49 protein-coding genes and 1 riboswitch (1 of these 50 cut by a window edge) are annotated in these 57,063 nt (G+C 65.7%); of the genes, 27 read left to right on the forward strand and 22 right to left on the reverse strand.

The genetic code is table 11. The features are described from left to right. Window positions 1-3,070 carry the 3' portion of a DEAD/DEAH box helicase gene (locus METLW3_RS0118625; protein WP_024881330.1) on the forward strand. Its footprint begins 1,265 nt before the window's first position, so 3,070 of the gene's 4,335 nt are visible here — the last part of the coding sequence; the start codon falls outside the window, past its left edge; its stop codon occupies window positions 3,068-3,070. On the opposite strand, the gene METLW3_RS0118630 is transcribed toward METLW3_RS0118625, so the two are convergent. The 3 genes from METLW3_RS0118630 to smbP form a co-directional block, all read right to left on the reverse strand. Continuing rightward, window positions 3,071-3,406, reverse strand: a complete 336-nt coding sequence (locus tag METLW3_RS0118630; RefSeq protein ID WP_024881331.1) for a DUF190 domain-containing protein — start codon at window positions 3,404-3,406, stop codon at window positions 3,071-3,073. 2 nt (window positions 3,407-3,408) lie between these two features. Then, window positions 3,409-3,807 carry a fluoride efflux transporter CrcB gene (crcB, locus tag METLW3_RS0118635; protein ID WP_024881332.1) on the reverse strand — a complete coding sequence of 133 codons (399 nt, stop codon included), beginning with the start codon at window positions 3,805-3,807 and terminating at the stop codon, window positions 3,409-3,411. Window positions 3,808-3,870: 63 nt separating this feature from the next. Then, on the reverse strand, window positions 3,871-4,224 hold the full coding sequence (gene smbP, locus METLW3_RS0118640) for a small metal-binding protein SmbP (RefSeq protein ID WP_024881333.1): 354 nt from the start codon (window positions 4,222-4,224) through the stop codon (window positions 3,871-3,873). Between the two features lie 298 nt (window positions 4,225-4,522). Next, window positions 4,523-4,584, reverse strand: a riboswitch (Fluoride riboswitch). Window positions 4,585-4,745: 161 nt separating this feature from the next. On the opposite strand from smbP, the gene METLW3_RS0118650 reads away from it, so the two are divergent. After that, window positions 4,746-5,096, forward strand: a complete 351-nt coding sequence (locus METLW3_RS0118650) for a DUF1491 family protein (RefSeq protein WP_024881335.1) — start codon at window positions 4,746-4,748, stop codon at window positions 5,094-5,096. A gap of 22 nt (window positions 5,097-5,118) precedes the next feature. Further along, window positions 5,119-5,619, forward strand: a complete 501-nt coding sequence (locus tag METLW3_RS0118655; RefSeq protein WP_024881336.1) for a GNAT family N-acetyltransferase — start codon at window positions 5,119-5,121, stop codon at window positions 5,617-5,619. Here the strand turns inward: METLW3_RS0118655 and queC are convergent. From queC to METLW3_RS0118670, 3 genes are read right to left on the reverse strand one after another with little or no spacing between them, the layout of a single operon-like run. Beyond that, window positions 5,595-6,314: a 7-cyano-7-deazaguanine synthase QueC gene (gene queC, locus METLW3_RS0118660; protein WP_024881337.1), complete on the reverse strand. Its 720-nt coding sequence runs from the start codon at window positions 6,312-6,314 to the stop codon at window positions 5,595-5,597. The two genes, METLW3_RS0118655 and queC, sit on opposite strands and share 25 nt — an antisense overlap. A gap of 37 nt (window positions 6,315-6,351) precedes the next feature. After that, window positions 6,352-6,726: a DUF4180 domain-containing protein gene (locus tag METLW3_RS0118665; RefSeq protein WP_024881338.1), complete on the reverse strand. Its 375-nt coding sequence runs from the start codon at window positions 6,724-6,726 to the stop codon at window positions 6,352-6,354. Between the two features lie 58 nt (window positions 6,727-6,784). Then, the gene (locus METLW3_RS0118670) at window positions 6,785-8,335 is read right to left on the reverse strand and encodes an ATP-binding protein (RefSeq protein ID WP_024881339.1); all 1,551 of its coding nucleotides are present in this window, start codon (window positions 8,333-8,335) and stop codon (window positions 6,785-6,787) included. Window positions 8,336-8,545: 210 nt separating this feature from the next. Between METLW3_RS0118670 and METLW3_RS0118675 the strand changes: the two genes are divergently transcribed. From METLW3_RS0118675 to METLW3_RS0118685, 3 genes are all read left to right on the forward strand, one after another. Then, a complete protein-coding gene (locus METLW3_RS0118675) occupies window positions 8,546-9,259 on the forward strand; it encodes a uracil-DNA glycosylase family protein (RefSeq protein WP_024881340.1) in 714 nt (237 codons plus the stop codon). A gap of 43 nt (window positions 9,260-9,302) precedes the next feature. Then, window positions 9,303-10,859 (forward strand): pyridoxal-dependent decarboxylase, encoded by a 1,557-nt coding sequence (locus tag METLW3_RS0118680; protein WP_024881341.1) that lies wholly within the window; start codon window positions 9,303-9,305, stop codon window positions 10,857-10,859. Window positions 10,860-10,941: 82 nt separating this feature from the next. Next, window positions 10,942-11,640, forward strand: coding sequence for a spore coat biosynthesis protein F (locus tag METLW3_RS0118685; RefSeq protein ID WP_024881342.1), 699 nt, complete (start codon window positions 10,942-10,944; stop codon window positions 11,638-11,640). 128 nt (window positions 11,641-11,768) lie between these two features. On the opposite strand, the gene METLW3_RS0118690 is transcribed toward METLW3_RS0118685, so the two are convergent. Beyond that, window positions 11,769-12,077 carry a carboxymuconolactone decarboxylase family protein gene (locus METLW3_RS0118690; RefSeq protein WP_024881343.1) on the reverse strand — a complete coding sequence of 103 codons (309 nt, stop codon included), beginning with the start codon at window positions 12,075-12,077 and terminating at the stop codon, window positions 11,769-11,771. Window positions 12,078-12,190: 113 nt separating this feature from the next. Here METLW3_RS0118690 and METLW3_RS0118695 point away from each other — a divergent pair, with 113 nt between their 5' ends. After that, a complete protein-coding gene (locus METLW3_RS0118695) occupies window positions 12,191-12,742 on the forward strand; it encodes a TetR/AcrR family transcriptional regulator (RefSeq protein WP_024881344.1) in 552 nt (183 codons plus the stop codon). On the opposite strand, the gene cobU is transcribed toward METLW3_RS0118695, so the two are convergent. The 3 genes from cobU to METLW3_RS0118710 form a co-directional block, all read right to left on the reverse strand. After that, on the reverse strand, window positions 12,721-13,236 hold the full coding sequence (cobU, locus tag METLW3_RS0118700) for a bifunctional adenosylcobinamide kinase/adenosylcobinamide-phosphate guanylyltransferase (protein WP_024881345.1): 516 nt from the start codon (window positions 13,234-13,236) through the stop codon (window positions 12,721-12,723). The genes METLW3_RS0118695 and cobU overlap by 22 nt on opposite strands. A gap of 400 nt (window positions 13,237-13,636) precedes the next feature. Next, window positions 13,637-14,059 carry a SufE family protein gene (locus tag METLW3_RS0118705; RefSeq protein ID WP_024881346.1) on the reverse strand — a complete coding sequence of 141 codons (423 nt, stop codon included), beginning with the start codon at window positions 14,057-14,059 and terminating at the stop codon, window positions 13,637-13,639. Between the two features lie 82 nt (window positions 14,060-14,141). Then, complete coding sequence (locus METLW3_RS0118710; protein ID WP_024881347.1) at window positions 14,142-14,519, reverse strand: hypothetical protein; 378 nt, start codon at window positions 14,517-14,519, stop codon at window positions 14,142-14,144. A 212-nt stretch (window positions 14,520-14,731) separates the two neighbouring features. Here METLW3_RS0118710 and METLW3_RS0118715 point away from each other — a divergent pair, with 212 nt between their 5' ends. Then, complete coding sequence (locus METLW3_RS0118715) at window positions 14,732-16,564, forward strand: ATP-binding protein (RefSeq protein ID WP_245267413.1); 1,833 nt, start codon at window positions 14,732-14,734, stop codon at window positions 16,562-16,564. Further along, window positions 16,557-17,252 carry a peptidoglycan-binding domain-containing protein gene (locus METLW3_RS25875; protein WP_024881349.1) on the forward strand — a complete coding sequence of 232 codons (696 nt, stop codon included), beginning with the start codon at window positions 16,557-16,559 and terminating at the stop codon, window positions 17,250-17,252. Before METLW3_RS0118715 ends, METLW3_RS25875 begins: the two co-directional genes overlap by 8 nt. Before the next feature lie 48 nt (window positions 17,253-17,300). Here METLW3_RS25875 and METLW3_RS0118725 read toward each other — a convergent pair whose 3' ends face one another. Both METLW3_RS0118725 and METLW3_RS0118730 read right to left on the reverse strand, forming a co-directional pair. Further along, window positions 17,301-18,326: a sulfate ABC transporter substrate-binding protein gene (locus METLW3_RS0118725; protein ID WP_084484897.1), complete on the reverse strand. Its 1,026-nt coding sequence runs from the start codon at window positions 18,324-18,326 to the stop codon at window positions 17,301-17,303. A 163-nt stretch (window positions 18,327-18,489) separates the two neighbouring features. Further along, window positions 18,490-19,425 (reverse strand): extensin family protein, encoded by a 936-nt coding sequence (locus METLW3_RS0118730; RefSeq protein ID WP_024881351.1) that lies wholly within the window; start codon window positions 19,423-19,425, stop codon window positions 18,490-18,492. A gap of 276 nt (window positions 19,426-19,701) precedes the next feature. Here METLW3_RS0118730 and METLW3_RS0118740 point away from each other — a divergent pair, with 276 nt between their 5' ends. Next, entirely contained in the window at window positions 19,702-20,790 is a 1,089-nt protein-coding gene (locus METLW3_RS0118740) for a metallophosphoesterase (RefSeq protein ID WP_024881353.1), read from the forward strand. Between the two features lie 49 nt (window positions 20,791-20,839). On the opposite strand, the gene METLW3_RS0118745 is transcribed toward METLW3_RS0118740, so the two are convergent. Then, window positions 20,840-21,322: a DUF2852 domain-containing protein gene (locus METLW3_RS0118745; protein WP_024881354.1), complete on the reverse strand. Its 483-nt coding sequence runs from the start codon at window positions 21,320-21,322 to the stop codon at window positions 20,840-20,842. Window positions 21,323-21,529: 207 nt separating this feature from the next. Between METLW3_RS0118745 and METLW3_RS0118750 the strand changes: the two genes are divergently transcribed. Continuing rightward, on the forward strand, window positions 21,530-23,095 hold the full coding sequence (locus METLW3_RS0118750; protein WP_084484898.1) for a ClC family H(+)/Cl(-) exchange transporter: 1,566 nt from the start codon (window positions 21,530-21,532) through the stop codon (window positions 23,093-23,095). On the opposite strand, the gene METLW3_RS0118755 is transcribed toward METLW3_RS0118750, so the two are convergent. The 5 genes from METLW3_RS0118755 to METLW3_RS0118775 all read right to left on the reverse strand — a co-directional run bounded on the left by METLW3_RS0118755 (window position 23,092) and on the right by METLW3_RS0118775 (window position 29,556). Continuing rightward, a complete protein-coding gene (locus METLW3_RS0118755; RefSeq protein ID WP_024881356.1) occupies window positions 23,092-23,712 on the reverse strand; it encodes a TetR/AcrR family transcriptional regulator in 621 nt (206 codons plus the stop codon). The genes METLW3_RS0118750 and METLW3_RS0118755 overlap by 4 nt on opposite strands. 163 nt (window positions 23,713-23,875) lie before the next feature. Further along, the gene (locus METLW3_RS0118760; protein ID WP_024881357.1) at window positions 23,876-25,399 is read right to left on the reverse strand and encodes a SpoVR family protein; all 1,524 of its coding nucleotides are present in this window, start codon (window positions 25,397-25,399) and stop codon (window positions 23,876-23,878) included. Next, entirely contained in the window at window positions 25,399-26,706 is a 1,308-nt protein-coding gene (locus METLW3_RS0118765) for a YeaH/YhbH family protein (RefSeq protein WP_024881358.1), read from the reverse strand. Before METLW3_RS0118765 ends, METLW3_RS0118760 begins: the two co-directional genes overlap by 1 nt. Window positions 26,707-26,743: 37 nt before the next feature. After that, entirely contained in the window at window positions 26,744-28,687 is a 1,944-nt protein-coding gene (locus METLW3_RS0118770; RefSeq protein ID WP_024881359.1) for a PrkA family serine protein kinase, read from the reverse strand. Window positions 28,688-29,067: 380 nt separating this feature from the next. Beyond that, entirely contained in the window at window positions 29,068-29,556 is a 489-nt protein-coding gene (locus METLW3_RS0118775) for a Fur family transcriptional regulator (RefSeq protein WP_245267415.1), read from the reverse strand. A 91-nt stretch (window positions 29,557-29,647) separates the two neighbouring features. Here METLW3_RS0118775 and METLW3_RS0118780 point away from each other — a divergent pair, with 91 nt between their 5' ends. The 5 genes from METLW3_RS0118780 (at window position 29,648) to METLW3_RS0118800 (ending at window position 35,924) form a co-directional block, all read left to right on the forward strand. Beyond that, window positions 29,648-30,895, forward strand: a complete 1,248-nt coding sequence (locus tag METLW3_RS0118780; RefSeq protein WP_024881361.1) for an argininosuccinate synthase — start codon at window positions 29,648-29,650, stop codon at window positions 30,893-30,895. A 156-nt stretch (window positions 30,896-31,051) separates the two neighbouring features. Beyond that, complete coding sequence (locus tag METLW3_RS0118785; protein ID WP_024881362.1) at window positions 31,052-32,389, forward strand: TAXI family TRAP transporter solute-binding subunit; 1,338 nt, start codon at window positions 31,052-31,054, stop codon at window positions 32,387-32,389. Window positions 32,390-32,501: 112 nt separating this feature from the next. Next, window positions 32,502-33,422: an OmpA family protein gene (locus METLW3_RS0118790; RefSeq protein WP_026599570.1), complete on the forward strand. Its 921-nt coding sequence runs from the start codon at window positions 32,502-32,504 to the stop codon at window positions 33,420-33,422. Between the two features lie 191 nt (window positions 33,423-33,613). Beyond that, a complete protein-coding gene (gene typA / locus METLW3_RS0118795; protein WP_024881364.1) occupies window positions 33,614-35,434 on the forward strand; it encodes a translational GTPase TypA in 1,821 nt (606 codons plus the stop codon). A 7-nt stretch (window positions 35,435-35,441) separates the two neighbouring features. Next, window positions 35,442-35,924, forward strand: a complete 483-nt coding sequence (locus tag METLW3_RS0118800; RefSeq protein ID WP_036309038.1) for a DUF2867 domain-containing protein — start codon at window positions 35,442-35,444, stop codon at window positions 35,922-35,924. 115 nt (window positions 35,925-36,039) lie between these two features. On the opposite strand, the gene otsA is transcribed toward METLW3_RS0118800, so the two are convergent. The 3 genes from otsA to otsB are packed head-to-tail and all read right to left on the reverse strand — an operon-like array spanning window position 36,040 to window position 39,985. Next, the gene (otsA, locus tag METLW3_RS0118805) at window positions 36,040-37,428 is read right to left on the reverse strand and encodes an alpha,alpha-trehalose-phosphate synthase (UDP-forming) (protein ID WP_024881366.1); all 1,389 of its coding nucleotides are present in this window, start codon (window positions 37,426-37,428) and stop codon (window positions 36,040-36,042) included. Continuing rightward, window positions 37,425-39,239, reverse strand: coding sequence for a glycoside hydrolase family 15 protein (locus METLW3_RS0118810; protein ID WP_024881367.1), 1,815 nt, complete (start codon window positions 39,237-39,239; stop codon window positions 37,425-37,427). The genes otsA and METLW3_RS0118810 overlap by 4 nt, the downstream gene beginning before the upstream one ends. Next, window positions 39,236-39,985, reverse strand: coding sequence for a trehalose-phosphatase (gene otsB / locus METLW3_RS0118815; RefSeq protein WP_024881368.1), 750 nt, complete (start codon window positions 39,983-39,985; stop codon window positions 39,236-39,238). Before otsB ends, METLW3_RS0118810 begins: the two co-directional genes overlap by 4 nt. A gap of 247 nt (window positions 39,986-40,232) precedes the next feature. Here otsB and putA point away from each other — a divergent pair, with 247 nt between their 5' ends. The 8 genes from putA (at window position 40,233) to METLW3_RS0118855 (ending at window position 52,158) form a co-directional block, all read left to right on the forward strand. After that, a complete protein-coding gene (gene putA, locus METLW3_RS0118820; RefSeq protein WP_024881369.1) occupies window positions 40,233-43,298 on the forward strand; it encodes a bifunctional proline dehydrogenase/L-glutamate gamma-semialdehyde dehydrogenase PutA in 3,066 nt (1,021 codons plus the stop codon). Window positions 43,299-43,389: 91 nt separating this feature from the next. Then, a complete protein-coding gene (locus METLW3_RS0118825; RefSeq protein WP_024881370.1) occupies window positions 43,390-44,559 on the forward strand; it encodes an isovaleryl-CoA dehydrogenase in 1,170 nt (389 codons plus the stop codon). A 52-nt stretch (window positions 44,560-44,611) separates the two neighbouring features. Next, window positions 44,612-46,219, forward strand: coding sequence for a carboxyl transferase domain-containing protein (locus METLW3_RS0118830; protein WP_024881371.1), 1,608 nt, complete (start codon window positions 44,612-44,614; stop codon window positions 46,217-46,219). Window positions 46,220-46,226: 7 nt separating this feature from the next. Continuing rightward, window positions 46,227-47,027, forward strand: coding sequence for an enoyl-CoA hydratase-related protein (locus tag METLW3_RS0118835; RefSeq protein WP_024881372.1), 801 nt, complete (start codon window positions 46,227-46,229; stop codon window positions 47,025-47,027). Next, window positions 47,017-49,005: a biotin carboxylase N-terminal domain-containing protein gene (locus METLW3_RS0118840; RefSeq protein WP_024881373.1), complete on the forward strand. Its 1,989-nt coding sequence runs from the start codon at window positions 47,017-47,019 to the stop codon at window positions 49,003-49,005. The genes METLW3_RS0118835 and METLW3_RS0118840 overlap by 11 nt, the downstream gene beginning before the upstream one ends. After that, window positions 49,005-49,925: a hydroxymethylglutaryl-CoA lyase gene (locus METLW3_RS0118845; RefSeq protein WP_024881374.1), complete on the forward strand. Its 921-nt coding sequence runs from the start codon at window positions 49,005-49,007 to the stop codon at window positions 49,923-49,925. Before METLW3_RS0118840 ends, METLW3_RS0118845 begins: the two co-directional genes overlap by 1 nt. Continuing rightward, a complete protein-coding gene (locus METLW3_RS0118850) occupies window positions 49,922-50,971 on the forward strand; it encodes an enoyl-CoA hydratase/isomerase family protein (RefSeq protein ID WP_024881375.1) in 1,050 nt (349 codons plus the stop codon). The genes METLW3_RS0118845 and METLW3_RS0118850 overlap by 4 nt, the downstream gene beginning before the upstream one ends. Continuing rightward, entirely contained in the window at window positions 50,968-52,158 is a 1,191-nt protein-coding gene (locus METLW3_RS0118855; RefSeq protein WP_024881376.1) for an acetyl-CoA C-acyltransferase, read from the forward strand. Before METLW3_RS0118850 ends, METLW3_RS0118855 begins: the two co-directional genes overlap by 4 nt. Before the next feature lie 56 nt (window positions 52,159-52,214). Here METLW3_RS0118855 and METLW3_RS0118860 read toward each other — a convergent pair whose 3' ends face one another. After that, the gene (locus tag METLW3_RS0118860; protein ID WP_051465459.1) at window positions 52,215-53,351 is read right to left on the reverse strand and encodes a Glu/Leu/Phe/Val dehydrogenase; all 1,137 of its coding nucleotides are present in this window, start codon (window positions 53,349-53,351) and stop codon (window positions 52,215-52,217) included. Window positions 53,352-53,482: 131 nt separating this feature from the next. On the opposite strand from METLW3_RS0118860, the gene pdhA reads away from it, so the two are divergent. Genes pdhA through METLW3_RS0118875 form a run of 3 tightly spaced genes read left to right on the forward strand, consistent with a single transcriptional unit; the run spans window position 53,483 to window position 56,665 of the window. Continuing rightward, on the forward strand, window positions 53,483-54,568 hold the full coding sequence (gene pdhA / locus METLW3_RS0118865) for a pyruvate dehydrogenase (acetyl-transferring) E1 component subunit alpha (RefSeq protein ID WP_024881378.1): 1,086 nt from the start codon (window positions 53,483-53,485) through the stop codon (window positions 54,566-54,568). Continuing rightward, window positions 54,561-55,541 (forward strand): alpha-ketoacid dehydrogenase subunit beta, encoded by a 981-nt coding sequence (locus METLW3_RS0118870; RefSeq protein ID WP_024881379.1) that lies wholly within the window; start codon window positions 54,561-54,563, stop codon window positions 55,539-55,541. The genes pdhA and METLW3_RS0118870 overlap by 8 nt, the downstream gene beginning before the upstream one ends. Next, window positions 55,538-56,665 carry a dihydrolipoamide acetyltransferase family protein gene (locus tag METLW3_RS0118875; RefSeq protein WP_024881380.1) on the forward strand — a complete coding sequence of 376 codons (1,128 nt, stop codon included), beginning with the start codon at window positions 55,538-55,540 and terminating at the stop codon, window positions 56,663-56,665. The genes METLW3_RS0118870 and METLW3_RS0118875 overlap by 4 nt, the downstream gene beginning before the upstream one ends. The last annotated feature ends 398 nt before the right edge of the window (window positions 56,666-57,063 follow it).

A 57,063-nucleotide genomic window follows, 5' to 3' on the forward strand; every position in this document is an offset into this window, starting at 1 on the left:
GGTGGCGGCGCAGGAATGGAGCGAGGCCGAGCTCTATGAGCGTTTCAAGCGCGCCTGGCCCTATCGCGCATTGGAGCGCGCCGAGTTCGACGATGTGGTGAAAATGCTCGCCGAGGGCTATGCGACGCGGCGCGGCAGGCGCGGCGCGCTGCTGCATCATGATGCGGTGAATCATATTCTGCGCGAGCGGCGCGGCGCGCGCATGACGGCGCTCACCTCCGGCGGCGCCATACCCGAGACCGCCGATTATCAAGTGCTGCTGGAGCCGGAGAATCACATCGTCGGCACGGTGCATGAGGATTTCGCCGTCGAGAGCATGGCCGGCGATATTTTCCAGCTCGGCAACGCTTCCTATCGCGTGCAGCGCGTCGAGCGCGGGACTTTGCGCGTCGAGGATGCGCAGGGCCAGCCGCCGACGATTCCCTTCTGGCTCGGCGAGGCGCCGGCGCGCGCCGATGAGCTGTCCTTCTCCGTCTCGCGCCTGCGCGGCGAGATCGCCGAGCGTCTGCGCAGGGATGCGAGCGGCGGCGAGGCGCAGCGCTGGCTGATGGAGGAGGCAGGCGTCGCGCCGCCCGCCGCGGAGCAGCTGGTCGAATATCTCGCCGGCGCGCTCGGCGCTTTCGGCGGCGTGTTGCCGACGCAGGACACTCTGGTGCTGGAGCGCTTCTTCGACGAGGCCGGCGGCATGCAGCTCGTCGTGCATTCGCCCTTCGGCGGGCGCATCAATCGCGCTTTCGGCCTCGCGCTGCGCAAGCGTTTTTGCCGCAAGTTCAACTTCGAGCTTCAGGCGGCCGCGACCGAGGACAATATCCTGCTCTCGCTCACCACGGCGCACAGCTTCGAGCTCGCCGAGGTGGCGAAATATCTCCACTCGAGCAGCGTGCGCGGCGTGCTGGTGCAGGCGATGCTCGCCGCGCCAATGTTCATGACGCGCTGGCGCTGGACGGCGGGAATCTCGCTCGCTCTGCCGCGCTTCCAGGGCGGCAAGAAAACGCCGCCGCAATTTCTGCGCATGCAGGCGGAGGATTTGGTCGCCGCCGTCTTTCCCGATCAGATCGCCTGCGCCGAAAATCTTGCCGGCGAGCGCGAGGTTCCCGACCATCCGCTGACGAACCAAACGATTTGGGACTGTCTGCACGAGGCGATGGACATCGAAGGGCTCGAGCGCTTGCTGCGGCGCATGGAGTCTGGCGAGGTGCGCGTCGTCGCCTGCGATCTCACCCAACCTTCGCCGCTGGCGCTGGAGGTGCTGTCGGCGCGGCCTTACGCTTTCCTCGACGACGCCCCGCTCGAGGAGCGCCGCGCGCAGGCGGTGATGGCGCGACGCTGGCAGGACCCGCAGAGCGCCTCCGATCTCGGCCGGCTGGACGAGGAGGCGATCGAGCGCGTGAAGAGCGAGGCCTGGCCCGAGCCCATCGACCCGGAGGAGCTGCATGACGCGCTGCTGTGGATCGGTTGCCTCACAGAGGCGGAGGTCGCCGCCGCGCCGGATTGGGCGGGCTGGCTCGAGGCGCTGGCCCGCCAAAAGCGCGCGACGCGTTTCGAGACCGGGCAGGCGGCGTTCTGGGTCGCGGCCGAGCGGCTGACGCAATTTCACGCCCTCTGGCCCAAGGCGCGGCTGGCGCCGAAGATTTCGCCGCCCGAGAGCGAGGCGCCGGCGCTATGGTCGGCCGAGCAGGCGCTGATCGAGATTTTGCGCGGTCGGCTCGAGGGGCTGGGTCCGGTCACGCAAACGGGGCTCGCCGCGGCGCTCGGCCTCGAGCCCACGAGCCTCGCGACGGCGCTCGTCGCGCTGGAGGTGGAAGGCACGATCATGCGCGGGCGTTTCCTGCCCGGCGCCAATGACGAGCAATGGTGCGACCGCCGCCTGCTGGCGCGCATCCACCATTACACGATCAAGCGTCTGCGCGCGGAGATCGAGCCGGTGGCGGCGCGCGACTTCCTGCGCTTCCTCTTCGATTGGCAGCATGTCGCCGAGGACGCTCGGCTGAAGGGGCCGGAGGCGCTGCCTGCCGCACTCTCCGGGCTCGAGGGATATGAAGCGCCGGCGGGCGCGTGGGAGACGGAAATTCTCCCGGCCCGCCTCTCCGATTACGAGACCGGATATCTCGATTCGCTCTGCCTCTCCGGCCGCATCGCCTGGGCGCGGCTGACGCCGCCTGCCGCCACCAAAGGCGCCCGCGCGGTCTCGCCGATCAAAAGCTCGCCGGTCGCCCTTTTGGAGCGGCGACGGCTCGGCGATTGGACCTCGATCGCCACCCCCACCGAGCCGCCGGCGCTGAGCGGCCGCGCTCAATTGGCGCTCGAAACGCTGCGCGCCGAGGGGGCGCTGTTCTTCGAGGAGCTGGTCGACGCCTCGCGCCTGTTGCGCTCCGAGCTGGAGACGGCGCTGGGCGAGCTGGCGGCGCTCGGCCTCGTCACCTCGGACAGTTTCGGCGGGCTGCGCGCGCTGCTCGTGCCTTCCGAGAAGCGCAAGCCTTTCGACGGCGCGCGGCGGCGCGGCAAAGTGCTTTCCTTCGGCATGGAGAGCGCCGGGCGCTGGTCGCTCATTCGCCGCGCCTATGCGCCGCCGGGCTCGCAAGCGCGTCATGCTTGCGTGGAGCACATCGCGCAGGCGCTGCTGCGCCGTTATGGCGTCGTCTTCTGGCGCCTTTTGGCGCGCGAAGGCGGCTGGCTGCCGCCCTGGCGCGATCTCTTGCGCGTCTATCGACGGCTCGAGGCGCGCGGCGAAATTCGCGGCGGGCGTTTCGTCGCCGGCTTTTCCGGCGAGCAATATGCGCTGCCGGACGCCGTCGGCCTGCTGCGCGAGATTCGCCGCCGGCCGGCCGACGGGCAATATGTGTCGCTGTCGGCGGCCGATCCGCTCAATCTCATCGGCGTGCTGACCCCGGGCGGCAAGCTCGCCGCGCTCACCGGCAATCGCCTGCTGTTTCGCGACGGATTGCCGATCGCCGCGCTCGCGGGCGGCAAGATCGAATTTCTGACGAGCGTCGATGAGGCGACGCGATGGGAGGCGGAGAAGCGCCTCATCCGCTCGGCGGCGCGGGGGCAGCTCGCCGATCTGGCGTGATCACGTCTTCTCGCCATAGCGCATCACGCGCACTTTCTCGAGCGTGACCAGCCCGCCGCTCATCATCGAGTCGAGCGTCGGCAGAAAGGCGTCGATCTTGTCCTCTTCGTCGACGATCTCTATGACAATGGGGAGATCTTCCGAGAGGCTCAATATCTTCGTCGTGCGCAGCCGGCTGTTATGGCCGAATCCTACAGGGCCGCGCAGCACGGTGGCGCCGGCGAGGTGCAGCGCGCGCGCCGTCCGCACGATCGCCTCATGCAGCGGTCGCCCTTCGAATTTCTCGTCCTCGCCAATGAAGATGCGCAGCAGAGTCGCGTCTCGAGGCAATTGCATCGTCAGGCTCCTTTCAGCGCGTTGAGATGAGCGGCGGCGAGATGTCCGAGCCAGACGGCGAAAAGACAGAGCCCGAACGACAGGCCGATATTGGCGAGCGCAGCGAAGGCCTCGCCGCCGCGCGCCAGATTGAGCGTCTGCAGGCCGAAGGAGGAGAAGGTCGTATAGCCCCCGCATAGGCCGATCATCACGAATTGGCGCGTCTGCGTATCGACGAAGAGACGGCCGTCCCCCGGCGACGTGAGCGTCGCGAAAAAGCCGATCGCGAAACAGCCGGAGACATTCACGATCAGCGTGCCCCAGGGAAAGGCCTCGCCGAAGCAGCGGGAGACGACTCCCGAGAGCCAATAGCGCGCGACGCCGCCGATCGCGCTGCCGATCATGATGAGAACATAGATCATCTCGAGCCTTTGCCGGTGGGAGCTTCGCGCGAGGCCGATCGCGGCCTCGCGCGTCGCAGAGCTTTATTGGGCGGTCTCTTTGCTCGCTTCCTCGAGATGCGAGAGCGCTTCCTTCGCCTGCTTGGTCGCGGCTTCGGTGTGATTCGCCTGCCCCTCCTCTATCGCCGCCTTTATATGGACGATCGCCTCGGCCATGTGCGGATTGGGCTTGAACTTCTGAAGGCCCTCGGCTTTCTCGAGCGCGAGATCGGCGTGATAGGAGAGCAGGCCGGCGTCATGCAGCTTGCCGCCCTGGGTGATCGCTTCATTGACGTGATAGATCGCCTGGTCCAGCCGGTCGTCGGCGCGAGCGAGCGTCGGCCCGATGAGCGCCGCGAGGCCGAGGCTGGCGGCGAGCCCGAATTTGCGAATTTTCATTTCACTCTCCTCATTTCGACCGTTGCGGTCGACGTTTCGGATTCGATTTTTCGTCGCCGGCCGCGCCGACGCGGCGCAGCCGGTGAACGCGGTCATTCGAATCTCATTGGATTGGCCGTGACCGCCCGGCCGAGGGCGCGCGCCTCTGCGCGACGAAGCTCGATCGAAAGCGCGGCGACGATGCGCGCGCATTCGACGGATCGGACTTTACGAAACGGAAAAACCGCGGCGATCGGACTCATGACGGACTCCTGCCGAGCGAATAGATCGCTCTCTCCGACGATCGGTCGATCATCGGACATCAGCAGGAGTCATCAGCCTTTGCGGCGGTTGAAGGGGGACCCCATCCCCCGGCCGCACGCGCGAGCGGCGGCCTTGGCGAAATTGGTATCTGAGCGATGAGACAGCGTCAAGAACGGGCTGAAGCCGAGCCGTTCTCGCGCTCGTCGATCGAAGCGCCGCCGCCGGCGGCAATGTCGAAAGCGCTTGCGCGGACGGGTTCTCATGGCTGAAAAGAATTCATGCGTCTCCGATCCGACTTTTTCGTCTCCGCCCTCATCCGCCGCGCCGAGACGGCCGGCTCCGTCGCCATGCTGCGCCGCCGCGGCTCCGAGGAAGCGGGCGCGATCTTCGTGAAGATCGACCGCCTGGATGGACGCGCGGCGCTGCTCGGGCCGGCGCCGCAGAGCGTGGATTTGCCGGAAGGCGTCGATCGCCTTTTCGCGCGTCTGCACGCGGATGAATGGGTGACGCCGCTGGAGGCCGAGGAGCGCGCCCGCAAGGAGATCGCCTTCGATCCGGATTTATGGCTAGTCGAGATCGAGGATCGCGAGGGCAAGAGCTTCGTCGATATCGCGGCTCGAACGGCCTGAGCCGCTCGATCGAGGACGACCCATGCGCATTCGCCCCGCTCGAAACAGCGACGCGCCGGCGATCTGGCGCGTCATCGGCCCGACCATCCGCGCCGGCGAGACCTATGCGCTCGATCGCGACATGAGCGAGGCCGACGCCCTCGCCTATTGGCTGGGCGCGGATCGCGAGACCTTCGTCGCGGAAGACGACGAGGGGAGGATCATCGGCTCCTATTACCTGCGCGCCAATCAGGCCGGCGGCGGAGCCCATATCTGCAATTGCGGCTATATGACCAGCGCCGAAGCGGCCGGTCGCGGCGTCGCCCGCGCAATGTGCGCGCATTCGCTGGATCATGCGCGCGAGCGCGGCTTTCGCGGCATGCAGTTCAACTTCGTCGTCGAGACGAACATCCGCGCCATCCGCCTATGGCGCTCTTTCGATTTCGAGATCGTCGGCCGGCAGCCGCGCGCCTTCCAGCATCCGACGCTGGGCTTGGTCGACGCCTTGGTGATGTTTCGTCAGCTCGGCGCGCCGGAAGGCTGAGCCGCGCGATATTTCTCCCAGCCGGCGGCGCGCAGGCGGCAGGCGGGACATTCGCCGCAGCCATGGCCCCAGTCGAAACGCTTGCCGCGCTCGCCCAGATAGCAGGTGTGGCTCTCCTCGACGATGAGCCGCACCAGCGGCTCGCCGCCCAGATCCTCGGCGAGCTTCCAGGTCGCGGCCTTGTCGATCCACATCAGCGGCGTGAGGATTGCGAGCTTCCGGTCCATGCCCAAAGTCAGCGCTGTCTCCACCGCGCGGATCGTCGCGTCGCGGCAATCGGGATAGCCGGAAAAATCCGTCTCGCACATGCCGCCGACGAGACTTCCGATTCCGCGCCGATAGGCGAGCGCCGCGGCGAAGGTGAGGAAGAGAATATTGCGCCCCGGCACGAAAGTATTGGGGAGACCAGAGGCGTCGAAGGCGATCTCCGCCTCGCGCGTCAGCGCCGTGTCGGAGATGGCGCCGAGCGCTTCTATGGAGATGGTGTGGTCCTCGCCGAGCCGCTCCGCCCACAGCGGCGAGATGCGCTTCATCCCCTCCCGCAGCACGCCGCGTTGCTCGAGCTCGACGCGATGACGTTGGCCATAGTCGAAGCCGACGGTCTCGACGCGCGCGAAGCGCGAGAGCGCGAAGGCGAGGCAGGTGGCGGAGTCCTGCCCGCCGGAGAAGAGGACGAGGGCGGAGTCTGACGTCAACACAATGCCTCTATATGGTTCGCCGCCGGCGGAAGCGTCAGGAACGCAGCGCCGAGAGCTTGCGAGTCAGCGCTTGGATATCGTCGACGAACCATATGGATCGCCCAAGATTCGCTTCATAGACGAAATCGCGCGTCGATCGGCTTCGATCCGTATGAGCGGATATATCCCCGACGATCGCCAACCGAAGACTGTAGTTGACGAATTTCTGAATCGTTTCGCCCGCGATGCGCGTTTCGAGGCGAAAGAAGTCTTCCGTTAGACGGGCCACCGGTATGGCCATCAAATTCGCCTGATGTTCCCAGGCCGCGCTCACGAAAGCATTGGCGTCGCGCTCCGTCTCGAGCTTTGCGCCCTCTGCGCAGCAGAGCAGCGTGCGAACGCCATGGATGTCACGCGCGATATCCGTCATATCGCCTGCCTTCTCTAGCTTTGGGAGGCAATTTTAGCTCAAATCGCGTCTGGCGTCCTCACGCCGCCGCATTCCTCCGCCGCTCGAGGCTGGCGAATTGCGGGGCGTCGTCGTCGAATTTCGGCAGCGCGTTCATCACGCGCTCCGGCGGGAAGACGACGATCGCTTCCGTGCCTTCGCGCACTCTCGACTTCAGCTTGAACAGACCGCCGTGCAGATCGACGAGGCCCTTGACGATGGGCAGGCCGAGGCCGGTGCCTTCCTCCGCATTCTTCTGGGCCAGCGTGCCGCGGCCGAAGGAGGACATGACGACGGCGATCTCCTCCTCTGGAATGCCCGGACCCGTGTCGCGAATCGCCACATATTGCCCGCCGGCGCTGGTCCAGCCGATCTTGAGCGTCACCTGGCCGCCCTGCGGCGTGAATTTGATGGCGTTAGTCAGGAGGTTCAGCACGATCTGCCGCACCGCGCGCTCATCCGCCCAAATGCGCGGGAGATCGGGCTCCTTGGCCTCGATCATCTCTATGCCGCGCTTTTGCGCGCGAATGGTCAGCAGATGGCGGCAATCCTCGACGACGCCGGCGAGCGACACGCTCTCTTCCTTCAGCTCGTAGCGGCCCGCCTCGACGCGCGAGAGATCGAGAATCTCATTGATGAGCATCAGGAGATGCTGGCCGCTCGAGTGAATGTCCTGCGAGTAATCCTTATAGGCCGCCACGGCGTGGACGCCGAAAAGCTCGTTCTTCAGCACTTCCGAGAAGCCGAGAATGGCGTTGAGCGGCGTGCGCAGCTCATGGCTCATTGTGGCGAGGAAGCGCGATTTGGCGAGATTGGCCTCCTCGGCGCGGCGGCGGGCCTCGTCGGAATTGGCCTTGGCGTGCTCGAGCTCGCCGATGAGATCGTCCTTCTCGATACGGAAGAACAGGCTCTCGCGCGTCACATGGTGAAAGCGCTTGGCCAGCACGACGAAGAAGACCTGCGCCGCGCCCACCAGCGCCAGCAGCGAGAGGCTCGTATCCTCTATCCCGTCTATGCGCAGGCAGACGACGATGGCGAGCGACATGGGCGTGATCGTCGCATAGACGGCGAAGGGTATGGTCGCCGTCACCATAGTATTGAAGGCCGCCGCCAACATCAGCATGGCGGTGACGAAAGCCTTGGCGTTGGGGTCGCTCGCCTGCAGCAGCAGCAGCGCCATCGCCGCCCAGACGAGGCCGTGCAGAAATTCCGCGGCGACGAATTTGCTGCGCCAGCCGACCACATTGATCTCGTCGTCGGAAAGACGCTCGAGCTTCTTGGCGAGGCCATAGCACAGCAGCAGGCTGGAGAAGGCGAGCACGGTCCAGATGACGTCGAGCTCGCCCTCCATCCAATAGCGGGTGAGCGCCGCGACCATGGCGATGAGCGCCGTGGCCGGCACGGCGGAATGGATGCGGGCGGAAGCGTAGGCGCGCAGCAGGCCGACGTCGCAGCCGCGATGGCCGGTGTCCGAGGTGGTGAGCTTCTCACGCGCCGCGCGCACCTCGGCGCTGCGGCGACGGCGCTCGGCGACGATGCGCGGATCCTTGCCCCGGCCTCGCTCGATCATCTCGGCGGTTATGTCATTCATGATACGCTGGACCCGCAAGCAACGAAATTCTCGCCTTCGAACGGCGACCCCGAAAAGGGAAACGCCGTCACGACCCTTTCCAGAAGCCGAAATAAATCCCCGCAATCTAGGCGTCAGGTCGAGCGTCGCCGATAATGGGACGGAAACGTTAACGGGGGACTCACGACATTTGTCGAATTTGATGGAATGGTCCCGCGAGGGAACGCAAAAGTGACCTTTTCCACCGAAAGCGAAACCGCTCTGGCCGCGCTCGTCGCCGATGTCGGCGCCTGCCGCATCTGCGTCGAGCGGCCGCAGGGCGCGCCTCTGCCGCATGAGCCGCGGCCGGTGCTGCGCGTCTCGCCGCGCGCGCGGCTGCTGATCGCCAGCCAGGCCCCCGGAATGCGCGTGCATCGCTCCGGCCTTCCCTTCGACGATCCGTCCGGCGATCGGCTGCGCGATTGGATGGGCGTCGACCGCGAGACTTTCTACGATGTCTCGCGCATCGGCGTGGCCGCGATGAGCTTCTGCTTTCCGGGCTATGACGCCCATGGCGGCGATCTGCCGCCGCGCCGGGAATGCGCGCCACATTGGCGCGACGCGCTGTTTTCGGCGCTGCCGCGGGTGGAGACAATTCTGGCGGTCGGCAAATATGCGCAGGCCTATCATCTGCGCCGTCTCGGCGTCGCGCTGCGCGCGAGCGCGAGCGTCACTGAAACGGTCGGCCGCTGGCGGGAGTTTTCGGCGCTCACCCCGAAGATCATCCCGCTGCCGCATCCCTCCTGGCGCAACACGGGCTGGCTGAAGCGCAATCCCTGGTTCGCGGCGGAGCTCCTGCCGGTGGTGCGGGCGGAGGTCGCCCGGCTGGCCGGGGCGGACGGCCCGGGCGAGAGCGGAAGCTGCGCCACTTTCGGCGGCGATATTGCTTCGCAGCGCGAAAGCTGATTAGTCCTGTCCCACTTACGAAGCTCCCGGGGATGAAGCGGGAATGAACCACTCACAACGGCCGCCGAAGCCGATCGGCGCGGCCGTCCCGGCGCCCGCCGACGCCTCGCCCGCGGATCTCGATCCCACGGATTGGGAGGCGTTCCGCGCCGAGAGCCATCGCGCGCTCGACGCCATGATCGACCATCTCGCCACTCTGCGCGAGCGGCCGGTCTGGCGCGAGCCTTCAGCGGAGGCGCGCGAGCGCTTCCGGCGCCCGCTGCCGGCCGAGGGCCATGGCCTCTCCGCCGCGCTGGAAGATTTCGAGCGCTTCATCCAGCCCTACGCCAATGGCAATATCCATCCGCTGTTCATGGGCTGGGCGCAGGGCGCCGGCACGCCCGTGGGCATGATCGCGGAAATGCTCGCGGCCGGGCTCAACTCCAATTGCGGCGGCCGCAACCATATCGCGCTCGACGTCGAGCGGCAGATCGCCGCCTGGATGGCGGAGGCCTTCGGCTTCCCCCTGGATGCGTCCGGCGTCTTCGTCACCGGCACTTCGATCGCCAATTTCCTGTCGCTGCTGGTCGCGCGCGAGCATGCGCTCGGCGAAAAGAATGTGCGCAAGAACGGGCTGAAGGCGCTCGAGGAGCAATTGGTCGCCTATGCCTCGCGCGAGGCGCATAATTGCGTGCGGCAGGCCATGGAGCTGGCCGGCCTCGGCGCGCGCCATTTGCGGCTCATCGAGTCGGACAGTTCTCATTCGCTGCGCATCGACGAGCTGAAGCGCGCCATTGCCGAGGATCGCGCCGCGGGGCTGCATCCGTTTCTCGTCGTCGGCACGGCGGGCTCCGTCGATACCGGCGCGATCGACGATCTCGACGCGCTCGCCGACATAGCGAAGGCGGAAGATCTCTGGTTCCATATCGACGGCGCCTTCGGCGCGCTGGCCGTTCTCTCGCCGGCGCTGAAGCCATTGGTGAAGGGCCTCGAGCGCGCCGATTCCATCGCCTTCGATTTCCACAAATGGCTGCATGTGCCCTATGACGCGGGCTTCTTCCTCGTCCGCGACCCGGAGGCGCATCGCCGCGCCTTCGCCGCCAACGCCGCCTATCTGACGCGCGCGCCGCGCGGGCTCGCGGCCGGCGAGATATGGCCTTGCGATCTCGGCGCCGATCTCTCGCGCGGCTTTCGCGCGCTGAAGACCTGGTTCACCATAGAAGTCTTCGGCGCGCAGCAGCTCGGCGCCTGCATCGAAAAAAGCTGCGCATTGGCGCAGCGGCTGCGCGGCCATATCGAAGCCTCGCAGACTTTCGAGATGCGCGCGCCGGTGGCGCTCAATGTCGTCTGCTTCGGCGTGAAGGACGACGATGAGAGCGGCCGGCTCAATCGCGAGATCGTGATGGAGCTGCATGAGAGCGGCGAGGCGGCGCCCTCGCTCACTCTGCTCGACGGGCATCCGACGATCCGCGCGGCGATCTTCAATCACCGCACGCGCGAGACGGACATAGACGACTTCATGCAGATGCTGGAGCGCGCCGCGCAACGCGCCCGCGGCGAGCCGCCGCTGGAGCCGCTGCCGGAGCCGCGCGAGGAAGGCGAGCCGCTCTCGCAGGATTGAGCGAGCGGCGAGCTGGCGTATCGCTTGCTTTTATCGTGCGAGGAAGGCCGCCGAGGGCGGCCGCTCACGAAAGGCGGCGTTCATGAACGTCCTCGCCATCATCTCCGCCGCGACGACGCAGGACGGCCGAGCGACCGGCGTGCTTGCGCCGCTCGCCGGCGCGCCGCTGCTGGGACGGCTGCTCGATCGTCTCGCCCATGCGGAAAAGCTCGCCGGCATCGTCGTCACCACCAGCGATGAGCCGGACGATGCGCCGATCCGCGAATTTTGCGCCGCGCGCGGAACGCCATGCCAGACCGGCGCGCGCGACGATCTCATCGGCCGCCAGCTCGCGGCGATGGCGGCGGCCGCTGCCAAGGGCGGCGTCTCGCTCGACGCCCGCAATCCGCTCATCGATCCGGCGCTCGTCACCCAGGTCGCCGATCTGCTGCAAATGACCGATGGAATGCTGGATTGGATCGGCAACACTCTGGCGCCGGCCTATCCGCGCGGCATGGAGATCGACGGCTTCACCGCCGCCGCGCTGACCGAGGCCGAGAAACGTTGCGGCGAGCCGGAGCAGCGTCGCCGCGGCCCGGCTTTTCTGCGCGAGCACGGCCGAATCTATCGCCCGTTGAGCCTGAAGGCCCCGCCGGAGGTCGCGCGGCCGGATGTGCGGCTCGGCGTCGAGAGCCTCGCCGATCTGCCGCGCATAGAGGCGATTTTTCAGAGCTTCGAGGGCCGCACGGATTTCACGCTGGCGGAAATATTGGCCGCCGCCGATCGGCTGGCGGCGCAATAGAGTGTTTTCGAGCGAAGTGGGAACCGGTTCGCGTGAAGAAAACACGACAGAACCAAGACTCTAGAGTCTTTTCGGTTCGATCCGAACCGGAAAGGCTCTAGCGCGTTTCCGAGCGGCGCGCCGCGCCGTCACTCCACGCCGGCGACATGGGTTCCATGGGTGACGGCGGCGCCGGCGCGCAGCGCCGCGGCGATGAAGACCGTCTCGGCCAGCTCCGTCTCGGTCGCGCCGGCGGCGATGGCCTGCTTGCGATGGATCTCGAGGCAATAGGCGCATTGCGTCGTCATGGCCACGGCGAGCGCGATCAGCTCCTTGTATTTCTTTGGAATAGCGCCATCTGCCATGGCCGCGGCGTCGAATTGCTTGAAGGCCTCCCAGGCGGCCGGCGCAGAGTCGCCGATCTTTTTGAGCCGCTTCACATTCTGCATATCGTACATGGCCTTCCCTCCTTGTGAATAGAGCCTACCTATCAGATGATAGGTTAACACCATGCGCCATTGACGAAGAGCCTGTCAATGGCGCTACTCCCCCGGCGGAAGGACGGAGCAGAATGACGACTGCGCGACGCGGCGAGGCGACGGCCGCGAGGATTCTGGACAGCGCGGAGGAGCGGCTCTGCCGCTACGGCTATAATGGCGTGAGCTTTCGCGACATCGCCGCGGATGTCGGGGTGAAGAGCGCCAGCGTCCATTATTTTTTCCCCACCAAGCCGGCGCTGGTCGCCGCCGTGGCGCGGCGCTACGCCGATCTTTGCCTCGCGGAGCTGGGCGATCCGCAGTCGCGAACGCCGGCGGAGGCCGTGGCTCTGGTGGCGGAAATGTTCCGCCGCACCGTGGCGGAAAAGAAACGCATGTGCCTTTTCGGCATGTTGGCGGCGGAAGTGGGCGGCCTGCCTTCCGATGTCGGCGCGGAAGCGCGGCGTTTCTTCGCCGAGACGCTGGCCTGGCTCCGCCTCGCCCTGCGCGGCGAGGCGGCCGAGGCGGAGGCTATGCTCGCGGCTTTCGAGGGCGGCGTGCTGCTCGCCCGCGCCATGGATGATCCGGCCATGCTGGAGAAGGTGACCGAGCGCCTGACTGCCCGTCACTTCACCGTGAGCGGATAACCGGCGACGACGAGATAGAGCCTCCCCGCCGCTGTGGCGACAGCCTGATGCAGCTCGCCGGCGGCGTCGCGAAAGCGCCGCGCCAGCGCATTCTCCGGCACAATGGAGAGGCCGACCTCGGAGGAGACGAGCACGGTCGGCGCCCGCCGCTCGGCGAGCGCTTCGAGCAGCGTCGCGCGATCGGCGCGCAAATCCGCTTCGGCGAGCAAGCGATTGGTCAGCCACAGCGTGAGGCAATCGACCAGCAGCGGAAGCTCCGCGGGGGCCTCGCCAATGGCCGCGGCGAGCGCCTGCGGCGCCTCGACCGTGCGCCAATCCCCGGGGCGCCGCTCTCTATGCGCGGCGATTCGGATCTGCATCTCCTCGTCGAAAGCCTGCGCCGTGGCGATATAGGTCCAGGGGCCGGGCTCGGCGGTCACGAGCCGCTCTGCGAAGGCGCTCTTGCCGGAGCGAGCGCCGCCGAGGACGAAGGTCACATGTGGATTTTCGGTCATGCCCGACGGCGCCGAGCGGAATGCGCGCGGCGCCGGCCCCTATTTGGACTTGCGCGTTCGATTGCGAAAATCGCTTCGCACTTTTCGGGACGATGCGCCAGAGGCGCCCCTCTCTCCGTCGAGCGGCGATCGAAGCACACACCTCCTCGCCCTCGTCCCCGCGACGTCATGGCCGGGCTTGGCCCGGCCATCCACGCCGGGACGCCGAGGCGTCTTAGAAGGTTCGCGTAACTCCGAAGCTCCGATGGCGTCCGCCAGGGAGAATGAATCCGTCGATAGCGGGCGTTTTCCTTCGGTTTCTCAGCTGCTTGGCGTGGATGGCCGGGACAAGCCCGGCCATGACGGCCACAGTGTCTAGCGATGCGTGAATCCGATAGCCGCCGAGCAGGACGGACGAGCCTCACGCCGCCAGAGCGGCGCGCGCCTCGTTCTTGATGCGCTCGACCATGGAGCGGACGCCATTGCTGCGCTGAGGCGTCAGATGCTGGGCGAGGCCGAGCTCGGTGAACAGCGGCATGGCGTCGAGACCGGCGATCTCATCGGCCGGACGGCCGGAATAGAGCGCCAGAATCAACGCGACCAGGCCGCGCACGATATGAGCGTCGCTGTCGCCGCGCAGCGACAGGATCGGCGCGCCGCGGCCCTCGCGAATCACCTTGCTGTCGAGCCAGACCTGGCTCGCGCAGCCGCGCACCTTGTTCTCCTCGGTGTGGGCTTCCTCCGGCAGCGGCTCGAGAGTGCGGCCGAGCTCGATGAGATATCGATACCGATCCTCCCACTCGTCGAGCATTTCGAAATTGCCGATGATCTCGTCTATCACCATTGTTCGCTCGCCCGCTCGAGACGCCTTTCCGACAGTTATATGGCTACTGTCCGTTTTGGCGCAATCGCCAGCGATGATGCAATCACGGCGCCGCGCCGAGACCGGCGGGCCGGCGCGGCGGCTCGACCGCCGCCGTCGCGCGGCTGATTCGCTCCGCCGCCTGCAGGCAATCCATCGGATGCGCCATGCAATGGTCACGCGCGACTGCGACGATTCGGCTGGACGCCTCCTCGGCGAGATCGGCGAGCGCATCGCGCGCCAAGCCGACGGGCGAGGGCTCGGATTTCGAGGGCTCGGATTTGGCGGAAGCCCGAGGTCTGGCGGGAGGAATGACCGAGGCCGCAGCGGGGACCCGCGCCGCCACGGCGGGGTCGCGCGGCGCAGGTCGCCGCTCGGCGTCACGCAGAATGACGAGACAGATAACCCCAAAGAAAAACAGACTCTTGAAGAGAAATCCCACGGCCGCCGCCTCGCTTCGCCGGCGGGGAGCCGCCGCGCGCGAGAGAAACGATGGCGCGCCGCCGTTACCGCTTCGTAAATGCGGCGCGGGGCTAAGAAGTCGCAAACCATATGCGCCGTTCAGTGCCCGTAAAAACCGAAATCTTCCATTTCTGTGGTCGGTTTAGCAGTCACTTAAGACCGATTTGTCACATTGCCCTCAATCGGGAGCGTGTGATTTTGCGTAAGCCAGCTGCACCTTGGGCGACCGTGTCGAATGAATGGATCGAGCGTCTGGCGCAATCCGGGCGGGCGATCGATTCGATGGAGCGCGCGCGTCGCGAAGCCTTCCTCCTGTCTCATCTCGTTCTGGCCGCCGGCGTGCTGATCGCGGCGCCGCTGTGGATCGTCGTCAATGGCGCGCCGACGCTCGGCGAGAGCGCGATCTTCGCTCTGGCGCAATTGCCGCTGCTGTCGGTGGTCGCCCTGCTGCGCCTCGACAATTTGAGGACCGCCCAATCCATCGCCGCCTTCGGCTGGCTGGCGCTGGCCGCGGCCTGCCTCTTCACCGGCGCGCATGTCGGCGCGGCGGCGCCCTTCGGCGCGCTCGCTCTCATAGAGGCGACATTCGCCTGCGATCTCATCCTCGTTTCGGCGACGGCCTCGGCCGCTCTCGCCATGCTCGCCGTCGCGGCCCTCACGGCGGCGACCGGCGGCGGATTTTTCGAGACGCTGCTGGCGGCGCCGCTGGTCCTCTATGTCGTGCTGCTCGCCCGCAGCGCGGGGAAGGTCGAGACGGTCCGCGCCGAGGCGGAGGCGCGCAATCGTCGCGATCTGCGGCTCGTCTCCGAGGCGGCGGGCGATCTCGTCATCGGCTTCGACGAGGGCGGCGCGGTCGCCTCTGTCGTCGGAGAGGCCGCCAAGGCCTATGGGCTCGACGCGCGCGAATTGATGGGGCGCGGCTTTTTCCAGCGCGTCCATGTCGGCGATCGTCCGGCCTTCCTCAAGCTCGTCTCCGACGCCATCGCCACCGGCGAGGCGATGCGCGCCACGCTGCGGCTGCGCATCGGCCATGCGCGCAACGAGCGCGGCGAGTTCGTCGAGCCGGTGTTTCATTTCTTCGAGGCGCGCAGCAGCCTGGTGGAGGCCGCCGACGGCGAGCGCGCGGCCGGCGTCGTCTGCATTCTGCGCGATGTGACGGCGCAGCGTCACGCCGCCGAGACGATAGAGGCGGCGCGCCGCGAGAGCGAGATGGCCGCCGCCGGCAAGACGCGCTTCCTCGCCAATGTCAGCCATGAGCTGCGCACGCCGCTCAACGCCATCATCGGCTTCTCGGAAATGCTGGCGAGCGAGCAGCTCGCGCCGGCCGATCCGGCCAAGCGCCGCGAATATGCGGAGATCATCCGCAATTCGGGCCAGCATCTGCTCGCCGTCGTCAACACCATCCTCGACATGTCGAAGATCGAATCGGGCTCGATGCAGCTCTCGCCCGAGCCCTTCTCTCTGCCCGAGCTCGTCGATCAATGCGTGAGCATGATGCAGCTGAAGGCCGAGCAAGGCCAGGTGACTCTCTCGCGCGATTATCCCGAGCGGCTCGAGGAAATCGTCGGCGATAAGCGCGCCTGCAAGCAGATCCTCATCAATCTCCTCTCCAACGCCGTGAAGTTCACGCCCGCCAATGGCCGCGTGCGCATCCGCCTCGCTCCGGACGGCAATTGCCTCGCGCTCTCCGTCACAGACAGCGGCATCGGCATTTCCGCCTCCGATCTCGGCCGGCTCGGCGATCCTTTCTTCCAGGCCAGCGCCAGCCATGATCGCGCCTATGAAGGCACCGGCCTCGGCCTCTCCGTGGTGCGCGGCCTCGTCGGACTGCATGGCGGAACCATTGCGGTGGAAAGCGCGCCGCGCAGCGGCACCAGCGTCACCGTGCGCCTGCCCCTCGATTGCCGTCCCTTTCAGAACAAGGCCCCCGCTCTCGCCAGGATCGAGACGATCGCCCGCCGCGGCGTCATTCGTCCCGCCGAGGAGCTCGAGGCCGCCGAAGACAGGGTGAAGAAAATTGCGTGAAGCTCTCGCAGCCACAAATCATGATTTTTTGCTCCGCGACGAGGATCGCGGCGAGACGCAGCGGCGCGGCCGCGGCGCCAAGGACAAGGCGAAGGCCAATAAGAAAGGCGCGCTGACCAGGCTGTTCGGCGGACGCCGACGCGGCGTCGTGTTTCTCTGCCTCGCCGGCGCGACGGCGATCGGCGTGCCGCTGAACGCGCTCTATTTCCAGGACGGCCGCCATCCGGCGCCGCTCTTCCGCGCCTTTGCGCCCGAGTCCCGCGCGCCGGAGTCCCGCGCTGCGGTCGAGGCGCCGGCGCCGCTGCCGCCCGCGCGCCCGCAGACCGCGACAGCGCCCGCCGCCCAGCCGCAATCCATCCAGCCCGCGCTCGTACCCCATGCGGCGGCGCCCAAGCCCGCGGCGAAGCCGGAGCAGGCGCGCGGCGAGAAGCGCGACGCGATCGGCGCGCTGCTCGGCAATGCGCATAAGGCCGCGCCCAAGGCCGACGAGGCCGATAAGAATGTGCAGGTCGCGCAGCGCGCGCTCGCCAAGCTCGGCTATGCGCTGCATGCGGATGGCAAGATGGGCGGCGCGACGAAGCAGGCGATCGAGAAATATGAGCGCGAAAATCACCTTCCCGTCACCGGCGAGGTGACGCAAAAGCTGCTGCGCAAGCTGCAAGGCCAGGCGAGCGTCGCCGCGCACTGACGAAAAAAGGGAAAGAGCGGCGGACCTCCAGCGTCCGCCGCTTTCGCGTCAGGGCTTCTGCATCTCGTCGAAGAGCGCGCCATCGACGAAGAATTTCTTCTGCGCCGCCGGCCAGCCGCCGAAAGTCTTGTCGATTGTCACCAGATCGAGCTTGTGAAAGCGCTTCAAATCTTCCGGCGCGGCGAACTCCGGCTTCGACGGGCGATAGCCTTGCTTGGCGATGAGCGCCTGACCGGCCGGCGTGTAGAGGAAGCCGAGATAGGCTTCCGCGGCCTTGCGCGTTCCCTTGGCGTCCACATTGCCGTCGACGATCGACACCGCCGGCTCGGCGAGAATGGACAGCGACGGAACCACGATTTCGAATTTGTTCTTGCCGAACTCGTCGATGGCGAGAAAGGCTTCGTTCTCCCAGGCGATGAGAACGTCGCCGAAGCCGCGCTGCGCGAAAGTGGTGGTGGAGCCGCGCGCGCCGGAGTCGAGCACGGGCGCGTTCTTGTAGATCGCCTTCACCAGCTCTTTCGTCTTGGCCTCGTCGCCGTCGAACTTCTTCAAACCATAGGCCCAGGCGGCGAGGAAGTTCCAGCGCGCGCCGCCGCCGGTCTTGGGATTGGGCGCGACGACGACGACGCCGGGCTTGGCGAGATCGTCCCAATCCTTGATCCCCTTAGGATTGCCCTTGCGCACGAGCAGCACGATCGTCGAAGTGTAGGGCGAGGAATTATTCGGCAGGCGCTTCTGCCAATCGGCCGGAATCTTGCCGGTCTTGCTGGCGATGGCGTCTATGTCATTGGCGAGAGCGAGCGTCACCACATCGGCGGCGAGCCCCTCTATGACCGAGCGCGCCTGCGCGCCGGAGCCGCCGTGCGAGGCCTGGATCTGCACATCCTGGCCGGTCTTCTTCTTCCAATCGGCGACGAAGGCCTTGTCGATGGCCTTGAACAGCTCCCGCGTCGGATCATAGGAGACGTTGAGCAGCGTCTCGCCGGAGGCCGCAGTCGCGAGGCTCAACGAAAGCGCGAGGCCGATCGCGCGCAAAAACCCGCGAGACAGGAAAAGACCGAAATTCGTCTGCATGTCGCTCCTCGAGAAGCTCCGCATCATTCAATTCGCATGGCGTCGAGAGCGAGCCTGAAGGCTCGCTCTTTAGCGCCGTCGATCCGGCTGACGCAGACTATTAGTCTATGAGATTGATGTTCATATCGGCAATCACGCGTCCCGCGCAACCCGCGCGGGCGGATCAGCGCGCGCGGGGGCGGATGCTGGAGGTGACGTCCCAATCCTTCGGCCCGCTTTCGGGCGAGAGCGCCGAGGGCTTCGGCCGCACGGGCGGCATGGGCGCGGCGAGGATGAGGCTGTCATTGACGCCGCCGCGCGAGGCCTGCGCCTGAAAAGCGGCGAGCGGCGGCTGGGCGCCGGGCGTGTCGACATCGTCGTCGTCCGGCCCATGGGCGACGAGCTGCGGGTCCTGGCCCGGCGGAGGCGCGACGTCGCGCGGGACCGGCTTGCAGATATGCCGATCGCCATTGCGGCCATGCATGGCGAGATCGACATGAATATGATTGTAATGAAAGGCGTTGGAGCCGGGCGACAGCACGGTGGTGAAATGCCGGCAGGAGCCGCCGTGCACCTCGGCGAGAAAATCCTTCACCTGCTGCTCGCCATGCGTCCAATCGCGCACGATGGAAATCTCGCGCCCGTCGGCGAGCACGAAGCCGCCGATATCGAGCGCATTGCCGAAGGAATGTTCCGAGAGCGGCGCGCCCGCCTGCGCATTCATGCCGCGGCAGGAATAGGAGCCCATGGAATTGATCTGCGCCACCGGCTGGCCGAAGCGCGCCATGGCCGAGGGCTGCACCACATCGGCGAGCCATTGGTCGAGCTCGGCCACCATGGAGCAGTCGAGCGTCGCCCGCGCGTTGAACGCGACGGCGCCGCCCTGCAGCGCCGTGACCCTCAGCGGCTTGGTGAGGCCGCAAATGCCCGGCCCGTCGATCTCGGGCGCGAATTGCACATAGGCGGTGGGCTGCACGCGCTTTTCGGCGAGGCAGGCGTTCTCGGCGGTGGCGCGCCAGGCCGGGCGCTGCGGCTTGGCCATGAATCCGCAACCCGACAGCCCCGCCGCGGCGAGCGGCGCGAGGGAGAGCAGCAGCAATGGCGTTATACGGCGAGCCATGCCGCGACAATGGCGGCGGAAGCGTTAACGCGGCGTCGAGAAGTTTGGTTAACGCCAGCGTTTCTCGAACGTTAGCTGGAATGGCGCGGCGAGCGCGAGATACGGTTCGACGAATCTCTCCGTATCATCGCCGATCGCCCGGAACGTCGGCCGCAACGAGCGACATCCCACCGTCACGCGCGCGTCGTAATCGGGCCAGCTGAAACCAGAGCGCATCTTCGCGCTCGGCCGAGCTGGGGGATTTTCATGCGCGCAAGACGATTTTCGATAGCGCTTTTGGCGGCTGTTCTCGCGAGCGGCGTCTCCGCGGGCGCTGATGAGCGCGGCCTGGAGCGGCGCCTGGAGCCGCGCCACGAGCACAAGACCACGATCGCCGTTTTCGGCGACTGGCCCTATAATCTCAATCTTCTGAACAATGCGAATCTGCTGCTCGACTCGGTCAATTCCGATCCCGAGGTGAGCCTGGTGATGCATGTCGGCGACATTCATTCCGGCAGCATGCCCTGCACCAGCGCCGGAACGCTGCCGCCGATCGCGGCGTCGAATCCCGGCTGGAACCAGCAGATTTTCGCGGCCTTCCAGAAGTTCAAATCGCCGGTCGTCTACACGCCGGGCGACAATGAATGGACCGACTGCCACAAGTCGAAAGAATCCGCTTCCGGCAAGCCGCTGCAGGAGCTGGCCGCCGTGCGCAGCCTGTTCTTCGCGCGGCCGGGCTGGACGCTCGGCCTCCGTGATATGGAGGTCTACAGCCAGGCGAAATATTTCTCGCCCTCCTATCCGGCCGATGCGCAATTCGTCGAGAATGTGATCTGGATGGATGCGCGGACCGTCTTCGTGACGGTGAACATGCCGGGCTCGGACAATGACGGCCTGCCCTGGAGCAGCCTGGAGGACAAGACCGCGCGCGAGGCGGAGATCGCCGCCCGCACCGACGCCGATATTCGCTGGCTGCAAGCCGCCTTCAATCTCGCCGAGCGCGAGCATGCGGCCGCTGTGGTGATCGGCCTGCAGGCGGATATGTGGGACCCGTCCGCGCTCGCGGCGGGCGGCGACGGGCTCGATCGCTACGCCGGTTTCGTTCGCGAGCTGGCGAACCAGGCCGTGCGCTTTCGTCGTCCGGTGCTGCTCATCAATGGCGATTCGCATCTCTATGGATCGGATCACCCGCTCGCCGATCCGTCGAGCACGACCGGCAAGATCCATAATGCGGCGGCGGCGCCCAATCTCACGCGCGTCACCGTCCAGGGCTCGACCAATGCGCCGGGCGAATGGCTGCGATTGACCATCGACGCGCGCACGCCCAGCGTCTTCAGCTGGAAGAATGTCGCTTATTGCGTCGATCCGCTGACGAGCTGCAAATAAGCTAAAAAAAAGGGCGCGTCCCGCGGGACCCGCCCATCTCGCAAATGGGTCAGCTCTGCGGCTCGCCGCGATCGCGGCGCGCACGCATGAAGGATTCGAATTCCTCGCGGTCCCGAGCGCGGCGCAGCTCGTCTATATGCTCGGAGAACTCGCGCTCGGCCTCGGCGAGCTTGCGGCGCTCCTCCTCGAGGCGGGCGAGCTCGCTCTCGCGCCAATCGTCGAAGGCGACATTGCCCGAGGAGCGCATGAAGCCCGGACCACGCCAGCCGCCGGTCGGGCTGGGCTGGCCGGTCGCCTCTTTCCAGCGGGCCTGGACATCGGCCGCGCGCTCCTGCGCGAAGGCGAAGAGATCGCCCTCATAGCCCATCTTCCGCTGCCACACCTTGAAGAGCACGATGGCGAGGCCGATCGGCCAGAAGACGATGAAGCCGAGAACCATCGCCAGCAGCTCGAGCGGCTTCCATGGCCGTCCGCCGTCTCCGAAGCGATAGTGAGATTCGTGGCCCATGCGGGAGTGACGATGACAGCCCATGTTCGGACTCTCCAGTTCCTTCGCTCATCGCAGGCGCGCGCGGACGATCCGTGCGCCGCCGTCGCAATGTGAATGTAACATACATTAACATTGTTGTTTCGCAAGGGGGCCGCCAAAGATTCCGCCTCCGACGCGCGTCACCGCCGATTTCGTCTCTCGCGCTGCGGCGCGCTATCCTGCGCGCGGCCTCTCTCGCGAATCGCTTCCATGACCGGTTTTTCCGACGAGGACGCAAGCGCCCTTCTCGCTCTGGCGACGCTCATCGGCGCCGCGGCGCTGCCTTTTCTGTTCCGCCTCGCCTTCGGCCGCCGCAGGCGCAAGGGCCGCGCGCGCGCCGCCTCGGTCGCGCTGGCGCTCGGCCGCTCGCGCCGCCTGGCGCTGGTCGCCGCCGCGGGGACGGAGCGCCTGCTTCTGCTCGGCGAGACGAGCGATGTGGTGGTCGAATCCCATATAGCCGACGCCGCCCCGGCCGTGGAGACGCCCTCACCGCCGTCCGAGCTGCGCGGCCTTTTTTCGCTCGGCGCCGTCTCGCTGCTGGCCGGGGTCGCCGTCGGCGCGCTCTGCGGAAGCTTCCGCCTCATCCTCGACGCCGCCGGGCGGATGCGCATGGCCATTCCCGATTGGTTCGCGGAGCGTCCGCTGCTCGGCCTCGCGATCATGGTCGCCGGCGCAGCGCTCGCCACTGGGCTCGCGGCCTATCTCGTGCGCCGGTTCGTCCCGGCGGCGGTGGGAAGCGGCATTCCGCATGTCGAATCGGTGATCGACGGCGACGAGCCGCCCTCCCCGCCGCTGCTGCTGCCGGTGAAATTCATCGGCGGCGTGCTGGCGATGGGCGCCGGCCTCGCGCTCGGCCGCGAAGGGCCGTCGGTGCAGATGGGCGCGACACTCGCGCATCAGTTCGGCCGCTATTTGCGCTATGATTGGCGCGATCAGCAATCGCTGCTGGCCGCCGGCGCCGGAGCCGGGCTCGCCGCCGCCTTCAATGCGCCGCTCGCCGGCGCGGCCTTCGTGCTCGAGGAATTGCTGCGCCGCTTCGACATGCGCCATGCGACCATAGCGCTCGGCGCTTCGGTCGGCGCCATATCGGTCGTGCGCCTTCTGCTCGGGCCGGAGCCGGAATTGCGCGTCGCGACGCATTATCCGACAGGGCCGCTCGATGTTCCGCTCGGCCTCGCGCTCGGCGCCGCGACGGGGCTCGCCAGCCTCGCCTATAATCGCGCCATTCTCCGCGCGCTGGACATAGCCGATCGCTCGCCCTGGCCGGCGGAGGCGAAGGCCGCTCTGGTCGGCGCCGGCGTCGGCGCGATCGGCTTTCTCGCGCCCGATCTCGTCGGCGGCGGCGATAATCTCACGCAAAAGACGCTGGACGGCGCCTATGCGCTCGACGCCCTGCCGCTGGTCTTCGCGCTGCGTTTCGCGCTCGGCGTCGTCTCCTATGCGGCGGGAACGCCGGGCGGATTGTTCGCGCCGCTGCTGGCGCTCGGGGCCGAAATCGGGCTCTTTTTCGGCCTCATGATCCCGGGCGAGGATGGGCCGACCATGGGAATGAAATTCGCGCTCATCGGCATGGCCTCGTTTTTCGCCGCCGTGGTGCGCGCGCCGCTCACAGGCATGATCCTCATTACCGAGATGACCGATAATTCCCAGCTGCTGCTGCCCATGCTGGCGGCCTGCTTCTCGGCCATGGCCATCGCCGCCGTCTGCCGCAACGAGCCCATCTACGACGCGTTGAAGGATCGCTCCGCCCGTCTCGCCCGGCGGGCGGAGACTTAAACGGAAGGGGTTTCCACGCGGCGGACGGCGGATTCCATGAGATTGCGCGCGGCGGAGTCGAGCACGGGGACGGGATCGAGCCCCTTGGCGGCGTCGAGATGGCCGGAGATGGTCAGCATGGCGACGCCATGGGCGAGCGCCCAGAGCTGCAACGCCAGCTTGCGCGCGCCCTGCGCAGGGACGCTGCGCTGTTGGAGAAAAGCCACCACAGAGCGCCACAGAATATCCAGCGCATGATCGGCGGCGTCGGCTGAGGGCTCGCTCGCCAGCGTCGCCGCCGAGCCGAACATTGCGGCATAGAGGCCGGGCTCCTCACGCGCGAAGGCGAGATAGGCCGCGCACATGCGCCACATGGCGGTCGCCGCCTCCGGCCGCCCTTCGTCCCAGGCTTTTTCCAGCGCCGCGCCGAAGGAGAGAAAGCCGCGCCGGGCGACCTCGTTCAGCAGATCCTCGCGGCTGGCGAAATGGCGATAGGGCGCGGCCGCCGTGACGCCGACGCGCTTGGCCGCCTCGCCGAGGCTGAGATTGGCCGGCCCGCCTTCCGCAAGGAGCTCGAGCGCAGCCTCGACCAGCGCCTCCTTGAGGGCGCCATGGTGATATTTGCGCTTGATGGTCATTCGTGCGGCATGCGTGAGGCGAAGCGTTCGCGCAGCCGTCGCACAGATGGGCGTCGAAGGGAAGTGGGCGCGCCACTGCGGAACCATAAGAGGCCGCGCGCTTCGAGACGCGGCCTATCGGCCGCTCCTCAGCATGAGGGAGATTGTAGAGCCCGAATCCCCCTCAGCCCGCCTCCGGCCGCACCATATGCTCTTTCAGCACCTGCTCCGTGCCGGCGTCGATCTCCTGCAGCAGCACCTCATAGCCCCAGAGATTGGCGAGATGGCCGAGCACCATTGCGGCGTTGGTCAGCTCCAGCATCTTGCCGTCGCGCACGCGATGATGCAGCACGAGCTTGCGATTGCCGGCGAGATCGACATCGACGATCTGAATGTCCGGCGCATAGCCCCCCACGTCATATTGCGCGGAGAGGCTGCGGCGCAGATCGCGATAGCCGCGCTCATTATGGATCGCCGACACCTCGAGATTGGGCTGCTCGCGATCGTCGACGACATGGAACAGGCGCCAATTGCGGATGAGCCGCGGGCTCATGAACTGCGCGATGAAGCTGTCGTCGCGATAATTCGCCCAGACATGGCGCAGCACCTCCATCTCGTCGCCGGTTCCGGCGATCTCGGGGAACCAATAGCGGTCCTCCTCGGTCGGCTCGCGCACGATGCGTTCTATGTCGCGCATCATGTCGAAGCCGAGCGCATAAGGGTTGATGCCATTATAGGACGGGCTGTCGTAGAAAGGCTGCCGCGTGGCGTTGGTGTGCGAGGTGAGGAACTCGAGGAAGCTGCCGTCGCCGATCTGCCCCGTCTCGTGCAGGCGGCCCAGCAGACGATAATGGCAATAGGTGGCGCAGCCCTCGTTCATCACCTTGGTCTGCTGCTGCGGATAGAAATATTGCGCGATCAGACGCACGATGCGCAGCACCTCGCGCTGCCAGGGTTTTAGACGCGGCGCGGCCTTCTCGAGAAAATAGAGGATGTTCTCTTGCGGCAGGCCGAGCAGGGCGCGGCGCTTGTCGCCGGCCAATTGCATTGCGCCGCGCGCGCGGCCGGGCACAGTGCGCCACAGATCGTCATAGACGCGCTCGCGCTCCTCCTTGCGATCCTGCTCGCGCTTCTCCTCCATATGGAGATTGAGCGGACGTTTGCGCGGATAGCGGTCTATGCCTTGCGGCATCAGCGCATGGGCGGCGTCGAGAAGGCGCTCCACCTCCGCATGGCCGTAGCGCTCCTCGCAATTGGCGATATAGGCCTTGGCGAAGGAGAGATAATCCAGAATGCCTTCTGGATCGGTCCATTGCCGGAACTGGTAATTATGCTTGAAGAAATGATTGTGGCCAAAGGCGGCGTGCGCGATCACCAGCGTCTGCATAGTGGCGGAATTCTCCTCCATTATGTAGCTGATGCAGGGATCGGCGTTGATGACGATCTCATAGGCGAGGCCCTGCAGCCCCATGCGATAAATGCCCTCGTGCTGGGCGAAGCGCTTGCCGAACGACCAATGCTTGTAGAAGAGCGGCATGCCGGTCGAGGCGTAGGCGTCGAGCATCTGCTCGGCGGTGATGATCTCGATCTGATTGGCGAATGTGTCGAGCCCGAGCTCCTTATGCGCAATGTCCGCGACCGCGTCGTGGATGCGCTGGATCGTGCCGAAATCCCAATCCTTGCCTTCATAGAGCAGCTCGCCGCGCATCAGCCGACCTCCGCCGTCTTGGCCGCGCGCCGTTGGAACAATTGCCGGAACACGGAATAGATATGCTCGCGCCGGGAGACGCGACGCATCTGGAACTTCTCGCTTTCCTTTTGCAGCGCGGCATAGGTGAGCCATAGCGAGCTCTGCCCGTGATGCGGCACATAGCCATGCGTCTCGGTATTCGGCCCGCTCACTTCCACATAGGCGAAATATTGGCACAGCGGCAGAATTTGGTTCTGCAGCAGGTCGCGCGTCTGCGGATTGTCGCTGGAGAGATTGTCGCCGTCCGAGGCCTGCGCGGCGTAAATATTCCACACGCCCGGATCATAGCGCTCGCGAATGACCTTCAGCATCTCCTGCAGAGCGGAGGAGACCATGGTGCCGCCGGTCTCGGCGGAGCGGAAGAATGTGTCCTCGTCCACCTCGCCGGCGCGATCCGTATGGCGGATGAAGACGATCTCCACGCGCTTGTAGCGCCGCGTCAAAAACACATGCAGCAGCATGAAGAAGCGCTTGGCGAGATCCTTCATATGCTCGGTCATGGAGCCGGAGACGTCCATGAGGCAGAACATCACCGCCTGCGTCACGGGCTTCGGAAAACGCTCGAAGCGGCGATAGCGCAGATCGATCGGATCGAGATAGGAGATGCGCGACCGCTTGTTGCGCAGCGTCTCGAGCTCGGCGGCGAGGCGCTCGGAGTCGGCGTCGTCGCGGCTCTGCGCCTCCACGAGGCGGCTCTCGAGATCGTCGATCGTCGATTGCTTGGGACGCTTCAGCGCGATGCGGCGCGAGAGCGAGGTTTGCAGCGTGCGGTGCAGCGCGAGATTGGCCGGCGTGCCCGTGGTGGTGTAGCCGGCGCGGCGCAGCCCTTCCTTCTCTGTTTGCGCGACGCGCCTTTTGGCGAGATCGGGCAGCTCGAGATCATCGAGGAAGATGCTCAAAAACTCGTCACGCGAGAGGATGAAGCGAAAGGCGTCCTCCTGCCCGTCGCCGCGGCCGACCTGACCGCCGCCGCCTTCGCCCTCGCCTTCGCCGCGCGGGCGCTCGATGAGATCGCCCTCGACATAATCCTTATTGCCGGGCAGCACGAGATCGCGCCGCGAGCCCTGCGTGTGGCGGAATGTGGGCTCGCGCGTGCCCTCGGAGGGAATGGAAATCTCTCCGGGGCTCTCGAGATCGCCGATCGCGCGGTCCTTGCTCGCCTCGCGAACCGCCTTCTCCACCATATCCTTGGCGCGGCGGAGAAAGCGCTGGCGGTTCGCGAAGCTCTTGCTTCCGGGGTTCAACCGACGATCGACGATGTGCATCGTTTCATCACCCGTTTCTTCGCCGGCCGCCTTTCGGTCAACCGGCTTGTTTTACGCGCATGTACCACTCGACCAGACGGCGCACCTGGCGCTCCGTGTAGCCGCGGGCCATCATGCGGCTTACGAATTCTGCATGTTTTTTTTCTGTCTGCGTGTCTTTTTTCGATCCGAATGAAATGATCGGCAGCAGCTCTTCCACCTGGGAGAACATGCGCCGCTCGATAACGTCGCGGATCTTCTCATAGCTCGCCCAGGAGGGATTGCGCCCCTCGTTCGCCGCGCGCCAGCGCAGCGCGAACTTCACCACCTCATTGCGGAAGTCCTTGGGATTGGCGATGCCCGCGGGCTTCTCGATCTTGGTCAGCTCCTGGTTCAAAAGGTCGCGGTCCAGCAGCTGTCCCGTGTCCGGGTCCTTGAAATCCTGATCCTCGATCCAGGCGTCGGCATAGTCGATATAACGGTCGAAGAGATTCTGTCCGTAATCCTGATAGGACTCTAGATAGGCCTTCTGAATCTCATGGCCGATGAATTCTGCGTAGCGCGGCGCGAGCTCGGCCTTGATGAACTCGAGATAGCGCTTCTCGATTTCCGGCGGCATCTGCTCGCGGCGCAGCGACTGCTCCAGCACATACATGAGATGCACGGGATCGGCCGCGACCTCGACCGTGTCATGGTTGAAGGTCGCCGCCAGCACCTTGAAGGCGAAGCGCGTCGAGCAGCCGTCCATGCCCTCATCGACGCCGGCGGCGTCCTTATACTCGAGCATGCTGCGCGCCCGCGGGTCCACCTCGCGCAGGCTCTCGCCGTCATAGACGCGCATCTTGGAGAAGAGATTGGAGTTCTCATGCGGCTTCAGGCGCGAGAGCACGATGAAGCGGGCGAGCATCTCCAGCGTGCTCGGGGCGCAGCTCGCCTCGGCGAGCTCAGAGCCGCGCAGCAGCTTCTCGTAGATATGCTGCTCTTCCGTCACCCGCAGGCAATAAGGCACTTTGATCACATAGATGCGATCGATGAAGGCCTCATTGTTGCGGTTGTTCTTGAAGCTCTGCCATTCCGCCTCGTTGGAATGGGCCATGACGATGCCGGAGAAGGGAATTGCGCCAATATTCTCGGTGCCGATGTAATTTCCCTCCTGCGTCGCCGTCAGCAGAGGATGCAGCATCTTGATCGGGGCCTTGAACATCTCGACGAATTCGAGCAGGCCCTGATTGGCGCGATTGAGGCCGCCGGAATAGCTGTAGGCGTCGGGGTCCGCCTGCGCGAGATTCTCGAGCTTGCGAATGTCCACCTTGCCGACGAGCGAGGAGATGTCCTGATTATTCTCGTCGCCCGGCTCGGTCTTGGCTATGCCGATCTGGCGCAGACGCGAGGGCGTGATCTTCACCACGCTGAATTGGGTGATGTCGCCGCCATATTCGTCGAGACGCTTGAGGCACCAGGGGCTCATCAGCCCATTGAGGCGCCGGCGCGGAATGCCGTAGCTCTGCTCGAGCATGTCGCCCGCCGTCGCCGGATCGAAGAGGCCGAGCGGGCTCTCGAAGACGGGCGAGAGCTCCTCGCCGGCCTTGAGCACATAGATGGGATCGATCTCCATCAGCGCCTTCAGGCGCTCGGCGAGCGAGGATTTGCCGCCGCCGACGGGGCCGAGCAGATAGAGGATCTGCTTGCGCTCCTCGAGCCCCTGCGCCGCATGGCGGAAGAAGCTGACGATCCGCTCGATCGTCTCCTCCATGCCGAAGAATTCGGCGAAGGCCGGATAGACGCGGATGGTGCGGTTCATGAAGATGCGGCCGAGCCTCGGGTCGCGCGATGTGTCGATCAGCTCCGGCTCGCCGATCGCGTCGAGAATGCGCTCCGCTGCGGTCGCATAAGTCTTCGGATTCTCGCGGCATAGATCGAGGTATTCGGAGAGCGTCATCTCGACCGCCCGTCTGCCTCTGTAGGACCTCGCAAAATCCGCAAAAACGTCGGAGTTCGTCATGGGGCACCTGTCGCTGGAGCGTTATGGCTCACGATTCCCGAGACGGCTCGAAATCGATCGGCCGCCCTCTCGTCTTCGCTGTCGACCGCCCCACCCCTGTCGACTGGCCATAGACCGAGTTCAGGGCATTCGAGGCAAGGTTTGTGCCGGTCGCAGCGGAAAGCTTGTCTCCTGTCATATGAGCATCGAAGTCTGCTCAGGGTAGACGTAACAGTTGCGATTCCCTCGTCGCCGAGAGCGTCCGCATCACTCGCGCGCCGATATCGCTCCACGCGGGCCGTCGATATCAACTGGGGCGCGATCGCAGATATTGGCGAAGATCGGCGGTCTCGTCGACACCAATCCTTTTCCCGATGGTAAAGTTCTCGAGCAGGAGGAGCTCAGCTCGCTTTTCCCTCCGCCGTGGCGCAGCGCCCGCACAGGCCCGCGATCTCGACGACGCGCGTGCGCGGCTGGAAGCCGGCCGCCGCAGTGAGGCCGGCGAGGCCGCGCGTCAGCTCCGGGCTCGTCGCCTCGCTCACCTCGCCGCATTCGTCGCAGATCAGAAAGATCACCGGCTCGCCGGCCTCATGCGCATGGCCGCAGACGACGAAAGCGTTGCGGGAGGCCAGCCGATGCGCGAGTCCCTGGTCCAGCAGATAGCCGAGCGCCCGATAGACCGAGATCGGAGCCGGGCGCTTGCCGCTCTCGCCGGCGAGAAGATCGATCATCTCATAGGCGCCGACCGGCCGGTTCGCCTTGGTGAGAATATCCAGCGCGGCGCGCCGCGCCGGCGTGAGGCCCCGCGCCGTCGTCCCCGGCGCCGCTCGCTTGGTGGTCATGCGCCATTGTAGCGCGCCGCGGCCGCGATGACGAGAGCGCCCGCTCACGGCGCGCTCCGGCTTGCGCGAGCGCGGCGCGCCTCTATAGTCGCGGCGCGATGCGCGCCCGCGCGAGGCGGCGCCGAAAGAAGAACCTCGAATGACCCGCTCCAAGAAAGACATCAAACGCGTCGTTCTCGCCTATTCCGGCGGCCTCGACACCTCGATCATCCTCAAATGGCTGCAGACGACCTATGGCTGCGAGGTGGTGACCTTCACCGCCGATCTCGGCCAGGGCGAGGAATTGGAGCCCGCCCGCGCCAAGGCCGAGCTGCTGGGCGTCAAGCCCGAGCACATATTCATCGAGGATCTGCGCGAGGAGTTCGTCCGCGACTTCGTCTTCCCCATGTTCCGCGCCAACGCCCAATATGAGGGGCTCTATCTGCTCGGAACCTCGATCGCCCGCCCGCTCATCGCCAAGAAGCAGATCGAGATCGCCCGCAAGCTCGGCGCCGACGCCGTCTGCCATGGCGCCACCGGCAAGGGCAACGACCAGGTCCGCTTCGAGCTCGGCTATTACGCGCTGGAGCCGGACATCACCGTCATCGCCCCCTGGCGCGAGTGGGATTTGACCTCCCGCACCGCGCTCATCGATTTCGCGGAAAAGAACCAGATTCCGATCGCCAAGGACAAGCGCGGCGACGCGCCCTTCTCGGTCGACGCCAATCTTCTGCACACCTCATCCGAGGGCAAGGTGCTCGAGGATCCGGCGGAGGAAGTGCCGGATTATGTCTATTCCCGCACCATCGATCCGGAGAAGGCCCCGGACCTCCCGCAATATGTCACCGTCGATTTCGAGAAGGGCGACGCCGTCGCCGTCGATGGCGTGACGCTCTCTCCGGCGGCGCTGCTGACCAAGCTCAACGAGCTCGGCCGCGCCCATGGCATAGGCCGGCTCGACCTCGTCGAGAACCGCTTCGTCGGCATCAAGTCGCGCGGCATGTACGAGACTCCCGGCGGCGCTATTCTGCTGATCGCCCATCGCGGCATAGAGAGCGTGACGCTGGACCGCGGCGCGGCGCATCTGAAAGACGAGATCATGCCGAAATACGCCGAGCTGATCTACAATGGCTTCTGGTTCGCGCCGGAGCGCGAGATGCTGCAGGCCTTGATCGACAAGAGCCAGGAGCTCGTCACCGGCCGCGTGCGGCTGAAGCTCTACAAGGGCTCTGTCCATGTCGTCGGCCGCGAGAGCCCCTATTCGCTCTACGACAAGGAGCTCGTCACCTTCGAGGAGGGCGCGGTGGCCTATGACCATCGCGACGCCGAGGGCTTCATCAAGCTCAATGCGCTGCGCCTGCGCACGCTCGCCAAGCGCAGCGCCCGCGGCGCGAAGGAAAAGCCCTAGCCCCTGGCTTCCGCCGGAAGGGAGCGTTTCCGATCAGACATGGACCGGAAACGCTCTGGACCGGAAACGCTCCCGCCTCCACGACTTCGCCTTCGATAAATCGAGAAACGGTCGCACTATATGAGGAAGTTCGGCTTCGCACCCGAGGCTGATCCCATGCTGCGAACCATTCTCGTGGCGCTGATCGTCTGCCTCGCCCTCGTCGGCGGGGCGGCGACTGCGCTGTATCTGTATAACCGCCCGACGGAGCTGCGGGTCGCTGTCGCCCAGGGTGCGCAGGACTACCGCCTGCTCACAGCGGCGGCGCAGGCCTTCTCGCATCAGCACGAGCCGGTGCGGCTGAAGGTCGTGCCGGTCGTCGATTCCGCCGCCGCAGCGGCCGCGCTCGAGCAGGGCTCGGCCGATCTCGCAGTGGCGCGCAGCGACGCGCTGCCGCCCTCGGCGCAGGCCATCGTCGTCCTGCATCGCAACGCCGCGGTGCTGGTCGCGCCGGGCGGCTCCAAGATCAAGCGCGTCGCCGATCTGCGCGGCAAGAGAATCGGCGTCGTCCAGGAGATCGTCGGCGGGCATGGCAATGTCCGGCTGCTCGGGACAATCCTGGCTCAATATGACATTCCCGAGCAAGGCTTTGCGACAGTCACGCTACAGCCGGGGGAGGTCGAGGCGGCGCTGCGGGCGCGCAAGGTGGACGCCATATTTCTGGTCGCCGTTCCGCAGATCGGCCCGGCGAGCGAGATCATCCACCAGATCGTCGCCGGCGCCGGCAAGCCGCCGGTCTTTCTTCCCGTGTCGGAAGCTCAGGCCATCGCCAAGCGCTATCCGACGCTCGAATCGACCGAAATCGTCCATGGGGCCTTCGGCGGCGACCCGCCCCGCCCGGAGAAGGCGCTGGAGACGACCAGCGTTGCCGTCCTGCTCGTCGGGCGCGCGTCGATTCCGGCGAGCGTCGCCGGCGAGGCGACGCGCCAGTTCCTGACCCATAGATCGACCATCGCCGCGCTCGCGCCGCTCGCCAATAATATCGAGGCGCCCTCCACCGACAAGGATGCGGCGGTCCCCGCGCATCAGGGCGCGATCGACTTCATCGACGGCAACGAACGCGGATTCTTCGACAAATACAGCGACTTCTTCTATCTCGGCGCGATGCTCGCCTCGCTCTTGGGCTCCGCCGCGGCGGCGCTCGCCAGCCGCATGCGGACGAAAACGCATCAGCGCTCCGAGCAGCTGATCGAGCGCCTGCTCGAGATTCTGCCCGCCGCCCGCGCCGCCCAGGATGTCGCCGAGCTCGACAGCTATGAGCGCGAGCTCGACCAAGCGCTGGTCAGCTCCGTCGCGGATCTGCGCCTGCGCAATATGGACGGAACCGCGCTGCATGTGGTCTCGCTGGCGCTGGACCAGGCGCGGCTCGCGATCCAGGACCGCCGCCGCACGCTCTGCGAGGCGAAGAGCGCGGCCACGGTGACGCCGCTCAAAAATATCCGCATCGCAGAATAGGGCGGCGACTGTGCGCCAGCGCACAGTCTGGCCGGGCGACGCACGCATAATTCGACCGTGGCGCGGAGCTTTTCCCGCGCAAATCTTTTTTCACGATCGAATGGAGCGCGCGATGTTTCGACCCACGGGTCCTGGCAAGGTCGAAATCGACCAGAATTTCAGCGGCGCCGGCATGTTGAAGGCCCTGCTCTATAATTTCGACTTCGACGACTTCGACAAGCGCAAGTTTCGTCCGCTGAAGACGGAGCACCAGAAATTTCTGGCCGAGCGCGTCGTGCCGCTTCTCGAGCATAATCAAGGATTCGTCTGGATGACCGGCTCGGCGAGCCGCATCGGGACGAACGGCTGGAACATGGAGACCTCCATGGTCCGGGTGGGGACAGTCCAGGCCTATCTCCTCGATCACGGCGTCGATGCGAGCCAGATCGAGCCCAACGCCGTCGGCGAGGAAGAGGCCCAGGCTCACGCGCTGGACGACGATCGCGACCGCGCCGTGCGACTCTGGATCATGCCCAAGCTCAAAACCGATCCGAGGCCGCCGAAAAAAGTCCCGCCGCGACCCAAGCTCAGCCAGAAATTCCGGATCGCCATGGTGACCGCGATCTCCGCCGCCCATGCCTCCCGGCTTGCCAAATTCGCGCGGCTCAAGCTCGGCGGCGGCCCATTGGTCGATTTCGCCGTTTTCACCGTCTGGGACACGACCAACAACATCGCCTGCATGTACGTCTATGTCGGCCTCGGCCTCGGCGTCGGGCTTCCGTCCCTACCCTCGGGGTCCGTCACCACCCATGGACCGTGGAATGATTTCACCACCGAAAAGCCGATGGCGGTGTGGCAGTTCGGCCGCTGGTCCCGTTTCACCACCGCGGGCGCCGGCAGCCATTCCGTCAATTGGATCACCATCGAGACCCCGAGAGGGATCGACAATGTCTATGAGCGGATCGAGACGGGCGTGACCTATGGCGTCGGAATGTCCTCGTCTATCGGGGATTTCATCCGGGCGACGCCGCCGGAACGCTTCTCCGGCCCCTGATGAGGCGGCTCCCTCCTCCAGCCTCGGGCGGGACCGGCGTCGAGCGAGGATCCGACGACCCTTGCCGCCACGCTTCCCATTCGCGCCGCGCTCCTGTATGAGATGCCGCACTGCAAAAAGCCGCGGTCCGCCTCGCGCCCCGAAAGGTGCGCCGGGCCGCGCTTCGCCCGCGAACCGATCGGCCCTACCCCATGAAGCTGCGTAACATCGCCATCATCGCCCACGTCGACCACGGCAAGACGACGCTCGTCGACCAGCTGCTCCGGCAATCGGGCGCCTTCCGCGAGAATCAACGGGTCGCCGAGCGGGTGATGGACAGCAACGATCTCGAGAAAGAGCGTGGCATCACCATCATGGCCAAGGCGACCTCCATCGCCTGGAAGGACACGCGCATCAATATCGTCGACACCCCCGGCCACGCCGATTTCGGCGGCGAGGTGGAGCGCATCCTCTCGATGGTGGACGGCGCCATCGTGCTGGTGGACGCGGCCGAAGGCCCGATGCCGCAGACCAAATTCGTCGTCGGCAAGGCGCTGAAGATCGGCCTTCGCCCGATCGTCGCGATCAACAAGGTCGACAAGCCGGACGCCCGCATCAGCGAGGTCGTCAATGAGGTGTTCGACCTCTTCGCCGCGCTGGACGCCACCGACGAGCAGCTCGACTTCCCGATCATCTACGGCTCCGCCAAGCAGGGCTGGATGGCGGAGGAGCCGACCGGTCCTCAGGACGGCATGGGGCCGCTGTTCGATCTCGTCATCAAGCATGTGCCGGAGCCCAAGATCGAAGAGGGCGGCTTCCGCATGCTCGGCACGCTGCTCGAGGCCAATCCCTATCTCGGCCGCATCGTCACCGGCCGCGTCTTCGCCGGCAGCGTGAAGCCCAATCAGGCGGTGAAGGTGCTCGACCGCACCGGCAAGGTCGTCGAGCAAGGCCGCGTCTCCAAGATTCTCGCCTTCCGCGGCATCGAGCGCCAGCCGATCGACGAGGCGGAGGCGGGCGACATCGTCGCCATCGCCGGCCTCGAGAAATATAACGTCGCCGACACGCTCTGCGCGCTCGAGGTGAACGAGCCATTGCAGGCGCAGCCGATCGATCCGCCGACGCTCTCCATGACCTTCCTCGTCAACGACTCGCCGCTGGCGGGAACGGAGGGCGACAAGGTCACGAGCCGCATGATCCGCGCCCGCCTGTTCAAGGAAGCCGAGGGCAATGTCGCGCTGCGCGTCGAAGATTCGCCCGGCGGCGAGAGCTTCATCGTCTCCGGCCGCGGCGAATTGCAGCTCTCCATTCTGATCGAGACCATGCGCCGCGAGGGTTTCGAGATCGGCGTCTCGCGTCCGAAGGTCGTGTTCCAGAAGGACGAGGACGGCGAGATTTTGGAGCCGATCGAGGAGGTCGTGATCGACGTCGACGAGGAGCATTCCGGCGTCGTCGTGCAGAAAATGTCCGAGCGCAAGGCCGAGATGATCGAGATGCGCCCCTCGGGCGGCAATCGCCTGCGTCTCGTGTTCCATGCGCCGACGCGCGGTCTCATCGGCTATCAGGGCGAATTGCTGACCGACACGCGCGGCACGGCGATCATGAACCGCCTGTTCCACTCCTATTCGCACCACAAGGGCGAGATCGTCGGCCGTCGCAATGGCGTGCTGATCTCCAATGAGCAGGGCGAGGCCGTCGCCTACGCCATGTGGAAGCTCGAGGATCGCGGTCCGATGATGATCGAGCCGGGCTGGAAGGTCTATCGCGGCATGATCGTCGGCGAGCATACGCGCGACAACGACCTCGAGATCAACGTCCTCAAGGGCAAGCAGCTCACCAACATCCGCGCCGCGGGCAAGGACGAGGCCGTGCGCCTCACCCCGCCGATCAAGATGACGCTGGAGAAGGCGCTGGCCTATATCGAGGACGACGAGCTGGTCGAGGTGACGCCGAAGTCGATCCGCCTGCGCAAGACCTATCTCGACCCCAATGAGCGCAAGCGCGCGCGCGGCAAATCGGCCGCGGTGGCGTAAAAACGCAATGTTCGGCGGCCGCGAAATCGAGATCATCGAGATTGCGCCGTCGGACGATGCGGCCGGCGTGCTTCCCGGCTCCGATTTCATCGACGCTTATAGCGTGTCGATCGGCCTCTCGGCCGCGCCGGACGCGCGCACGGCGGCGCTCCGAATGGTGTCGGATCGACCGGCGTGGATCGGCGCTCTGATGACGCTCCGCAATATCCTCGTCGCGCCCTTTGGCCTCGTGACCGACACTTCCGAGGCGCGCGATCGCGTGGGGATTTTTCCGGTCCTCGAGCAATCGGCCGATCGCATCGTCCTAGGGCTCGACGACAAGCATCTCGACTTCCGCGTCATCGTCGAGCTTCGCAAAACGAGCGTGGAATGCAGCGTCGTCGCGACCACGCTGGTGGCTACCCACAATCTGCTCGGCCGCGTCTATCTGGCCATGATCCTGCCTTTTCATCGCGTGATCGTCAAAGCCATGCTGGCGCGCGTTCCCTGACGCCGTGCGGATTCCGAACGCATATCTGATGCTATGGCGGCCCGCCCACGCGAATATTCTCTTATTCTCTGCATCGTCGGCGTCGCGCGCCAGCGGCGGCTGACAGACCGGGTGTTCACGCCGCCAGCGGCATGCGGCAAGCGCTGAGCGCGCGCAAATACCCATCCATCCAATTGAAGGAATCATGCTTGCGCACGCGCGCCAGCAGCGCCGCGTGACGCTGCCGGCGTTCGGCGAGCGGCATCACGATCGCCCTCTGCATCGCATTCGCGACCTCGTCGGCGTCGTACGGATTGACGATCAGCGCTTCCTGCAGCTCCTCCGCCGCGCCGGCGAAGCGCGACAGCACCAGCACGCCGGGGTTCTCGGCGTCCTGCGCGACGACATATTCCTTGGCGACGAGATTCATGCCGTCGCGCAGAGGCGTCACCAGCCCCACTTGTGAGCCGCGATAGAGCGCCGCCAAAGTGTCGCGGTCGACGCGGCGATGCAGATAGCGCACCGGCGTCCAATCGAAATCGCCGAACTGCCCGTTGATCTCGCCGGACAGCGCCTCCAGCTCATGACGTATGTCGGCATAGGCCTGCACATCCTCGCGCGTCGGCGGCGCGATCTGCATCAGCGTCACCGCCTTGCAATTCTGCGGATAGATTTCGAGCAGCCGCTTGAAGGAGCGCAAGCGATCCGGCAGACCCTTGGTGTAATCCAGCCGATCGACGCCGATGACATTTATGCGCGGCTCGCCGGCGCGATGCAGGCGCTCGATGCGCTTCGCCGCGCTCGGGCTCTCGGCCATAGCGGCGAAAGAATCGACGTCTATGCCGACAGGGAAGACAGAGGCCGTCACCGTCTTGCCGCCGACGCGCACGAGATCTGGCGTCAGCATCTCGCCCTGCATGAAGTCGCACATGAAGCGCAAGAAATTCGCTTGATCGGTCTTCGTCTGAAAGCCCACGAGATCATATTCGACGAGCGCTTTCATCAGCCATTCGTGCTCCGGCATGGCGCAGAGCACATCCGGCGGCGGAAACGGAATATGCAGAAAGAAACCGATGCGATTGGAGACGCCGCGCTCGCGCAGCGCCGCGCCGAGCGGAATGAAATGATAATCATGCACCCAGACGAGATCATTGCTCTTCAGCATGGGCGCAAGCTTTTCCGCGAAACGATCATTGACGCGGCGATAGCCGTCGGTCGCCTCTTGCGTGAAGCGCGCGAGATCGAGCCTGTAATGATGCACCGGCCATAGCGCGGCATTGGCGAAGCCGAGATAATAATCGCGATAATCGCGCTCGCTGAGCGGCATGGTGGCGAGCGTCAGCTCGTCGAATTTCACGCGGGATACGTCGATCTCCGCGTCATCGGCCACGATCTCGCCATTCCAGCCGAACCATAAGCCGCCGCGCTTGCGCAGAGCGTCGAGAATGCACACCGCGAGCCCGCCGGCGGCCTGGCTGCAGCCGGGATCGGCGACGCGATTGGAGACGACGACCAGGCGTTTCATATGGCTTTCTCCCAAGAACGCGACAGCCTCATGGCGCAGTTGATGATACCGACCATGGAATAGGTCTGCGGATAGTTTCCCCAGGCTTCGCCGGTTTTGACGTCTATGTCCTCGGACATGATGCCGAGCCGATTGCGCTGTGCGAGCAGCGCCTCGAAATAGTCGCGCGCCTCCTCGCGCCGACCCATGCGGGCGAGCGCGTCGATGCGCCAGAAGGAGCAGGTGGTGAAGGCGGTCGTCGGCTCGCCGAAATCATCGGCCGCCTCATAGCGCATCATATGCGCGCCGCGGCCGAGCGCAGATTCGATCTGCTCGAGCGTCGAGACCATGCGCGGATCATTGGGATCGATGAAGCCGACCTCCGTCATCAGCAGCACGCCGGCGTCGAGATGCTCGCCGTCGAACGATTCGACGAAGGCTTGGCGCTTCTGCGACCAGGCACGCTCGAGAATCACCTGCTTGATGCGCTCCGCCTCGATGCGCCAATCGCGCGCGCGCTCCGGCTCGCCGATGTAATCGGCGATGCGCGCGAGCCGATCCGCGGCCGCCCAGCACATGAGGCTCGACGTCGTATGGATGCGGGCGCGCGAGCGCAGCTCCCACATGCCGGCGTCGGGCTTGTCGTAGCAGGCGAGCGCCTGCCGGCCCATATCCTCGAGCCGCAGAAAATCCATGCGCGTCGGCGGCGACAACAGGCGCCGATCGAGAAAGGCCTGCGCGACGCCGAGTATCACATTGCCGTAGGAATCATGCTGAAAATGCTGATAGGCCTGATTGCCGACGCGCACCGGCCCCATGCCGCGATAGCCCGGAAGATTGGGGATGATGCGCTCGGTGAGCTCCGATTCGAGACCGAGCCCATAGACAGGCTGAATATGCGAGCCCGCCGCCGAGGCGACGACATTCATCAGCCAATCGAAGTAATTCTCCATCTTGCGCATCGCCGCCATGCGATTGAGCGCCCGCACGACGAAATAAGCGTCGCGCACCCAGCAATAGCGATAATCCCAATTGCGCTGCGTTCCCGGCGCCTCGGGAATGCTCGTCGTCAGCGCGGCGACGATGGCGCCCGTTCCTTCATAGGTGCAGAGCTTCAGCGTGATCGCGGCGCGCAGCACCGCGCTCTGCCATTCGAAGGGAATCGCCAGCCGATGCACCCAGCGGCGCCAATAGTCGCGCGTGCGCTCCTCGAAATTGCGCGCCGTATGCGCAATGCCCTCGTGCAATGTCTCGTCCGGACCGAGCACGAGATCGACAGGGCTGCTCAGATTGAACAGCGTCTCCTCGCGCACATAATCGAGCGGCGCATTGGTGGTGAGCCGCAGAACCGAATGCGGGCCGACATAACGAATGTGATGCGAGCCGAAGGTGAGGCTGGGAAGAGCCGCGCCATAATCGTAGCGCGGACGCAGCCGAATGCGAATGCGCGGCGTGCCGGATACCGGCGTCAGCCGACGGATCAGCATGTTGGGATGATAGAGACGATCGCGCCAGAAGAAGCGCGGCGCAAAATCAGTGACGCGCACCGAGCCCTGCTTGCCATGCAGCACAGTCTCGAGCACCGCCGTGTTGCCGCAATAATCCTGCTCGCTGTGAACGCGATCCTCGAGATCGATCGCGAAAAAGCCGCCATCCTCCATGTCCGGCGGCGAGCCGAGCAGGCTGTGGAACACGGGATCGCCGTCGAAACGCGGCAGACAGCACCACACCACGCTGGCGTCGCGATCGATCAGCGCGGCGAAGGAGCAATTTCCGACGACGCCAAGCTCGAGATCGCTGATCTTGCGTTCGTTCTGCTGCGCGTCGCTCATCTCGCGCGCTCCGCTTGCGACATGCGCGCGAGATCGGCGAGCCAGCGATGCAACTCGCGCAGATCGGCCGCTCTATAGCGCGCCAGAGTGGCGCTTCTCCCCACTTTGATGGAGAGGCCGCCGAGCGCGTTGACGGCGCCGAAGGCGACCTCATCGGTCACATCGTCGCCCGCGAAAATCGGCATGCGCCCGCGAAACGGCTCCTCCTTCAAAAAGGCCTCGATGACGTCTCCCTTGTCGGCCCCCTGCAGGCGAATCTCGAAAACCTTCTTTCCCGGCAGAATCTCGAGATCGGGACGCTCGCGCGTCGCGCGCTCGGCGACGCCGCGGCATTTCTCCTCGAGCTCCGGCCGAAGGCGATAATGCAGCGCGACCGCGCCCGTCTTGCGCTCCACGACAACGCCCTCCTCGCCATCGAGGCCTTGCGTGATCGTACGTATGACAGAGTCGAGATCGCCGCCGGCTTCAGCGGCGCCATGCATACGGCCGGCGGCGTCACGACGCTGCAATCCATGCACGCCGGCGACCGGCAGCCGCAGCGGGCTGAGAAGCGCGTCAATGACGGCGATGTCGCGGCCCGAGACGACAGCGAGTGCGTCGCCCGCCGTGCGCCGCAACGCATCGAGCAGCGCGATCGTGGCCGCCTCGACCCGCACAGCTTCCGGCCGCTCGGCGATTTCCGCGACTGTGCCGTCGAGATCGAGAAACAGCGCGAAACGACCGATATCGTCGACATTGGGCAACATTATTCGAGCGTCTCCCTCTGGCCGCATCTTGCCGCAGCGACCTCTCGTGCTCATGTCGAATGGTAGGAACGGCGACGTTCGCGCCGGCTCGCCCTCTCGCGAACGGCGTGTTCCCGCCTTCGCTTGTGAAACAACTATGGACGACTTCCACCTTTTCAATGACGATGTGCGACCATCACGACAGCAGAGCTCGCGTCTCTTCTCCGCGAGCTTCGCCGGTGGCGCGCCATCGTTCGGGACGAATGATATGCCGCCTGTCGAGCCGTTTCATGCGCCTTGGTTTCCCGCCGATGAAGAGATCGCGGCGAAACTCTTGTCGCAGCCAGGCGACGCCGAGCGGGGCGCCCGCGTCGAGCCGCTCGCGCGGCGCCTGCTCGCCGCCATGCGCGCGCCGAAAGGCATGGGCAATGTAGAAAAGCTGCTGCAGGAATATTCGCTATCGACGCGCGAAGGGCTCGCGCTGATGGCGCTCGCCGAATCGCTGCTTCGCGTGCCCGACGATTCCACTCTCGATCTTCTCATAGCCGACAAGCTCGCCGCCGGCGCCTTCGATCGCCATGCGCCGGCTTCCGATGCGCTGCTCGTGCAAGCCGCCGCCTTCGCGCTCGGATTGTCGACCAAGATTTTCGCCACAGAAGAGACTCCGCGCGGACTCGTCGCGCAAGCGGCGCGGCGTCTCGGCACGCCCGCGCTGCGCGGCGCCGCGCGGCAGGCGATGAAGCTGATGGGCAGTCATTTCGTGCTCGGCCAGACGATCAACGAGGCGCTCGCGCGCGCCTCCGCCGATGAGCGCTGGCGCTATTCTTTCGACATGCTCGGCGAAGGCGCGCGCAACGTCGCGGACGCCGAGCGATATTTTGCAGCCTATACGACAGCGATCGACGCCATAGGCGCAAAGGCCGGCGCGCGCACGCTTCCACAGCGGCCGGGCGTCTCCGTCAAGCTCTCCGCGCTGCATCCGCGCTTCGAACCCTTGTCGCGCGCGCGCGTGCTGCGGGAGCTGACGCCGCGGCTGCTAGAGCTCGCGCGCCTCGCCCGTAGTCACGATCTCGTCTTCACCATCGACGCCGAAGAGGCGGATCGTCTCGAGCTGTCGCTCGACGTCATAGACACCGTCGTCGCCGATTCGTCGCTCGCCGGCTGGGACGGATTCGGCCTAGCGATTCAAGCCTATCAGAAGCGCGCCGCCGCGGTGATCGACCATATAGAGGCGCTCGCGCAAGCGCATGATCGCCGTTTCATGGTCCGCCTCGTCAAAGGCGCCTATTGGGATACAGAGATCAAGCGCGCGCAGGAGCGCGGCCTCGCCGACTATCCTGTCTTCACCCGCAAGGCGATGACGGATTTGAATTACATCGCCTGCGCCGATCGTCTGCTCGCCGCGCCGCGCATCTTCCCGCAATTCGCAACGCATAACGCCGTCACAGTGGCGACGATCGCGGAGCGCGCGGGCGATCCCGCGCAATATGAATTCCAACGTCTGCATGGAATGGGCGAGGAGCTGTTCGGCGCGTTGCTCGAAGAGCAGAGGAACTCTAGCTGCCGCGTCTATGCGCCGGTCGGCCCGCACCGCGATCTCCTCGCCTATCTCGTGCGGCGCCTCATCGAGAATGGCGCCAATTCATCCTTCGTCGCGCGCGCCGCCGACGCTGCGACGCCGGAGAGCGAATTGCTCGCCTCCCCAGGCGCGATCATCGCCGACGCCTCGCGCGCGCGCCATTCGCGCTTGCCGCTTCCGGCCGATCTCTATCGGCCCCTGCGCGCGAATTCCAAAGGCGTCGAATTCGGCGACCGTGATGCGCTCGCCGCATTGCTCGCCGAGAGAGACGCGGCGCCCGCCATTCTGACCGCCACGCCATCGTCTGGACGCAGCGCGCTGGCGCCGCGCGAATTGCGTTCCCCGATCGATTCTTCGCTCATCGGCTCCATCGTCGAGGCCGATGTCGAAACCGCGCGCGCCGCAATGGCGATCGCCTCCCGCGCCTTTCCCGCATGGGAGGCGACGCCTGTAGAAGCGCGCGCCGCCATTCTCGAGCGCGCCGCCGATCTCGTCGAGGCGCACAGCGGCCCTCTCATCGCATTGCTGCAACGAGAGGGCGGCAAGACGCTCGACGATGCGCTCGCGGAACTACGCGAGGCGGCCGATCTCAGCCGCTATTATGCGGAACAGGCCCGGCGGCTCTGCACGGAAGAGAATCTTCCCGGTCCGACGGGCGAAGACAATCGCCTGCGCCGGCGTGGGCGTGGCGTTTTCGTCTGCATCTCGCCATGGAATTTTCCATTGGCGATTTTTCTCGGCCAAGTCGCCGCTGCGCTCGCGGCGGGCAATAGCGCCATCGCCAAGCCCGCGGAGCAGACCCCGCTCGTCGCGCGCGAGGCCGTCGCGCTTCTGCATGAAGCGGGCGTCCCGCGCGACGCTCTTCATTATATGCCGGGCGACGGCGCACTCGGCGCAGCGCTCGTGGCGGATGAGCATGTCGCCGGTGTCGTCTTCACCGGCTCGAGCGAAGCCGCGCATTCCATCAACCGAACGCTCGCGGCGTCGAATGGGCCGATCGTTCCGCTCATTGCCGAGACCGGCGGCGTCAACGCGATGATCGTCGATTCGACAGCTCTGCTCGAGCAAGTGGTCGACGACGTGCTCGCCTCGGCGTTTCGTTCCGCAGGCCAGCGATGCTCGGCTCTGCGCCTCCTCTGCCTGCAGGCGGATATCGCCGAGGACGCGCTCGCCATGCTGATCGGCGCAACAAAGGAGCTGCGCATCGGCGACCCGCGCGATCCTTCCACACACATCGGCCCCGTCATCGATAGCGCGGCGCAAGCGCGGCTTTGCGACTATCTGGTGCAGCGCCGCGCGCAAGGGCGCGTGCTCTACGCCGGCGAGGCGCCGCAGAGCGGCAGCTTCGTCGCGCCGCATATCGTAAAGCTCGATCGCGCCGGCGATCTGCGCGAGGAGATTTTCGGCCCCGTCCTCCATATTGCGACTTGGCGCGCAGAGGATGAAAAGGATCTGTCGACTCTCATCGATGAAATTTCCGCGAATGGATTCGGCCTCACAATGGGTCTGCACACGCGCATAGAGGCGCGCATGCGCATGTTCGCGGAGGCGACGCCCGCCGGCAATCTCTATGTCAATCGCAACATGATCGCAGCGGTCGTCGGCAGCCAGCCTTTCGGCGGATCGCGCATGAGCGGCACCGGGCCGAAGGCCGGCGGCCCCGACTATCTGCGCCGCTTCCTGCGTGAGGAGACGGTGACGATCAACACCGCCTCCTTCGGCGGCGACGCGCGGCTGTTGGCGATGAAGGAGTGACGCAAAAGAGGCTCCGCCCGCGTTCTCGGTCTTGAAACGCCGCGCGCCCGCCAAATATACGCTTCTATCGCGTCCGGGAGGCTCGGGACCGATGCGTCACTGGATTCCTTCGCTCGATTTCGCGCTCGGCGAAACCGCCGACATGTTGCGTGACCAGGTCGAATCTTTCGCCGCGCGAGAGATCGCGCCGCGCGCCGCGACGATCGATCGCGAGAATGACTTCCCTCCCGATCTCTGGCTCAAGATGGGCGCGCTCGGCCTGCTCGGCGTCACCGTCGAGGAGGAATATGGCGGCGTCGGGCTCGGCTATCTCGAGCATGTCGTCATTATGGAGGAGCTGAGCCGCGCCTCCGCTTCCGTCGGCCTCTCCTATGGCGCGCATTCCAATCTCTGCGTCAATCAGCTGCGCCGCAACGGCACATGCGAGCAGAAGCGGCGCTATTTGCCCAAGCTCGTTTCCGGCGAGCACATCGGCGCCCTCGCCATGTCCGAGCCGGACGCCGGCTCCGATGTGGTCAATATGTCGATGCGCGCGGAAAAGCGCGGCGACCGCTATGTGCTGAATGGCGATAAGATGTGGGTGACGAATGGACCCAACGCCGATATCGTCATCGTCTATGGCAAGACCGAACCCGCCGCCGGCGCGCATGGCATTACCGCTTTTATCATAGAAAAGGGCTTCAAAGGCTTCACGCCGGCACAAAAGCTCGACAAGCTCGGCATGCGCGGCTCCAACACCTGCGAATTGCTGTTCAGCGATTGCGAGGTTCCCGAGGAGAATGTGCTCGGCCTGCCGGAGCGGGGCGTAAATGTGCTGATGAGCGGGCTCGATTACGAGCGCGCCGTTCTTGCCGGCGGCCCCATCGGAATCATGCGCGCCTGCATGGATATCGTCGTGCCCTATGTCCACGATCGCAAGCAGTTCGGCCAGCCGATCGGCGAGTTCCAAATCATGCAGGCCAAGCTCGCCGATATGTATACGGCGCAAAATGCGGCGCGCGCCTATGTCTATGCCGTCGCGCGCGCCTGTGACCGCGGCCGCACGACGCGCAAGGACGCCGCAGGCGCCATTCTCTTCGCAGCGGAAAGCGCGACGCGCATGGCGCTCGAAGCCATCCAATGCCTCGGCGGCAATGGCTATATCAATGATTATCCGACCGGCCGGCTGCTACGCGACGCCAAGCTCTATGAGATCGGCGCCGGCACCAGCGAGATTCGTCGCATGCTGATCGGCCGTGAGCTTTACAGCGAAACTGCGTGACGGTCGCGGCGAGCTGCCGCGACGAAAGAATTGGCCAAGAGAGAATTTGGCAATGACAGTTCTGGAGACGAGCTTGGATACGAGCTCTGCGCAATTCGCGGCCAATGCGCGGGCGATGCGCGGCCTCGTCGCCGATCTGCGCGCAACGGCTGCGCGCATCGCCGAAGGCGGCGGCGCCGCGGCGCGCGAGAAGCATGTCGCCCGCGGCAAGATGACGGCGCGCGAGCGCATAGACGCGCTCATCGATCCCATGTCGCCTTTTCTCGAGATCGGCCAATTCGCAGCTTATGATCTCTATGACGGCGAGGCGCCTTGCGCCGGCGTCGTTGCCGGCGTCGGACGCATCTGCGGCCGCGCCTGCATGATCCTCGCCAATGATGCGACCGTGAAGGGCGGCGCCTATTTTCCGCTGACGGTGAAGAAGCATTTGCGCGCGCAAGAGATTGCCGCGCAGAGCCGCCTGCCGTGCCTTTATCTCGTCGATAGCGGCGGCGCCAATCTTCCGCGTCAAGACGAGGTGTTTCCCGATCGCGATCACTTCGGCCGCATTTTCTATAATCAGGCGCAAATGTCCGCTGCGGGCATAGCGCAGATCGCGGTCGTCATGGGCTCTTGCACGGCCGGCGGTGCCTATGTGCCCGCCATGTCGGACGAGTCCATCATCGTGCGCGATACCGGCACGATTTTTCTCGCCGGGCCGCCGCTGGTGCGCGCCGCGACAGGCGAGATCGTCACGGCGGAAGAATTGGGCGGCGCCACAGTACATGCGCGCAGCTCCGGCGTCGTCGATCATTATGCGGAGAATGACGGCCATGCGCTCGGCATCGCGCGTGACATCGTCGCGACGCTCGGCGCGGCGCCGCCGCCCTCATTGCACAAGCGCGAGGCGCGCGAGCCGCTCTATGATCCGATGGAGATCTATGGTCTGGTTCCGACCGATCGCCGCCGCCAATATGACGCGCGCGAGCTGATCGCGCGGCTCGTCGATGCGAGCGATTTCGACGAGTTCAAGAAGCTCTATGGTGAGACGCTCGTCGCCGGCTTCGCGCATATTTGCGGCTATCGCATCGGCGTGCTCGCGAATAATGGCGTCCTGTTCGGCGAAAGCGCGCTCAAAGGCGCGCATTTCATCGAGCTCTGCGCGCACCGCGGGATTCCCTTGCTGTTTCTGCAGAATGTCACCGGCTTTATGGTCGGTCGTGATTATGAGGCGCGCGGCATCGCCAAGGATGGCGCAAAAATGGTGACGGCGGTGGCGACCGCCGCCGTGCCGAAATTCACCGTCGTCGTCGGCGGCAGCTTCGGCGCCGGCAATTATGCGATGTGCGGCCGCGCCTATGGTCCGCGCTTCTTGTGGAGCTGGCCCAATGCGCGCATTTCCGTGATGGGCGGAGAGCAGGCGGCCGATGTTCTCTCCCGCGTGCGCGGCGACAGCTACGCCGCCAAAGGCCGCGATTGGCCGCAAGCCGACCATGACGCCTATCAGGCGCAAATCCGCGCGCAATATGAGCGGCAAGGCCATCCCTATTATGCGAGCGCGCGTCTTTGGGACGACGGCGTCATCGACCCGGCGGATACGCGCCGCGTGCTTGCGCTCTCTCTCGCCACGGCGTCCAATGCGCCCCTCGAGGCGACGCGCTTCGGTGTGTTCCGCATGTGAGGCGCAAATGTCCCTTATTCGCTCGTCCCTCGATTCCAGCGGCTTGGCCACTCTCACGCTCGCGCGACCGGAGCGTCGCAATGCGCTGGACCAAGCAATGGTCGTCGAGCTCATCGCGGCTCTGGAAAGCGCCGCGAACGATTCGCAGACGCGCATTCTCTTGCTCGCCGGCGAGGGCCCCGCCTTTTGCGCCGGCGGCGACATAGAATGGATGAAGCGCGTCGCCGCCGACACGCCACGCGCCAATGAGGAGGATGCGCTTCTACTCGCGCGTGCGATGCGCGCGCTCGACACGCTGCCCAAGCCGACGCTCGCGCGCGTCCATGGCGCGGCCTATGGCGGCGGCGTCGGCCTCGTCGCCTGCTGCGACATCGCCGTCGCGAGCGATGCAGCGAGCTTCTGCTTGAGCGAGGCGAGGATCGGCCTCACGCCCTCGGTGATCGGTCCTTATGTTCAGCGCGCTATCGGCGCGCGCCAGGCGCGGCGCTATTTTCTCAGCGCCGAGACGATCTCCGCGATGCAGGCGCGCGCGCTCGGCCTCGTTCACGAGATCGCTCCCGCGGCAGAGCTGGACGCGCGGCTGGCGCGCATCGTGGACGCGCTGCTCGCCGGCGCGCCCGGCGCGCAAGCAGAGGCGAAAGCCTCCATGGCGCTCTTTGCCGAGCATCCAATCGACGAAGCGCTGATGCGCGAGACAGCGCAGCGGATCGCCGCACGGCGCGCGTCTGCGGAAGGAAAGGAGGGTCTCGCGGCCTTCCTCGAGAAGCGCGCCCCCTATTGGAGACGAGATCGCGACGATGTTTCGTAAGATTCTCATCGCCAATCGCGGGGAGATCGCGTGCCGCGTGATCGCGACGGCGCGGCGCATGAGCATCATCGCCGCCGCCGTCTATTCCGACGTCGATGCGCATGCGCGTCATGTGGCGCTCGCCGACGAAGCCTATCCGCTGGGCGCAGCGCCTGCGCGTGAGAGCTATCTCGCAATCGACAAGATCATCGCCGTCGCGCGCCGCGCGGGCGCGCAAGCCGTGCATCCCGGCTATGGCTTTCTCTCCGAGAACGCGGATTTCGCCGAGCGTTGCGCGCAGGCCGGCCTCGTCTTCATCGGACCGACGCCGCAAGCCATGCGTCTCATGGGCTCCAAGACGCACGCACGCGCATTGATGGAGAGCGCCGGCGTGCCGATCGTGCCTGGCTTTCACGGCGCACAAGATATGGAGAGCCTCGTCACGGCGGCGATACGCATCGGCTTTCCCGTGCTCGTCAAGGCTTCGGCGGGCGGCGGCGGCAAAGGCATGCGCCGCGTTGCGACGCAGGGCGAGCTGCGCGGCGCGATCGAAAGCGCGCGACGCGAGGCGGCGTCCGCATTCGGCGACGATTCGCTGCTGATCGAGAAGGCGCTCGATGGCGCGCGGCATATAGAAGCGCAGATTTTCGGCGACGCGCATGGCGCCCTCGTCGCTTTCCCAGAACGTGACTGCTCGATCCAGCGCCGTCATCAGAAGATCATCGAGGAGACGCCCGCACCGGGCCTTTCGACGGAGCTGAGGTGCGCCTTGCGCGAGGCCGCGCTCGCCGCCGGGCGCGCGGTCTCCTATTCCGGCGCTGGCACCGTGGAATTTCTCGTGACGGACGACAGCTTCTATTTTCTCGAGATGAACACGCGGCTCCAGGTGGAGCATCCGATCACCGAAATGATATCGGGCGTCGATCTCGTCGAATGGCAGCTGCGCATCGCCGCCGGCGAGCCGCTGCCAGCGCGGCAGGAGGAGATCACGCCGCATGGACATGCGATCGAAGCGCGGCTCTATGCGGAAGCGCCGGCGCGCGATTTTCTACCTTGCGTCGGCCGGCTCGAGCACTGGCGCACGCCGCGCGAGGATGGCGCTATTCGTGTCGAAACCGGCGTGCGTGAAGGCGATGCGGTAACGCCTTTCTACGATCCGCTGCTCGCCAAGATCGTCGCGCATGGCGAAGACCGAGAGACCGCGCGCGCAAAGCTCGCCGCGGCGCTGCGCGATTGCGAGATCGTCGGCGTGGAGACGAATCTGCTTTTGCTGCGCGCAATTCTCGACAGCGAAGCGCATGCTGCGGGCGAGATCGACACGGGATTTCTTCCGCGTCATCTCGAGCTTATCCTCGCGGGATCGGAAGCGCTGGACGAGGACGCCGAGACGATCGTGCTCGCTGCGGGCGCCGCCGCTTGGCTGCGCCGTCTTCGCGCCGAGCGCAATGAGGAATCGCCTTGGAACGCGTGCGACGCTTGGCGCCTCAATGGCGCGGCGCGGCAGAAGCTGCTCGTCCGCCTCGAGGATCGCGACATTCCCTTGACGCTCGCGCCTCTGCCCAAGGGCGCCTTTCGCTTGCAAACGCCGAAGTCGCTGCATTGCGTCGCGCTCGAGAGCGACGCAGGTCGCATGAGCCTACGCGTGGACGGTGTCGCGCGAAAGCTTTCGATCGTCGAGCGCGCGAATGGCTTCGTCATCATATGGAATGGACGCAACCACGAGCTTTCGCTCGTCGATCCGCTCGCGCCGCCGCGCGCGGAGCGCGAAGACGAGGCGGCGCTCGCAGCCCCGTTGCCGGCCCGCGTCACCGGGCTCTTCGCCAGCGTCGGCGAGAGTGTGAAGAAAGGCGCGCCGCTCGTCATGCTCGAGGCCATGAAGATGGAAATCGCATTGTCGGCGCCGCGAGACGGACGCATATCGGAGATTCGGACGACGATCGGCGATATGGTGCGGCAGGGCGAGCGGCTGATCGTCTTCGCCGAGGGAGAAGCGGCATGATGAGCATTCCGCAGCGCGTGCGAATCGTCGAGGTCGGCCCGCGCGACGGCCTGCAGAACGAGAGCGCAATGGTGTCAGTGGAGACCAAGGTCGCGCTGATCGAAAAGCTGGCCGCGGCGGGGCTGCGCGACATAGAAGCGGGAAGCTTCGTCTCGGCGAGGCGCGTTCCGCAAATGGCGGATACGAAGCGCGTGCTCGCACATCTTCGTTTGCCGCCGCATGTTCATCTCTCCGTCCTCATTCCCAACATGCGCGGGCTCGAGGAAGCGCTCGCTTGCGGCGTGCGCGGCGTCGCCATTTTCGCCGCGGCGAGCGAGAGCTTCTCCGAAGAAAATATCGGCTGCTCGATCACGGAGAGCCTGACGCGTTATGCGCCTGTTGTCGAAGCCGCGGTCGGCGCTGGGCTCGCGGTGCGCGGCTATATTTCCTGCGCGCTCGGCTGTCCCTATGAAGGCGATGTCGCGCCACGCGCCGTCGCGACGCTGGCCCGCGATCTAGCCGCGCTCGGCTGCCACGAGATTTCGCTCGGCGACACGATCGGCGTCGGCGCGCCTTTGCAGGCGCGGCGGCTCGTGGAGCAGGTCGGACGCGACATTCCATTGGCGCAGATCGCGGTTCATTTTCATGACAGCTATGGCCAGGCGCTCGCCAATATATTCGCTTGCGTCGAGATGGGCGTCGGCATCGTCGACGCATCCGTCGCCGGCCTCGGCGGCTGTCCCTTCGCGCCGGGCGCGAGCGGCAATGTCGCAACGGAGGATGTCGTCTATATGCTCCAGCGTTCGGGAATCGAGACGCGCGTCGATCTCGCCGCGCTGATCGAGGCCGGAGCGTTCATTTGCGAAAATCTGGGACGCGAGAGTCAGAGCCGCGCCGCGCGCGCATCGCTTCTCCAACGAGAGAGAAGGCGCGTCGCATGAGCGATATTCTCGTCTCCCGCACGCGCAATGTCGGGCGCCTATCTTTGAACCGGCCGAAGGCGCTGAACAGCCTGACGCTGGATATGGTGCGCGATTTTTCCAGCGCGCTCGACTGCTTCGGCGCCGATCGGGAGATCGTCGCCGTCGTCGTGACGGGCGAAGGTCAGCGCGGCTTTTGCGCCGGCGGCGACATTCGCGCGCTCTATGAGCTGCGCAATGGCGAGCGCAGCCTCTATGAGACTTTCTGGCGCGAGGAATATCGGTTGAACGCGCGCATCGCCGCCTTTCCGAAACCCTATGTCGCGGTGATGGACGGAATCGTCATGGGCGGCGGCGTTGGGCTTTCCGCGCATGGCAATTTGCGCATCGTCACCGAGCGCACACGCCTCGCTATGCCGGAGACGGGAATCGGCTTTATTCCAGATGTCGGCGGCTCCTGGCTGCTCACGCGCAATGGCGGGGTCGGACGCTTCATGGCGCTTTCCGGCGCGACGGTCGGTCCGCATGACGCGATCTTCGCCGGGCTCGCCGATGTGCTCGTGGATTCGGCCTCGCTTCCCGAGCTGCTCGCCCTTCTATGCGACATTGGCGAGGCGGAAGAGGTGCGGTCGCTGCTGGCGCGCTTCGCGAAATCATCCGGCCTCGGCGCTTTGTCGCGGCACGAGACTTTGCTGCGGCGCGTGATGGCGCATTCGAGCGTCGAGCGCATCATCGCCGCGCTCGAGGCCGTTGGTTCGGAATTCGCGCGCGAGGCGGCGGCGACGCTCGCCATGCGCTCGCCGACAAGCCTGAAGGTGACGCTGCAGCTGCTGCGCCGCGCCGCCGATGCGGAAAGTCTCGAGGCCTGCCTGCGTCAGGAGTTGCGCACGGCTTGCAATCTTCTTTCGACGCATGATCTCTACGAGGGCATTCGCGCCGCCGTCATCGACAAGGATCGCGATCCGCATTGGTCGCCGGCGACGCTCGCGGAAGTGGACGACGCTTCGGTGAAAGCGCTGCTCGACGGCGGCGCGGCGCTGGACCTCGAATTTCGGGCCTGGACATGAGCGAGACATTCGATCCCGTCGTCATCATCGGCGCCGCGCGCACGCCGATCGGGGCGATGCTCGGCGAGCTGAAGAGTGTTTCGGCGCCGGGGCTCGGCGCGGCGGCGATTCGCGCCGCGGTGGCGCGCGCCGATGCGCCGACAGATCAGATCGACGATGTGCTCATGGGCTGCGTGCTCTCGGCGGGATTGGGCCAAGCGCCGGCGCGGCAGGCGTCGCTCGCCGCCGGTCTGCCGGAGGCCGCGGGCTGCGTGACGATCAACAAAATGTGCGGCTCTGGCATGAAGGCGATCCAGCTCGCGCATGATCAATTGCTCGCCGGCAGCTCGCACGCCATCGTCGCCGGCGGCATGGAGAGCATGAGCAATGCGCCCTATCTGCTGGAGCGCGCGCGCGAAGGCTATCGCATGGGCCATAAGAGGCTCGTCGATCATATGTTTCTCGACGGGCTCGAGGACGCCTATGACAAGGGCCGGCTGATGGGCGATTTCGCCGAGGATTGCGCGACGACTCATCAATTCACGCGGCAAATGCAGGATGATTATGCGACGCTCTCGCTCGAGCGCGCGCGGCGTGCGGCGCAGCAGGGCGACTTCGATTGGGAGATCGCGCCGCTCGAAACGCAGGGCCGTGACTCGACGACGATCGCGCGTGACGAATTGCCGGCGAAAGCGAAGATCGAGGCGATCGCGAAATTGAAGCCTGCGTTTCGTGACGGCGGCACGGTGACGGCGGCCAATTCTAGCGCCATTTCCGACGGCGCCGCGGCGCTGACCTTGATGCGGCGGGATCGCGCCGAGCGCGCCGGCCTCACGCCGCTCGCAATCATTCGCGCGCATGCGACGCATGCGGGGCCGCCCAATCTGTTTCCGACGGCGCCGATCTCGGCCATGCGCAAGCTCGCCGAGCGCCTGGGCTGGCCGCTGTCGAGCGTCGATCTCTTCGAGATCAACGAGGCGTTCGCCGTCGTCGTCATGGCGGCGATGCGCGAGCTCGATCTACCGCGCGACAGAGTGAATGTGCATGGCGGCGCCTGCGCGCTCGGCCATCCGATCGGCGCCTCGGGCGCGCGCATCGTCGTCACTCTGCTCGCGGCGCTGCGCAAATATGGGCTGCGACGCGGCGTCGCCGCGCTCTGCATCGGCGGCGGCGAGGCGGCGGCAGTGGCGATAGAGACCGTGAATTAGAGTGTTTTCGAGCGAAGTGGGAACCGGTTCGCGTGAAGACACGATAGAATAGAACTCTAGCGCCAGCGCTGCGTCGCCATCATCTTACGCAGACGCTCCTGCACCAGCGCGGTGGCGGCGTCGCGCAGCGAGACGCGCATTGCGGAGGCGCGCGCGATGATCTCTCGCATGTTGCGGGAGATTTTTTCTTCGATCGCCGCAAAGGCGGCCTTCTCGTCGCCGCCGGCATATTCCACCGATGCGCAAATCACGCCTCCGGCATTGGCGATAAAGTCCGGCGCACTGAGGATTCCACGCTCGAACATGATGCGCTCCGCCTCGGCCGTCGCGGGAATATTGGCGCCCTGCACCACGAGCTTGCATTGCAAGCCGCCGACATTGTCGGCGCGCAGCACATCAGGCCGCGCGGCGGGGATGAAAATATCGCAAGGCGCGGCGAGCAGCGCATCGGGCGCCAGCGCTTCGCCGCGCGGATGGCTGGCGACGCTGCGGCCTTCGCTGCGAATTTGCGCCAATGCTTCTATGTCGAGTCCCGCCGCGTCATAGATCGCGCCGCGGCTATCGGAAGCGCCAACCAATATCGCGCCTTTGCGCGAAAGGAATCGCGCGGCATGTCGTCCGACGGCGCCGAAACCTTCGACGACGACGCGCGCGCCTTGGAGCTTCAGCCCGGCGGATGGCGCAGCGGCCTCGGCGGCTATTGCGACGCCATAGCCTGTCGCCCCGATCTCATCGAGCGGAACGCCGCCGAGCTCGGCGGGCAATCCAACGGCGCGGCCGATCTCGTCATGCACATAGGCCATGCATGTTTCATTCGTGCCCATGTCCGGGCCGGGGATGTAGTCCGTCAAAGGCTCGATCGCCTTGGCGAAGGCGCGGATGAGCTGCTCCTTCTCCTGTCGCGGCATGGCAGGATCGCCGAAGATGACGGATTTGCCGCCACCATGGCGCAGGCCGCAGGCGGCGTTCTTCAACGTCATCGCGCGCGCGAGGCGGAAGCATTCCTCGACGCCGACATCCGGCGCCATGCGCACGCCGCCTATGGCGGGGCCGGCGGCAATATTGTCGATGACGACGATCGCCTCGAGGCCGACGCCCGGCGTGCTCGCATAGACGATCTTCGCCGGGCCGAATTCGTCGACGAAGGGGAAAGCGTCTGATTTGAACGACGCGGACAGGGACGACGCGGACATGGATCATGAACTGGGCGCGAGCGCGCGCGAATCAAGCGCTCTTCGGCTCTCGAAGCAAAAAATTCCCTAGGGCGGATGAAAAGCGCGAGGCGGCGCCTTACGTCACTCTGACGAAGCTCGAGGCAGGCCCGATGACCATTGGCGTCTCCTTCCAGATCGACTTTCTTCGTTTCCTCTCCGCGTCGGGCGAGCTCGACCGCGCGACGCCGCGCGAAGCGATAGACCCCGAGCTTTTGCTCGGCCTCTATCGCGCCATGACGCGCACGCGCGCTTATGACGGAAAAGCGATCGCTCTGCAGCGCACCGGCAAGCTCGGCACTTTCGCCTCCGCTCTGGGGCAGGAGGCGATCGGCGTCGGCATAGGCGCGGCCATGCGCAGCGAGGATGTGCTCGCACCATCCTATCGCGATCATGGCGCGCAATTGCTGCGCGGCATGACGATGGTGGAAAATCTCGTCTATTGGGGCGGCGACGAGCGCGGCAGCGATTACGCTGTGCCTCGAAGCGACTTTCCCATTTGCGTTCCCGTCGGCACGCAGGTGGCGCATGCGGCCGGCGCCGCTTACGCCTTCAAGCTGCGTAATGAGAAGCGCGTCGCGGTGACGATCCTCGGCGATGGCGGCGCCTCGACAGGGGATTTCTATTCGGCCTTGAACATGGCCGCCGTCTGGCGCGTTCCGCTCGTTGTCGTCATCAATAATAATCAATGGGCGATCTCGACACCGCGCGAAATGGAATCGGCGACGGCGACTCTCGCGCAAAAGGCCGTCGCCGCCGGCGTCGAAGGACGTCAGGTCGATGGCAATGATGTGATCGCCATGCGCCATGTCGCGCATGCGGCGATCGAGAAAGCGCGCGACGGCGGCGGACCGACGCTCATAGAGGCGCTGAGCTATAGGCTCGGCGACCATACGACCGCCGATGACGCGTCGCGCTATCGCGACGTCGAGGTCGTACGGCGTGAGGCGGAGAAGGAGCCGATCGGTCGACTGCGCAAATATCTCATCGCGCATGGATTGTGGAGCGACGAGCAGGAGAAGGCATTCGCGAAGGATTGCGCCGATGAGGTGGAGCGCGCTGTCGCCGCCTATCTCGCGACGCCGCCGCAGGCGTTCTCGGCAATGTTCGATCATCTCTTCGCGCAGCTGCCGGAGTCGATGCGCGATCAATATGAGGAGGCGCGGCGCTTCGCGCCGGAGGATGGCGGCCATGGCTGAGCTCACTCTCGTCGAGGCCGTCAATCGCGCGCTCGCGCATGCGCTCGAGCGAGATCCCGCCGTGCTGCTTCTCGGCGAGGATATCGGCGTCAATGGCGGCGTGTTTCGCGCGACGCTCGGCTTGCAGCAGCGCTTCGGCTCGGCGCGCGTTCTCGATACGCCGCTCGCCGAGGCGGCCATCGCCGGCGTCGCCGTCGGCATGGCGGCGATGGGGCTGAAGCCAGTGATGGAGATTCAGTTCAGCGGCTTCATCTATCCGGCGCTGGATCAGCTCATCAATCACGCCTCGCGTCTGCGCAATCGCACGCGCGGGCGGCTCAGCTGTCCCATGGTCTTGCGCGCGCCCAATGGCGGCGGCATTCATGCGCCGGAGCATCATTCGGAAAGCCCCGAGGCCATGCTCGCGCATACGCCCGGCCTGCGCGTCGTCATTCCGTCTTCGCCCGCGCGCGCCTATGGCCTGCTGCTCGCCGCCATTCGCGATCCCGATCCGGTCGTCTTCCTCGAGCCGACGCGGCTCTATCGTCTGTTCAAGCAAGAGGTAATCGACGATGGCGAGAGCCTGCCGCTCGACACATGCTTCGTCTCGCGCGAGGGGCGCGACGTCACCCTCGTCGCCTGGGGCGGCATGCTGCACGAGGCGCTCGCCGCCGCCGACAGCCTCGCGAGCGAAGGCGTCGATTGCGAGGTCATCGACATTGCGACGCTGAAGCCGCTCGACGCCGAGACCATTTTGCGCTCGGTGGAGAAGACCGGCCGCTGCATCATCGTGCAGGAGGCCGCGCGCACCGCGGGCTTCGGCGCGGAGATCGCCGCCGTCATCGCCGAGCGCGGGCTGTATTTTCTGCAAGCGCCGGTGCGGCGCGTCACAGGCTATGACGTCGTGATGCCGCTGGCGCGGCTCGAGGGACAATATTTGCCGAGCGTCGCGCGCATCGCCGACGCCGTGCGCAAAACGATGGAGGCGGCATGAGCGTCTTCAAGCTTCCCGATCTCGGCGAGGGACTGCAAGAGGCCGAGCTGGTGCAATGGCATGTCGCGCCCGGCGAGGAGGTCGCGATCGATCAGCCGCTCGTCTCCGTGGAGACGGCGAAGGCGGTCGTCGAGATTCCTTCGCCGCAAGCCGGGCGCATCGAAAAGCTGTTCGCGCAGGCGGGCGAGATCATCCGCATCGGCGGCCCGCTCATCGCCTTTGCGGGCGATGCGGAAGCGGCGCCTCTCGCGACGCGAGAGGACAAGGGAACCGTCGTCGGCGCGATGGAGACGAGCGGCCGCGTGCTGCAGGAAGGCGCGGCGCCGCTCGGGCGCAATGGCGCCGGCCTTCGCGCGACGCCGGCAGTGCGCGCGCTGGCGCGGCGGCTCGATGTCGATCTCGCGATGGTGACGCCTTCCGGCGCCGATGGCGTCATCACCGCGAGCGATGTGCAGCGCGTGGCGCGCATATTGGCGGAGACGGCGCCGCCCGAGCCTCTGCGCGGCTTTCGTCGCTCCATGGCGCAGAATATGGCGTTGGCGCAAGCCGAGGTGGCGGCGGCGACAGTGGTGGACGACGCTGACATAGACGCTTGGCCGCAGGGCGAAGATACGACATTGCGGCTCATTCGCGCGCTCGTCGCCGGCTGCCGCGTCGAGCCGGGGCTCAACGCCTGGTTCGAATCCCATGCGCTGGCGCGACGCGTGCTCACCGCCATCGATCTCGGCATCGCCGTCGATTCGGCGGAAGGCGGATTATTCGTGCCCGTGCTGCGCAATGTCGCCCAGCGCGATCCTTCCGATCTGCGCGCCGGTCTGAACAAAATGCGCGCCGATATAGAGGCGCGGCGCATTCCGCCGGAGGAATTGCGCGGCGCCACCATCACTCTCTCCAATTTCGGCATGATCGCCGGGCGCTACGCCGCGCCGATCGTGCTGCCGCCGACCGTCGCCATTCTCGGCGCCGGGCGCATCCGCCGCGCGATCGTCGCCGATGACGAAGGCCGTCCCGTCGCGCGGCGCATGCTGCCGCTGAGCCTCACCTTCGACCATCGGGTCGTCACCGGCGGCGAGGCCGCGCGCTTTCTCGGCGCGGTGATCGCCGATCTTAGCCGCGCCGCGTGAAAGAGCGAGGCGGCGCCTTCGCTGTATCGTCGGGCAAAACGCATAGAATTTGAATATATTTGTAGTATATTCGCTCGATAAATGAATAGAATTTTCTATTCTTTCACAGACGATCGTAAAAATCCCGCGTCCAACCCCATGCCGGCTTATATCATAATATATTGATATAGAACGATTTTTGCGACGACCCGCGGCGCCGATGCGTCGCATAAGTACATGTCCTAATTTTGGAATTGGCCGCCAACAAGTATTGACGGATCAGCGCGGCCCGCTGCAATCTCGCCGCCCAGGGAGAATTGGCGCTGATGACATCCATGGATCAATTTGATCTCCGCACGCAATCGATCAATTTGAAGCGTTTCTTTCGGCTTCTCGTCTTTGCCGAGCCGCTTTGCCCA

Origin of the sequence: Methylosinus sp. LW3 (assembly GCF_000527115.1) — a bacterium.
Lineage (GTDB): Bacteria > Pseudomonadota > Alphaproteobacteria > Rhizobiales > Beijerinckiaceae > Methylosinus.

Coding starts and splice junctions, on each gene's coding strand:
- METLW3_RS0118855 (WP_024881376.1), top strand. CDS start 50,968: ATGAGCGAGACATTCGATCCCGTCGTCATCATCGGCGCCGCGCGCACG.
- typA (WP_024881364.1), top strand. CDS start 33,614: ATGAAGCTGCGTAACATCGCCATCATCGCCCACGTCGACCACGGCAAG.
- METLW3_RS0118845 (WP_024881374.1), top strand. CDS start 49,005: ATGAGCATTCCGCAGCGCGTGCGAATCGTCGAGGTCGGCCCGCGCGAC.
- METLW3_RS0118810 (WP_024881367.1), bottom strand. CDS start 39,239: ATGAGCGACGCGCAGCAGAACGAACGCAAGATCAGCGATCTCGAGCTT.
- METLW3_RS0118695 (WP_024881344.1), top strand. CDS start 12,191: ATGACGACTGCGCGACGCGGCGAGGCGACGGCCGCGAGGATTCTGGAC.
- METLW3_RS0118850 (WP_024881375.1), top strand. CDS start 49,922: ATGAGCGATATTCTCGTCTCCCGCACGCGCAATGTCGGGCGCCTATCT.
- METLW3_RS0118835 (WP_024881372.1), top strand. CDS start 46,227: ATGTCCCTTATTCGCTCGTCCCTCGATTCCAGCGGCTTGGCCACTCTC.
- METLW3_RS0118685 (WP_024881342.1), top strand. CDS start 10,942: ATGAACGTCCTCGCCATCATCTCCGCCGCGACGACGCAGGACGGCCGA.
- METLW3_RS0118785 (WP_024881362.1), top strand. CDS start 31,052: ATGCTGCGAACCATTCTCGTGGCGCTGATCGTCTGCCTCGCCCTCGTC.
- METLW3_RS0118860 (WP_051465459.1), bottom strand. CDS start 53,351: ATGTCCGCGTCGTCCCTGTCCGCGTCGTTCAAATCAGACGCTTTCCCC.
- METLW3_RS0118755 (WP_024881356.1), bottom strand. CDS start 23,712: ATGACCATCAAGCGCAAATATCACCATGGCGCCCTCAAGGAGGCGCTG.
- putA (WP_024881369.1), top strand. CDS start 40,233: ATGCCGCCTGTCGAGCCGTTTCATGCGCCTTGGTTTCCCGCCGATGAA.
- METLW3_RS0118790 (WP_026599570.1), top strand. CDS start 32,502: ATGTTTCGACCCACGGGTCCTGGCAAGGTCGAAATCGACCAGAATTTC.
- METLW3_RS0118705 (WP_024881346.1), bottom strand. CDS start 14,059: ATGGTGATAGACGAGATCATCGGCAATTTCGAAATGCTCGACGAGTGG.
- METLW3_RS0118725 (WP_084484897.1), bottom strand. CDS start 18,326: ATGCAGACGAATTTCGGTCTTTTCCTGTCTCGCGGGTTTTTGCGCGCG.
- METLW3_RS0118875 (WP_024881380.1), top strand. CDS start 55,538: ATGAGCGTCTTCAAGCTTCCCGATCTCGGCGAGGGACTGCAAGAGGCC.
- METLW3_RS0118800 (WP_036309038.1), top strand. CDS start 35,442: ATGTTCGGCGGCCGCGAAATCGAGATCATCGAGATTGCGCCGTCGGAC.
- METLW3_RS0118630 (WP_024881331.1), bottom strand. CDS start 3,406: ATGCAATTGCCTCGAGACGCGACTCTGCTGCGCATCTTCATTGGCGAG.
- smbP (WP_024881333.1), bottom strand. CDS start 4,224: ATGAAAATTCGCAAATTCGGGCTCGCCGCCAGCCTCGGCCTCGCGGCG.
- METLW3_RS0118680 (WP_024881341.1), top strand. CDS start 9,303: ATGAACCACTCACAACGGCCGCCGAAGCCGATCGGCGCGGCCGTCCCG.
- crcB (WP_024881332.1), bottom strand. CDS start 3,807: ATGATCTATGTTCTCATCATGATCGGCAGCGCGATCGGCGGCGTCGCG.
- METLW3_RS0118745 (WP_024881354.1), bottom strand. CDS start 21,322: ATGGGCTGTCATCGTCACTCCCGCATGGGCCACGAATCTCACTATCGC.
- METLW3_RS0118770 (WP_024881359.1), bottom strand. CDS start 28,687: ATGACGAACTCCGACGTTTTTGCGGATTTTGCGAGGTCCTACAGAGGC.
- METLW3_RS0118730 (WP_024881351.1), bottom strand. CDS start 19,425: ATGGCTCGCCGTATAACGCCATTGCTGCTGCTCTCCCTCGCGCCGCTC.
- otsB (WP_024881368.1), bottom strand. CDS start 39,985: ATGTTGCCCAATGTCGACGATATCGGTCGTTTCGCGCTGTTTCTCGAT.
- otsA (WP_024881366.1), bottom strand. CDS start 37,428: ATGAAACGCCTGGTCGTCGTCTCCAATCGCGTCGCCGATCCCGGCTGC.
- METLW3_RS0118780 (WP_024881361.1), top strand. CDS start 29,648: ATGACCCGCTCCAAGAAAGACATCAAACGCGTCGTTCTCGCCTATTCC.
- METLW3_RS0118830 (WP_024881371.1), top strand. CDS start 44,612: ATGACAGTTCTGGAGACGAGCTTGGATACGAGCTCTGCGCAATTCGCG.
- METLW3_RS0118760 (WP_024881357.1), bottom strand. CDS start 25,399: ATGCGCGGCGAGCTGCTCTATGAAGGCAAGGATTGGGATTTCGGCACG.
- pdhA (WP_024881378.1), top strand. CDS start 53,483: ATGACCATTGGCGTCTCCTTCCAGATCGACTTTCTTCGTTTCCTCTCC.
- METLW3_RS0118870 (WP_024881379.1), top strand. CDS start 54,561: ATGGCTGAGCTCACTCTCGTCGAGGCCGTCAATCGCGCGCTCGCGCAT.
- METLW3_RS0118670 (WP_024881339.1), bottom strand. CDS start 8,335: ATGAATGACATAACCGCCGAGATGATCGAGCGAGGCCGGGGCAAGGAT.
- METLW3_RS0118690 (WP_024881343.1), bottom strand. CDS start 12,077: ATGTACGATATGCAGAATGTGAAGCGGCTCAAAAAGATCGGCGACTCT.
- METLW3_RS0118655 (WP_024881336.1), top strand. CDS start 5,119: ATGCGCATTCGCCCCGCTCGAAACAGCGACGCGCCGGCGATCTGGCGC.
- METLW3_RS0118840 (WP_024881373.1), top strand. CDS start 47,017: ATGTTTCGTAAGATTCTCATCGCCAATCGCGGGGAGATCGCGTGCCGC.
- METLW3_RS0118650 (WP_024881335.1), top strand. CDS start 4,746: ATGCGTCTCCGATCCGACTTTTTCGTCTCCGCCCTCATCCGCCGCGCC.
- METLW3_RS0118765 (WP_024881358.1), bottom strand. CDS start 26,706: ATGCACATCGTCGATCGTCGGTTGAACCCCGGAAGCAAGAGCTTCGCG.
- METLW3_RS0118665 (WP_024881338.1), bottom strand. CDS start 6,726: ATGACGGATATCGCGCGTGACATCCATGGCGTTCGCACGCTGCTCTGC.
- METLW3_RS0118750 (WP_084484898.1), top strand. CDS start 21,530: ATGACCGGTTTTTCCGACGAGGACGCAAGCGCCCTTCTCGCTCTGGCG.
- METLW3_RS0118825 (WP_024881370.1), top strand. CDS start 43,390: ATGCGTCACTGGATTCCTTCGCTCGATTTCGCGCTCGGCGAAACCGCC.
- cobU (WP_024881345.1), bottom strand. CDS start 13,236: ATGACCGAAAATCCACATGTGACCTTCGTCCTCGGCGGCGCTCGCTCC.